Origin of the sequence: Cypionkella sp. TWP1-2-1b2, assembly GCF_049896245.1 — a bacterium.
In the GTDB taxonomy this organism is placed as follows: domain Bacteria; phylum Pseudomonadota; class Alphaproteobacteria; order Rhodobacterales; family Rhodobacteraceae; genus Cypionkella.
Genome location: NZ_JAFCTX010000013.1, coordinates 54150 through 110302, shown reverse-complemented (window position 1 = coordinate 110302; position 56153 = coordinate 54150). Strand labels below are relative to the sequence as shown.

Annotated in this window: 56 protein-coding genes and 5 pseudogenes (2 of these 61 cut by a window edge); 40 read left to right on the top strand and 21 right to left on the bottom strand. The window is 60.4% G+C overall.

The genetic code is table 11. The features are described 5' to 3' along the window. Window positions 1-951 carry the start of an ATP-binding protein gene (locus ACP7AP_RS10950; RefSeq protein ID WP_426034235.1) on the bottom strand. 1947 nt of this gene lie to the left of the window's left edge, so the window shows 951 of its 2898 coding nt (coding positions 1-951); the start codon lies at window positions 949-951; its stop codon lies off the left edge, out of view. 306 nt (window positions 952-1257) lie between these two features. Beyond that, entirely contained in the window at window positions 1258-2016 is a 759-nt protein-coding gene (locus ACP7AP_RS10945) for a DeoR/GlpR family DNA-binding transcription regulator (RefSeq protein WP_426034234.1), read from the bottom strand. A 287-nt stretch (window positions 2017-2303) separates the two neighbouring features. Between ACP7AP_RS10945 and glpD the strand changes: the two genes are divergently transcribed. The 9 genes from glpD to ACP7AP_RS10900 all read left to right on the top strand — a co-directional run bounded on the left by glpD (window position 2304) and on the right by ACP7AP_RS10900 (window position 12154). Next, window positions 2304-3893, top strand: a complete 1590-nt coding sequence (gene glpD / locus ACP7AP_RS10940; protein WP_426034245.1) for a glycerol-3-phosphate dehydrogenase — start codon at window positions 2304-2306, stop codon at window positions 3891-3893. A gap of 9 nt (window positions 3894-3902) precedes the next feature. Then, a complete protein-coding gene (locus ACP7AP_RS10935; RefSeq protein ID WP_426034233.1) occupies window positions 3903-4979 on the top strand; it encodes an ABC transporter ATP-binding protein in 1077 nt (358 codons plus the stop codon). Continuing rightward, window positions 4979-6055 (top strand): ABC transporter ATP-binding protein, encoded by a 1077-nt coding sequence (locus tag ACP7AP_RS10930; RefSeq protein ID WP_426034232.1) that lies wholly within the window; start codon window positions 4979-4981, stop codon window positions 6053-6055. The genes ACP7AP_RS10935 and ACP7AP_RS10930 overlap by 1 nt, the downstream gene beginning before the upstream one ends. Beyond that, entirely contained in the window at window positions 6055-6927 is an 873-nt protein-coding gene (locus tag ACP7AP_RS10925; protein ID WP_426034231.1) for a carbohydrate ABC transporter permease, read from the top strand. Before ACP7AP_RS10930 ends, ACP7AP_RS10925 begins: the two co-directional genes overlap by 1 nt. Continuing rightward, window positions 6927-7730 carry a carbohydrate ABC transporter permease gene (locus ACP7AP_RS10920; protein WP_426034230.1) on the top strand — a complete coding sequence of 268 codons (804 nt, stop codon included), beginning with the start codon at window positions 6927-6929 and terminating at the stop codon, window positions 7728-7730. Before ACP7AP_RS10925 ends, ACP7AP_RS10920 begins: the two co-directional genes overlap by 1 nt. A gap of 1 nt (window position 7731) precedes the next feature. Further along, entirely contained in the window at window positions 7732-8133 is a 402-nt protein-coding gene (locus ACP7AP_RS10915) for a DUF2160 domain-containing protein (protein ID WP_426034229.1), read from the top strand. 68 nt (window positions 8134-8201) lie between these two features. Next, window positions 8202-9923 (top strand): ABC transporter substrate-binding protein, encoded by a 1722-nt coding sequence (locus ACP7AP_RS10910; protein ID WP_426034228.1) that lies wholly within the window; start codon window positions 8202-8204, stop codon window positions 9921-9923. 466 nt (window positions 9924-10389) lie between these two features. Further along, on the top strand, window positions 10390-11874 hold the full coding sequence (gene glpK / locus ACP7AP_RS10905) for a glycerol kinase GlpK (protein ID WP_426034227.1): 1485 nt from the start codon (window positions 10390-10392) through the stop codon (window positions 11872-11874). Between the two features lie 115 nt (window positions 11875-11989). Continuing rightward, a complete protein-coding gene (locus ACP7AP_RS10900) occupies window positions 11990-12154 on the top strand; it encodes a hypothetical protein (RefSeq protein ID WP_426034226.1) in 165 nt (54 codons plus the stop codon). Window positions 12155-12195: 41 nt separating this feature from the next. Here ACP7AP_RS10900 and ACP7AP_RS10895 read toward each other — a convergent pair whose 3' ends face one another. Together ACP7AP_RS10895 and ACP7AP_RS10890 are read right to left on the bottom strand one after the other, a co-directional pair. Then, a complete protein-coding gene (locus tag ACP7AP_RS10895) occupies window positions 12196-16056 on the bottom strand; it encodes an amino acid adenylation domain-containing protein (protein WP_426034225.1) in 3861 nt (1286 codons plus the stop codon). Further along, the gene (locus ACP7AP_RS10890; protein WP_426034224.1) at window positions 16053-16292 is read right to left on the bottom strand and encodes an MbtH family protein; all 240 of its coding nucleotides are present in this window, start codon (window positions 16290-16292) and stop codon (window positions 16053-16055) included. Before ACP7AP_RS10890 ends, ACP7AP_RS10895 begins: the two co-directional genes overlap by 4 nt. Window positions 16293-16523: 231 nt before the next feature. On the opposite strand from ACP7AP_RS10890, the gene ACP7AP_RS10885 reads away from it, so the two are divergent. Both ACP7AP_RS10885 and ACP7AP_RS10880 read left to right on the top strand, forming a co-directional pair. After that, window positions 16524-17270 carry a DNA methyltransferase gene (locus ACP7AP_RS10885; RefSeq protein ID WP_426034223.1) on the top strand — a complete coding sequence of 249 codons (747 nt, stop codon included), beginning with the start codon at window positions 16524-16526 and terminating at the stop codon, window positions 17268-17270. Beyond that, window positions 17267-17968, top strand: coding sequence for a hypothetical protein (locus ACP7AP_RS10880; RefSeq protein ID WP_426034222.1), 702 nt, complete (start codon window positions 17267-17269; stop codon window positions 17966-17968). The genes ACP7AP_RS10885 and ACP7AP_RS10880 overlap by 4 nt, the downstream gene beginning before the upstream one ends. Window positions 17969-18202: 234 nt before the next feature. Here the strand turns inward: ACP7AP_RS10880 and tnpC are convergent. The 3 genes and pseudogenes from tnpC to ACP7AP_RS10865 all read right to left on the bottom strand — a co-directional run bounded on the left by tnpC (window position 18203) and on the right by ACP7AP_RS10865 (window position 20083). Beyond that, window positions 18203-19680: pseudogene (tnpC, locus tag ACP7AP_RS10875) on the bottom strand (IS66 family transposase). Window positions 19681-19739: 59 nt separating this feature from the next. Then, window positions 19740-19907, bottom strand: a complete 168-nt coding sequence (gene tnpB / locus ACP7AP_RS10870) for an IS66 family insertion sequence element accessory protein TnpB (protein WP_426034244.1) — start codon at window positions 19905-19907, stop codon at window positions 19740-19742. Window positions 19908-19957: 50 nt separating this feature from the next. Then, on the bottom strand, window positions 19958-20083 hold the full coding sequence (locus tag ACP7AP_RS10865) for a hypothetical protein (RefSeq protein ID WP_426034221.1): 126 nt from the start codon (window positions 20081-20083) through the stop codon (window positions 19958-19960). A gap of 480 nt (window positions 20084-20563) precedes the next feature. On the opposite strand from ACP7AP_RS10865, the gene ACP7AP_RS10860 reads away from it, so the two are divergent. Beyond that, on the top strand, window positions 20564-22156 hold the full coding sequence (locus ACP7AP_RS10860) for a hypothetical protein (RefSeq protein WP_426034220.1): 1593 nt from the start codon (window positions 20564-20566) through the stop codon (window positions 22154-22156). Window positions 22157-22438: 282 nt separating this feature from the next. Beyond that, the gene (locus tag ACP7AP_RS10855) at window positions 22439-22873 is read left to right on the top strand and encodes an HdeA/HdeB family chaperone (protein WP_426034219.1); all 435 of its coding nucleotides are present in this window, start codon (window positions 22439-22441) and stop codon (window positions 22871-22873) included. Between the two features lie 324 nt (window positions 22874-23197). Here ACP7AP_RS10855 and ACP7AP_RS10850 read toward each other — a convergent pair whose 3' ends face one another. Beyond that, window positions 23198-23494, bottom strand: coding sequence for a methyltransferase family protein (locus tag ACP7AP_RS10850; RefSeq protein WP_426034218.1), 297 nt, complete (start codon window positions 23492-23494; stop codon window positions 23198-23200). 759 nt (window positions 23495-24253) lie between these two features. On the opposite strand from ACP7AP_RS10850, the gene ACP7AP_RS10845 reads away from it, so the two are divergent. Further along, the gene (locus tag ACP7AP_RS10845; RefSeq protein ID WP_426034217.1) at window positions 24254-25513 is read left to right on the top strand and encodes a site-specific DNA-methyltransferase; all 1260 of its coding nucleotides are present in this window, start codon (window positions 24254-24256) and stop codon (window positions 25511-25513) included. Between the two features lie 62 nt (window positions 25514-25575). Here the strand turns inward: ACP7AP_RS10845 and ACP7AP_RS10840 are convergent, their stop codons facing one another. Genes ACP7AP_RS10840 through ACP7AP_RS10820 form a run of 5 tightly spaced genes read right to left on the bottom strand, consistent with a single transcriptional unit; the run spans window position 25576 to window position 27034 of the window. After that, window positions 25576-25824: a hypothetical protein gene (locus tag ACP7AP_RS10840; protein ID WP_426034216.1), complete on the bottom strand. Its 249-nt coding sequence runs from the start codon at window positions 25822-25824 to the stop codon at window positions 25576-25578. Between the two features lie 10 nt (window positions 25825-25834). Next, window positions 25835-26371, bottom strand: coding sequence for a DUF3489 domain-containing protein (locus ACP7AP_RS10835; RefSeq protein WP_426034215.1), 537 nt, complete (start codon window positions 26369-26371; stop codon window positions 25835-25837). A 12-nt stretch (window positions 26372-26383) separates the two neighbouring features. Continuing rightward, window positions 26384-26608 carry a hypothetical protein gene (locus ACP7AP_RS10830; protein WP_426034214.1) on the bottom strand — a complete coding sequence of 75 codons (225 nt, stop codon included), beginning with the start codon at window positions 26606-26608 and terminating at the stop codon, window positions 26384-26386. Beyond that, window positions 26598-26825 (bottom strand): hypothetical protein, encoded by a 228-nt coding sequence (locus tag ACP7AP_RS10825; protein ID WP_426034213.1) that lies wholly within the window; start codon window positions 26823-26825, stop codon window positions 26598-26600. The genes ACP7AP_RS10830 and ACP7AP_RS10825 overlap by 11 nt, the downstream gene beginning before the upstream one ends. Window positions 26826-26839: 14 nt before the next feature. Further along, window positions 26840-27034, bottom strand: coding sequence for a DUF6900 domain-containing protein (locus tag ACP7AP_RS10820; RefSeq protein ID WP_426034212.1), 195 nt, complete (start codon window positions 27032-27034; stop codon window positions 26840-26842). Between the two features lie 117 nt (window positions 27035-27151). Here ACP7AP_RS10820 and ACP7AP_RS10815 point away from each other — a divergent pair, with 117 nt between their 5' ends. The 9 genes from ACP7AP_RS10815 to ACP7AP_RS10775 all read left to right on the top strand — a co-directional run bounded on the left by ACP7AP_RS10815 (window position 27152) and on the right by ACP7AP_RS10775 (window position 35265). Next, on the top strand, window positions 27152-27706 hold the full coding sequence (locus ACP7AP_RS10815) for a hypothetical protein (RefSeq protein ID WP_426034211.1): 555 nt from the start codon (window positions 27152-27154) through the stop codon (window positions 27704-27706). Then, window positions 27654-29681 (top strand): phage terminase large subunit family protein, encoded by a 2028-nt coding sequence (locus tag ACP7AP_RS10810; protein ID WP_426034210.1) that lies wholly within the window; start codon window positions 27654-27656, stop codon window positions 29679-29681. Before ACP7AP_RS10815 ends, ACP7AP_RS10810 begins: the two co-directional genes overlap by 53 nt. Before the next feature lie 5 nt (window positions 29682-29686). After that, complete coding sequence (locus ACP7AP_RS10805; protein WP_426034209.1) at window positions 29687-29902, top strand: phage head-tail joining protein; 216 nt, start codon at window positions 29687-29689, stop codon at window positions 29900-29902. Window positions 29903-29904: 2 nt separating this feature from the next. Next, a complete protein-coding gene (locus tag ACP7AP_RS10800; RefSeq protein WP_426034208.1) occupies window positions 29905-31413 on the top strand; it encodes a phage portal protein in 1509 nt (502 codons plus the stop codon). 5 nt (window positions 31414-31418) lie between these two features. Then, window positions 31419-32792, top strand: coding sequence for a S49 family peptidase (locus ACP7AP_RS10795; protein WP_426034207.1), 1374 nt, complete (start codon window positions 31419-31421; stop codon window positions 32790-32792). 29 nt (window positions 32793-32821) lie between these two features. Next, entirely contained in the window at window positions 32822-33202 is a 381-nt protein-coding gene (locus tag ACP7AP_RS10790; RefSeq protein ID WP_426034206.1) for a head decoration protein, read from the top strand. Window positions 33203-33282: 80 nt separating this feature from the next. Beyond that, window positions 33283-34305: a major capsid protein gene (locus tag ACP7AP_RS10785; protein WP_426034205.1), complete on the top strand. Its 1023-nt coding sequence runs from the start codon at window positions 33283-33285 to the stop codon at window positions 34303-34305. A 13-nt stretch (window positions 34306-34318) separates the two neighbouring features. Continuing rightward, a complete protein-coding gene (locus ACP7AP_RS10780) occupies window positions 34319-34633 on the top strand; it encodes a head-tail joining protein (protein WP_426034204.1) in 315 nt (104 codons plus the stop codon). Continuing rightward, on the top strand, window positions 34630-35265 hold the full coding sequence (locus ACP7AP_RS10775; protein ID WP_426034203.1) for a DUF6441 family protein: 636 nt from the start codon (window positions 34630-34632) through the stop codon (window positions 35263-35265). Before ACP7AP_RS10780 ends, ACP7AP_RS10775 begins: the two co-directional genes overlap by 4 nt. A gap of 7 nt (window positions 35266-35272) precedes the next feature. Here ACP7AP_RS10775 and ACP7AP_RS10770 read toward each other — a convergent pair whose 3' ends face one another. Further along, complete coding sequence (locus ACP7AP_RS10770; RefSeq protein ID WP_426034202.1) at window positions 35273-36079, bottom strand: sulfite exporter TauE/SafE family protein; 807 nt, start codon at window positions 36077-36079, stop codon at window positions 35273-35275. Between the two features lie 79 nt (window positions 36080-36158). Here ACP7AP_RS10770 and ACP7AP_RS10765 point away from each other — a divergent pair, with 79 nt between their 5' ends. The 9 genes and pseudogenes from ACP7AP_RS10765 to ACP7AP_RS10725 all read left to right on the top strand — a co-directional run bounded on the left by ACP7AP_RS10765 (window position 36159) and on the right by ACP7AP_RS10725 (window position 40822). Further along, a complete protein-coding gene (locus ACP7AP_RS10765; protein ID WP_426034201.1) occupies window positions 36159-36581 on the top strand; it encodes an acyl-CoA transferase in 423 nt (140 codons plus the stop codon). Between the two features lie 24 nt (window positions 36582-36605). Continuing rightward, window positions 36606-37142, top strand: a pseudogene (locus ACP7AP_RS10760) (phage tail tube protein); the annotation flags it as partial. Window positions 37143-37160: 18 nt separating this feature from the next. Beyond that, window positions 37161-37877: pseudogene (locus tag ACP7AP_RS10755) on the top strand (phage tail tube protein); the annotation flags it as partial. Beyond that, on the top strand, window positions 37874-38311 hold the full coding sequence (locus ACP7AP_RS10750; RefSeq protein WP_426034200.1) for a hypothetical protein: 438 nt from the start codon (window positions 37874-37876) through the stop codon (window positions 38309-38311). The pseudogene ACP7AP_RS10755 and the gene ACP7AP_RS10750, both read left to right, overlap by 4 nt. Then, window positions 38308-38538 carry a DUF7697 family protein gene (locus tag ACP7AP_RS10745; protein WP_426034199.1) on the top strand — a complete coding sequence of 77 codons (231 nt, stop codon included), beginning with the start codon at window positions 38308-38310 and terminating at the stop codon, window positions 38536-38538. The genes ACP7AP_RS10750 and ACP7AP_RS10745 overlap by 4 nt, the downstream gene beginning before the upstream one ends. Then, the gene (locus tag ACP7AP_RS10740) at window positions 38531-39511 is read left to right on the top strand and encodes a hypothetical protein (protein ID WP_426034198.1); all 981 of its coding nucleotides are present in this window, start codon (window positions 38531-38533) and stop codon (window positions 39509-39511) included. The genes ACP7AP_RS10745 and ACP7AP_RS10740 overlap by 8 nt, the downstream gene beginning before the upstream one ends. Before the next feature lie 49 nt (window positions 39512-39560). After that, on the top strand, window positions 39561-39896 hold the full coding sequence (locus tag ACP7AP_RS10735) for a hypothetical protein (protein WP_426034197.1): 336 nt from the start codon (window positions 39561-39563) through the stop codon (window positions 39894-39896). A gap of 91 nt (window positions 39897-39987) precedes the next feature. Beyond that, window positions 39988-40641, top strand: coding sequence for a TIGR02594 family protein (locus tag ACP7AP_RS10730; RefSeq protein WP_426034196.1), 654 nt, complete (start codon window positions 39988-39990; stop codon window positions 40639-40641). A 13-nt stretch (window positions 40642-40654) separates the two neighbouring features. Further along, window positions 40655-40822: a hypothetical protein gene (locus ACP7AP_RS10725; RefSeq protein ID WP_426034195.1), complete on the top strand. Its 168-nt coding sequence runs from the start codon at window positions 40655-40657 to the stop codon at window positions 40820-40822. A gap of 423 nt (window positions 40823-41245) precedes the next feature. Here the strand turns inward: ACP7AP_RS10725 and ACP7AP_RS10720 are convergent, their stop codons facing one another. Further along, a complete protein-coding gene (locus ACP7AP_RS10720) occupies window positions 41246-42022 on the bottom strand; it encodes an alpha/beta fold hydrolase (RefSeq protein ID WP_426034243.1) in 777 nt (258 codons plus the stop codon). 189 nt (window positions 42023-42211) lie between these two features. Here ACP7AP_RS10720 and ACP7AP_RS10715 point away from each other — a divergent pair, with 189 nt between their 5' ends. Then, the gene (locus tag ACP7AP_RS10715) at window positions 42212-43453 is read left to right on the top strand and encodes a flavodoxin family protein (RefSeq protein ID WP_426034194.1); all 1242 of its coding nucleotides are present in this window, start codon (window positions 42212-42214) and stop codon (window positions 43451-43453) included. Between the two features lie 4 nt (window positions 43454-43457). Continuing rightward, the gene (locus ACP7AP_RS10710; RefSeq protein ID WP_426034193.1) at window positions 43458-43649 is read left to right on the top strand and encodes a hypothetical protein; all 192 of its coding nucleotides are present in this window, start codon (window positions 43458-43460) and stop codon (window positions 43647-43649) included. Window positions 43650-43665: 16 nt separating this feature from the next. Here the strand turns inward: ACP7AP_RS10710 and ACP7AP_RS10705 are convergent, their stop codons facing one another. The 3 genes and pseudogenes from ACP7AP_RS10705 to ACP7AP_RS10695 all read right to left on the bottom strand — a co-directional run. Further along, window positions 43666-44613, bottom strand: coding sequence for an HWE histidine kinase domain-containing protein (locus ACP7AP_RS10705; RefSeq protein WP_426034242.1), 948 nt, complete (start codon window positions 44611-44613; stop codon window positions 43666-43668). Beyond that, on the bottom strand, window positions 44595-48122 hold the full coding sequence (locus tag ACP7AP_RS10700) for a PAS domain S-box protein (RefSeq protein WP_426034192.1): 3528 nt from the start codon (window positions 48120-48122) through the stop codon (window positions 44595-44597). The genes ACP7AP_RS10705 and ACP7AP_RS10700 overlap by 19 nt, the downstream gene beginning before the upstream one ends. A 254-nt stretch (window positions 48123-48376) precedes the next feature. Continuing rightward, window positions 48377-48691, bottom strand: a pseudogene (locus tag ACP7AP_RS10695) (transposase); the annotation flags it as partial. A gap of 283 nt (window positions 48692-48974) precedes the next feature. Here ACP7AP_RS10695 and ACP7AP_RS10690 point away from each other — a divergent pair. The 5 genes and pseudogenes from ACP7AP_RS10690 (at window position 48975) to ACP7AP_RS10670 (ending at window position 51770) form a co-directional block, all read left to right on the top strand. Next, a complete protein-coding gene (locus tag ACP7AP_RS10690; protein WP_426034191.1) occupies window positions 48975-49529 on the top strand; it encodes a ferritin-like domain-containing protein in 555 nt (184 codons plus the stop codon). 11 nt (window positions 49530-49540) lie between these two features. After that, window positions 49541-50212 (top strand): ferritin-like domain-containing protein, encoded by a 672-nt coding sequence (locus ACP7AP_RS10685; RefSeq protein ID WP_426034190.1) that lies wholly within the window; start codon window positions 49541-49543, stop codon window positions 50210-50212. 684 nt (window positions 50213-50896) lie between these two features. Next, window positions 50897-51001, top strand: a pseudogene (locus ACP7AP_RS10680) (IS1595 family transposase); the annotation flags it as partial. A gap of 55 nt (window positions 51002-51056) precedes the next feature. After that, a complete protein-coding gene (locus tag ACP7AP_RS10675; protein ID WP_426034189.1) occupies window positions 51057-51443 on the top strand; it encodes an addiction module toxin RelE in 387 nt (128 codons plus the stop codon). Window positions 51444-51479: 36 nt separating this feature from the next. Next, window positions 51480-51770 carry a helix-turn-helix domain-containing protein gene (locus ACP7AP_RS10670; protein WP_426034188.1) on the top strand — a complete coding sequence of 97 codons (291 nt, stop codon included), beginning with the start codon at window positions 51480-51482 and terminating at the stop codon, window positions 51768-51770. A gap of 540 nt (window positions 51771-52310) precedes the next feature. Here the strand turns inward: ACP7AP_RS10670 and ACP7AP_RS10665 are convergent. From ACP7AP_RS10665 to ubiA, 3 genes are all read right to left on the bottom strand, one after another. Beyond that, the gene (locus ACP7AP_RS10665) at window positions 52311-52640 is read right to left on the bottom strand and encodes a hypothetical protein (RefSeq protein WP_304924868.1); all 330 of its coding nucleotides are present in this window, start codon (window positions 52638-52640) and stop codon (window positions 52311-52313) included. A gap of 16 nt (window positions 52641-52656) precedes the next feature. Beyond that, a complete protein-coding gene (locus ACP7AP_RS10660; protein WP_426034187.1) occupies window positions 52657-54669 on the bottom strand; it encodes an OmpA family protein in 2013 nt (670 codons plus the stop codon). A 95-nt stretch (window positions 54670-54764) separates the two neighbouring features. Then, window positions 54765-55724 (bottom strand): 4-hydroxybenzoate octaprenyltransferase, encoded by a 960-nt coding sequence (ubiA, locus tag ACP7AP_RS10655; protein ID WP_426034186.1) that lies wholly within the window; start codon window positions 55722-55724, stop codon window positions 54765-54767. A 12-nt stretch (window positions 55725-55736) separates the two neighbouring features. Here ubiA and ACP7AP_RS10650 point away from each other — a divergent pair, with 12 nt between their 5' ends. Then, window positions 55737-56153 carry the 5' portion of a 16S rRNA (uracil(1498)-N(3))-methyltransferase gene (locus tag ACP7AP_RS10650; protein WP_426034185.1) on the top strand. 309 nt of this gene lie beyond the right edge of the window, so only the first 417 of its 726 coding nucleotides appear in the window; it begins with the start codon at window positions 55737-55739; the stop codon falls past the right edge of the window.

Genomic DNA, 56153 nt, shown 5'->3' with positions numbered 1-56153 from the left:
CCGATCCCTGTCGGCAAGCACTTGTGTCAGATCCCTGTTGGCAGCATCCAAGGCGGCGATCTGATTACGCTTGGCGGTGATGTCAAAGCCCATCGCAATGACGCCACCATCCGCAGTGCGGGTGCTGACACGGTGTATCCAACGACCGTCCGGCAGTTGCACCTCATCATCCCAGCGCGGTTTTTGGTATTGCAGCAGCCGCGCTTGCAACCATGCCTCCCTTTGCGCCTCGGTCGTTTCGCCCAGAAAAGCCAGCTTCTCCAAACCAATCCGCAACAACTCGCGCAAGGTCACGCCAACCACGGCATAATCGACAAGCTCGGGAAAGCTTTGATGATAGGCCGCATTGACCGCAACAAGCCGATCCTGTGCATCAAAGATCACCACGCCATCAGGCAGCGCATGAATGGCGTTGATCAGCCGCATATGGGCGGCCTCAGCCGCAGATGCGAGCGCTGCCATCTTCGATTCCTGATCCTTCAGCCTGCTGACCACCGCACCGATCAAGCCATAGCCCTGCAAGGCATCCAGTTGATCCTGCGTGCCCGCCAGATCAGCGGCACCCGGCTTGGCAACAGCAACATCCTGCACCAGCATGGCCTGCAAGATATCCGTCAGCGCCCGCAACATCTGCGTCGAGGCCGCAGTGTCAGAATAGTCCGCACCCAAAGCAGCATAGCCTATAGCCCCAACGCATTGCCCGCGCTCCATCATCGGCAAAAACATGAAATCTTCCGGGCCGCGGTCTGTACCGGCGCTGCGCTCCACAAACCCCGCACTGGAATTCTGCATCGCCCGAGCATCCACGCCACCGCCCAGCCAGTGCGCAACCAGCACGTTGGGCAGATCCTGCGGCAATCGGTGCATTTGGCTCGGCATCGCGCGATAGGTCAGATGGCACATCTCATCACCGCCGCGCAGATACACAGCCGCACCAGCGACATGGATCAAAGGACAAAGCTGCTCCAGTGCGGAATCGACAGCCGAGGTATCACCACACCTGCTAAATTGTAGAAGATTGCCAAGTACTGCAACCAAAGGGACAATGTTCTGCAACTAAACTTCCCCAATAGGTTGTCCTTTGCTAGCGGTTTCCGCGTTGCAGTTATAGGTGTGAACGCCCTTCCCCAGCAATTTGCTCAGCAGATTGAGACTGTGTTGCAAAAATCCGCCTATGGCGTCACCAAAGCGTGGCCTGCCTGCCGCTTCTGACTGCCAATCAACTGATTCAGGCTCTGGTATCAACCGCCCGACCAGCTAGTTGCAGTTGATCTTGGTGCCCCAGTCGCTGCACCGCTGTGCCAAATCCTCGGGAAAAGGCTGATCGGTGAAGACTTCGCTGATCTCGCTCAACGAGGCCAACCGCGCCGGGGCAGAGCGGCCCAGCTTGGAATGATCGCAAACCAGAAACACCCGCCGCGCTTGCCGGATGATGGTTTTTGACACCCGGACTTCCGCCAGATCAAAATCCAACAGATCGCCATCGCCGTCCAAGGCCGAACTGCCGATGATCGCGTAATCCACCTTGAATTGCTCGAAAAACTGCGTGGTCAGCTCGCCCACCAGCCCGCCGTCCGAACGCCGGAACGCGCCGCCCGCCACCATGATATCGCAGCTTGGATTGGCCACCAGAATATTGGCGACGTTCATGTTGTTGGTGATCACGGTGATGTTGCTGTGCTGTAGCAGCTCGCGCGCCACCGCTTCGGTGGTGGTGCCAAGGTTGATGATGATCGAGCAATTATTCGGGATTGCCGCAGCACAAGCTTTGGCGATCGTGGCCTTGGCGGCCTCATTCATATACCGCCGCTCATCATAGCCCAGATTGGTGACCCCCGTGCGCGGCACAGCCCCGCCATGCACCCGGTCCAACAGCCCCGAGTCGGCCAGTTCCGTCAAATCACGTCGAATGGTCTGCAAGGTCACATCAAAACGCTGTGCCAAATCTTCGACCACCACCCGGCCATCGGCGCGGGCGATTTCGACAATCTCGCTCTGTCGAAAGCTCAGGGCCAAGCGGTTTTCCTTTCGCGCATTTACGCAGGGTAAGTGGCATCCTTCGGACAAGTGGCGCTGCCGATCAAGGCCGAAAACACGCCGCACCGCAGTGATGTTTTACGCCGCAGTGCAGCGCGAATTTGTGCGAATTTCAGAAAAATGCTGAATAATCAACGGAGGTAGCGCAATCATCACGGGTCAAATGTTCGCTTTTTGCCAATTCGCACAAAAACGAAAATAATAGTTGACCGCCCAGCGCGATTGCTTCAGCTTTAGTCTTGCTAGGGAGGAGACTTAGCTTGACCATGCAGCAACGGCCGGAAACGGTCGATCTTTTCATCATCGGCGGCGGCATTAATGGCTGCGGCATTGCCCGCGATGCGGTCGGTCGCGGCTTGTCGGTGACATTGGCCGAGCAGGGCGATCTGGCGCAGGCAACCTCGTCGGCCAGCACCAAATTGTTCCACGGCGGGCTGCGCTATCTGGAATATTTTGAGTTCCGTTTGGTCCGCGAAGCGCTTGAGGAACGTGAAACCCTGCTGGTCGCGATGCCGCACATCTCTTGGCCGATGCGCTTCGTTTTGCCCTACCACCCCGACATGCGGTTCGAAGGCGAGACCCCCACCGGCAAGCTGATGGCCCGGCTGATGCCGTGGATGAAGGGCCGTCGCCCCGCATGGCTGATCCGGCTTGGCCTGTTCATGTATGACACGCTGGGCGGCCGCAAAATCCTGCCCGCCACCCGCACGCTGAACCTGACCACCGATCCCGCAGGCGCTCCGCTACAAAAGCGCTTCGCCCACGCCTATGAATACTCCGACTGCTGGATTGAAGATGCGAAACTGGTATCGCTGAACGCCCGCGATGCCGCCCAGCGCGGCGCGCAAATCCACACCCGCACCCGCGTTGTCAGCGCGACGCGGGCTGGCGATTTGTGGCAAATCACCACCGAAAACGCCGAAGGCCAAACCACCCATATCGCCCGCGCCCTCGTCAACGCTGGCGGCCCATGGGTCGAGGATATCATCCGCAACATCGCCCGCATCAATTCGACCGAAGGCGTGCGTCTGGTGCGCGGCAGCCATATCGTCACCCGCAAACTCTACGACCACGACCGCTGCTATTTCTTCCAAGGCAGCGATGGCCGCATCATCTTCGCGATTCCGTATGAGCAGGATTTCACCCTGATCGGCACCACCGACAAAGATCACCAATCCGCCCCCGGCAATGCCATCTGCACCGACGAAGAACGCGATTATCTGCTGAATTTCGCCAGCCAATACTTCGCCAAACCCGTCACTGTTGATGATGTGGTCTGGACCTATTCCGGCGTGCGTCCCTTGTATAATGACGGCGCCACTTCCGCCACCGCCGCCACCCGCGACTATGTGCTGTCGCTGGACCAGAACGGCGCGCCTCTGCTGAATGTGTTCGGCGGCAAGATCACCACCCACCGCCGCCTCGCCGAAAGCGCCCTTGCCAAGCTGATCCCGTTCTTCCCGCAAGCCAAACCCGCATGGACCGCCCGCGCCCCTCTGCCCGGTGGCGATTTCCCGCATACCGATGTGGCGAAACTCACCCAAAGCCTTGCGCAATCCTACCCGTTCCTGACCCCCGCTTGGGCCGCCCGCCTGATCCGCGCCTATGGCTCCGAGGCCAAAACCTTGCTCGGCCAGGCCACCCAAGCCGCCGATCTTGGCCAAGACTTTGGTGCAACCCTGACCGAAGCCGAAGTGCGCTGGCTGATCACCCATGAATTCGCGCGTGAGGCTGCCGATATCATCTGGCGTCGCACCAAACTCGGCCTTCGGCTGAACGCTGAACAAATCACTCAACTTTCGGCCTTCATGGCTGCTATCAATACCCAACGGGCGATCAGCCCGGCGGCGGAATGAGGACCAGACATGTCGATTGAACTGCAATCCGTCTCGCGCGTGGTGAAGGGGCAAAGCTATATCCAACCCACCACCCTGACGCTGGAAAACGGCACGATGAATGTGCTGCTGGGGCCAACCTTGTCGGGCAAAACCAGCCTGATGCGGCTGATGGCGGGGCTTGATCAACCGACCACAGGCAAGATTTTCTGGCAGGGCCGCGACGTCACCGGCATGCGCGTGCAGGATCGCAAGGTGGCGATGGTTTACCAGCAGTTCATCAACTACCCCGGCATGTCAGTTTACGACAACATCGCCTCGCCGCTGCGCCTGATCGGCAAATCCAGCGCCGAGATTGACCGCGCCGTGCGGGATGTCGCCGAGATGCTGAAGATCACTGCGATGCTGCAACGCAAACCGTTGGAACTGTCCGGCGGCCAACAGCAACGCTGCGCACTTGCCCGCGCTTTGGTGAAAGAGGCGGGTCTTGTGCTCCTGGATGAACCCCTCGCCAACCTCGACTATAAACTGCGTGAGGAACTGCGCGCCGAAATCCCGCGCATCTTCGAGAAATCCGGCGCGATTTTCGTCTATGCCACCACCGAACCGGAAGAAGCACTGCTGCTGGGCGGCAACACCGCAACGCTGTGGCAAGGCCGCGTCACTCAGTTTGGCCCCACACCGCAGGTCTACCGCAACCCGGTCGACGCCACCACGGCGCGGGTGTTCAGCGATCCGCCGATGAATTTCCTGAATTTCACCAAGCAGGGCAATGCTTTGCACTTTGGCGACACCCAAGCGCAGGCCTTCAACACCCTGCCGGATGGCAGCTACACCGCAGGCTTCCGCGCCAACCACCTGCATCTGCACAAGCCCTCTGCCAACGCCATCGAACTGCCCTGCACCACCACGGCATCCGAGATCACCGGATCAGAAACCTTCCTGCATCTGCAGCACGGCCAAGACCGTTGGGTAGCACTAGTGCATGGCGTCCAATCCCTGAACGCGGGCGATAAGGTCAGCCTCTGGCTTGACTCCGCCCATATCTATGTCTTTGACGGCGACGGGCTTTTGGCCTCAACCGCCGCTTACGCGGTGGCTGCATAATGGCGCAAATTACCCTGAAAAACCTCGCGCACAGCTACAGCGCCACTCCCTCCAGCGACGCCGACTATGCGTTGAAGCAGATGGATCACGTCTGGCAAGACGGCGGCGCATATGCCCTGCTCGGCTCGTCCGGCTGCGGCAAAACCACGCTTCTGAACATCATCTCTGGCCTGTTGCGCCCCAGCCAAGGCCGCGTGCTGTTCGGCGACCGCGATGTGACCGATGCGGAAACCGCCGAGCGCAACATCGCGCAAGTGTTCCAGTTTCCGGTGGTCTACGACACCATGACCGTGCGCGAAAACCTTGCCTTTCCGTTGCGCAATCGTGGTATGGACCCCGCCTACATCAAGGCCCGCGTCGCGGCGATTGCCCAGACCATCGGTATGGAGGCAACGCTGGACCGCAAGGCCCGCGGCCTCACCGCCGATGCCAAGCAAAAGATCAGCCTTGGTCGCGGCATGGTGCGCGAAGATGTCAACGCCATCCTGTTTGACGAGCCGCTGACGGTGATCGACCCGCATATGAAGTGGGAATTGCGCACCCAGTTGAAGCAACTCCACCGCGAATTCGGCCACACCATGATCTATGTCACCCATGATCAGACCGAGGCTTTGACCTTCGCTGACAAAGTTGTGGTGATGTATGATGGCCGCGTCGTGCAAATGGGCACACCCGAGGATCTGTTTGAAGCCCCCGCGCACACATTCGTCGGTTATTTCATCGGATCACCCGGCATGAACCTGCTCGATGCTTCCGTCTCGGGCAACACCGCGCATCTGCAAGGCGTTGATCTGACTTTGGGCGCGCGTTACGCCCCGCAAACCGGTCGCACCCAAATCGGTATCCGCCCGGAATATTGTGAGTTGTCCGCGACCGACGGCCTGCCGATCACCATCCGCCGCGTCGAAGACGTAGGCCGCCACCGCATCATTCGTGGCGAAGTCGCAGGCCAAGTGGTGAACGTGATCGCCGCCGAGGGTGCTGAGATTGCCGCCGACCAAACCCGCGTCCGCTTCGCGCCTTCGCGCATCAACGTCTACGCCGACGACTGGCGCGTGCAAGGAGGGGCTGTCTGATGGAAAAGACCCAGAATAACAAAGCTTGGTTCCTTGTGCTGCCGGTGCTGATCGTAGTGGCCTTCTCCGCTGTGATCCCGCTGATGACCGTGGTGAACTATTCGGTGAACGACACCTTCGGGCAGAATGACTTCTTCTGGAACGGCCTCGGCTGGTTTGAAGAAATGATCTCCTCCGACCGGATGCACGCCGCTTTAGGACGCCAAGTCCTGTTCTCGGCGATCATCCTCGCCATCGAAGTGCCGCTCGGCATCTTCGTCGCCCTCAACATGCCGAAGAAGGGCTTCTGGGCCAGCTTCTGCCTTGTGTTGATGGCGCTGCCGCTGCTGATCCCGTTCAACGTCGTCGGCACCATCTGGCAAATCTTCTGCCGCGTCGACATTGGCCTTCTCGGCCACAGCCTTGCCGCGATTGGCATCGACTATAACTATACCAACGACGCTTTGGACGCGTGGATCACCATCATCGTGATGGATGTCTGGCACTGGACTTCCCTCGTGGCATTGCTGTGCTACGCGGGCCTGCAGAGCATCCCGCAAGCTTATTACCAAGCCGCCAAGATCGACCAAGCCAGCCGCTGGAGCGTCTTCCGCTATATCGAGCTGCCGAAAATGTCCGGCGTGCTGCTGATCGCCGTCCTCCTGCGCTTCATGGACAGCTTCATGATCTACACCGAGCCTTTCGTGCTGACTGGCGGCGGCCCCGGAAATTCGACCACCTTCCTGTCGATTGACCTTGTGAAAATGGCCGTCGGACAATTCGATCTCGGCCCAGCCGCCGCCTTCTCGATCATGTATTTCCTCGTGATCCTTCTTGTCAGCTGGGTGTTCTACACCGTGATGACCACCCTCGATGCGCAGGAGACCAAGTGATGAAAAACCGCGCCTCGCTGATCACCATGACCCTCTACCTGCTGTTCCTGCTGATCCCGATCTACTGGCTGATCAACATGAGTCTGAAGACCAATACCGAGATCACCTCAACCTTCTCGATCTTCCCGCAAACATTCACCTTCGCCAATTATATCACGATCCTGACCGACCCGTCGTGGTATATGGGCTACGTCAATTCGATGATCTATGTGGTGATGAACACGATGATCTCGATCACCGTCGCATTGCCCGCCGCCTACGCGTTCAGCCGCTATAGCTTCATGGGCGACAAACATCTGTTCTTCTGGCTGCTCACCAACCGGATGTCACCGCCCGCCGTGTTCGCGCTGCCGTTCTTCCAACTCTATAGCTCCATCGGCCTGTTCGACACCCATATCGCCGTTGCCCTTGCACACTGCCTGTTCAACGTCCCCCTTGCGGTGTGGATCTTGGAGGGCTTCATGCGTGGCGTCCCGAAAGAAATCGACGAAACCGCGTATATCGACGGCTATTCCTTCCCACGCTTCTTCATCCGCATCTTCATGCCGCTGGTCGCATCGGGCATTGGCGTGGCCGCGTTCTTCTGCTTCATGTTCTCATGGGTCGAACTGCTTTTGTCGCGCACCCTAACGGCGGTCAACGCCAAATCCATCGCCGCCACCATGACCCGCACCGTTTCGGCCAGTGGCATGGATTGGGGTGTGCTTGCCGCCGCAGGGGTCCTCACCATCATCCCCGGAGCCCTCGTGATCTACTTCGTGCGCAATTACATCGCCAAGGGCTTTGCCCTCGGGAGGGTTTGATATGACCGCCTCACGCTGGAACTCCATCTTCATCACAATCGCAGCCGCGATGGCTGTCCTGCTGGCCTTCCTGATCTGGGCCACACCGCGCACAGATGAAGGTTTCCAATGGTTTGACCCGATGATCAAAGGCGGCTGGATGGCCTGGACTTTCCCGGTTGCGTTGTTCTTCTACATCATCGCCGCTTTGCTGATCACCTTCACCCTGCTGGCGATCCGCTACCCCGAAACACCCCGGCACGGCGTCCTCACCATTGAGACGACGCGCGGCGACCGGCTGTTCATCACCTTACTCGGCTCGGCCTTTATCAACTTGGCTTGGCTGTTCTTCTTCGGCGCACCGCTGACTTGGGCGCTGATCCTCTGCCTGCTGTATGCCTATGCGGTCTTCCGCTGGGTGTAAGGGCAGCACACCACCTCGGCGGCCACCGCCGGGTAACAACGAAAACTCAACATTCTGGGAGGAATCGAATGAGACTGCGCACCACATCAACCGCCATTGCGCTTGCGCTGATGGCCTACGGTATGCCGGCTTTTGCCGACATGGAGGCGGCAAAGGCTTTCCTTGATAAAGAAATCGGTGATCTGTCGGTGCTGTCGCGCGCCGATCAGGAAGCCGAAATGCAGTGGTTTGAAACCGCCGCCAAGCCCTATGCCGGCATGGAAATCAAGGTCGCTTCCGAAACCCTGACGACGCATGAATATGAGGCCAAAGTGCTGGCCCCGGCGTTTGAGGCCATCACCGGCATCAAAGTCACCCATGATCTGATCGGCGAAGGTGACGTTGTCGAGAAACTGCAAACCCAAATGCAGTCGGGCGAAAACATCTATGACGCCTATATCAACGACTCGGATCTGATCGGCACCCACTGGCGCTATCAGCAAGCCCGCAACCTGACCGACTGGATGGCAGGCGAAGGCAAAGACGTGACCAACCCCGGCCTTGATCTGGCCGACTTTATCGGCACCAAGTTCACCACCGCACCGGATGGCAAGCTGTATCAACTGCCCGACCAGCAGTTCGCCAACCTCTACTGGTTCCGCTACGACTGGTTCAACGATCAGAAAACCAAAGACGATTTCAAAGCCAAATATGGCTATGATCTGGGCGTTCCGATCAACTGGTCGGCCTATGAAGATATCGCGGAATTCTTCACCGGGCGCGATATGTCCTATATGGGCGGACCAACCAAAGTCTATGGCAACATGGATTACGGCAAGAAAGACCCAAGCTTGGGCTGGCGCTACACCGACGCGTGGATGTCGATGGCTGGCATGGGCGACAAGGGCGAGCCGAACGGCCTTCCCGTCGATGAATGGGGGGTCCGGGTTGATGAAAAGTCGCGTCCAGTCGGCTCTTGCGTGGCGCGTGGCGGTGCCACCAACGACGCAGCGGCGGTCTATGCGATCACCAAATCCATCGAATGGCTGAACAAATACGCGCCTCCTTCGGCGGCTGGTATGGTGTTCGGCGAAGCTGGCCCGGTGCCTGCACAGGGTGAGATTGCCCAGCAAGCGTTCTGGTATACTGCGTTCACCGCCGATATGGTGAAACCCGGTCTGCCAGTGGTCAACGAAGATGGCACGCCGAAATGGCGCATGGCCCCAAGCCCACATGGTGCTTACTGGTCGGAAGGCACCAAGGTTGGCTACCAGGACGTGGGCTCGTGGACATTGATGAAGTCCACCCCGGTCGATCACGCGCAGGCGGCTTGGCTTTATGCCCAGTTCGTCACCTCGAAAACTGTCGATATGAAGAAGTCTGATGTGGGTCTTACCTTCATCCGTCAATCCACCATCGACAGCCAGCACTTCACCGATCGCGCCCCCATGCTGGGTGGTCTGATCGAATTCTACCGCTCGCCAGCCCGCGTCGCATGGTCGCCAACTGGCACCAACATCCCGGATTATCCGAAGATGGCGCAGCTGTGGTGGCAGAACATCGGCGACGCAATGTCGGGTGAGAAAACCCCGCAAGAAGCGCTGGATGCTTTGTGCGCCGAGCAAGAAAAAGTGCTGGGCCGGATCGAGAAAAGCGGCGTTCAGGGCGACATCGGCCCGAAGCTGAACGACGAGCAAGACCCGCAAGTCTGGCTTGATGCACCGGGCTCGCCCGTTGCCAAACTGGAGAATGAAAAGCCGCAGGGCGAGACCATCGCCTATGACGAGCTGATCAAATCTTGGCAGAAGTAAGCTGACACGATGACAAAGGGGGGCGAGGTGCAAGCCTCGCCCTTTTCTTATGGGTTGGTTTCACGCGGTCGCGTCGGGCTTCTTGCTCGATTTGGCCGCAGACAAATCGGGGCGCGCCTGCCTGCCCTCGGCAGGCGCGTTTCCGCGCCAGCCCAGTCAGGCGCGCCCCGATTACCCAAGTGACGGTTTGTGGCATACTGCCCCTTGCTTGACGGCTTTCAGCCTTACAAGCAATGAACCGGAAAACTCTGCCCCGCAGTGTTTCTTTTCGGTTCAAGCCTCGGGCCCAATACCGCGCATTGGATTTACCGTCAGAAACAGCGTTTCCTCAAGTGCCCGCCTGCACTACCCTGCACGTAGGAAAATCATCCAAACGTTAAAACTTCCTTAAATCCACCACCCCAAACCACTGATATTCAACAACAATAAAAGGTCCCGAGTTGGGACCACACCACCCGGAGGCCACATGACCCATATTCTCGCCATCGACCAAGGCACCACATCGTCCCGCGCGATCCTGTTTGATGCGGGCCTGAAAGTCATCGCCGCCGCCCAACAAGAATTCCCGCAACACTACCCGCAACCCGGCTGGGTCGAACATGACCCCGCCGACCTCTGGGCCTCCGTTGCCTCCACCACCCGCGCCGCCATCGAGCGCGCGGGAATAGATGCCCGTGATATCGCCGCCATCGGCATCACCAACCAACGCGAAACCACCCTGCTGTGGGACCGCGCCACCGGCCAACCCCTGCACAACGCCATCGTCTGGCAAGACCGCCGCACCGCCGACACCTGCATCGCCCTGAAGGATGCGGGGCATGAGCCGATGATCACCGCCCGCACCGGCCTACTGCTCGACCCCTACTTCTCCGGCACCAAACTGAAATGGCTGCTGGATACGATCCCCAACGCCCGCACCCGCGCCGCTAGGGGAGAGCTCGCCTTTGGGACCGTCGACACCTACCTGATCTGGCAACTGACAGGCGGCCGCATCCACGCCACCGACGCCACCAACGCCGCCCGCACCCTTCTCTATAATATCGCAGACGGCCACTGGGACGCCGATATCTGCGCCCTGCTCGACATCCCGATGCAACTCCTCCCCGAAGTCCGCGATAGTTCCGCCGATTTCGGCCTCACCCGCGCCGACCTGTTCGGCCATGAAATCCCGATCCTCGGCGTCGCAGGCGATCAGCAAGCCGCCACCGTCGGCCAAGCCTGCTTCCAGCCTGGCATGATGAAATCGACCTATGGCACGGGATGCTTCGCTTTGCTGAACACCGGCGACAAAATGGTGCCGTCAAAAAACCGCCTGCTGACCACCATCGCCTACCAACTTGACGGCAAACCGACCTACGCGCTGGAAGGCTCGATCTTCATCGCAGGCGCCGTCGTCCAGTGGCTGCGCGACGGCCTGAAAATCATCCGCGAGGCGAAAGAAACCCAGCCCCTTGCCGAAGCTGCCGACCCTGCCCAAGACGTGATCCTTGTGCCTGCTTTCACCGGCCTCGGCGCGCCGTATTGGCGGCCCGATTGCCGCGGCGCGATCTATGGGTTGAACCGCAACTCTGGCCCGGCTGAGTTGGCGAAGGCAGCCCTCGAAAGCGTCGGCTTTCAAACCCGCGACTTGCTGGAAGCCATGCGTGCCGATTGGGGTGTGGCTGCCGAGGGTGTCTTGCGGGTGGATGGCGGCATGACTGCCTCCGATTGGGCGATGCAATTTCTGTCGGATATTCTGGGCGCGCCCGTTGATCGCCCGGTGATCACCGAGACCACCGCTTTGGGCGCGGCTTATCTGGCGGGCCTGAAAGCCGGGATTTGCCCCGCTCCTGCGGAATTCCAGAAATCTTGGGCGCTGCAGCGACAATTTCTACCGCTGATGAATGCGACCAAACGCGCCAGCAAATACGCCCGCTGGACTCGCGCTGTCGCCGCGACAATGAGTGTCTAGGCTAGGGTACTCATGGGATCAGATCCAAGATCATGCAGATGGTTCTGTAAACCCATAGCTCACCTCGGGTTTGACCTACAGTATTGGCTGATCAACGATTTCTCATAGGCGACCGATGTGCGGCAAGTTCATCCAGATGCCGTCGTGGCGCGAGGCCCGCGCGTTGTCGAACCTGCTCTCAGCGCGCGTGGATGATGACATGCGCCGCCATACCCCGATGCGCACGGTGCCGGTGCTACATCTGGAAGGAATGGCAGGCAAGGCCGGAACTCTTCTGTGAAGAGCCGTGCTACTTGACATCGGGACTATACACCTACAAGTCTAAATATATTTCGAGATCCGGTTCATGTGGATCTTCAGCCGGGCATGGAAAAGCCGATCACCGATGACGTGCAGATGGTTGGTGCCGGGTATGATTTCCGCCACATTCGCGCGCGGCGACAGCCGACGCCAATCCACCAGGTTGAGGCCTCGGCTTAGGCTGTCACCCGCGCTGAACGAGGCGACCGGCACATCAAGCGGCGCAAGGCTGTGGCGGCGAAATACCAGCGCATTGTCGATCAGCACCCAGAACGTGTGCTCGCGACTTGACACTTCGGGCCCGTCAGTTGGCAGCGGATCAGCCTCATTGCCGATAAAGCGCAGGAATTGCGCGTAGCATTCGCCGTCCATCGCGCCGATCAGCCGATCCCATTCGCTGCGCATCTGGCTGCGCGACAGCCAAGCGTCCAGCTCTGCCTGAAGGCGTGCGCGTTCGCCGGGGGCAAAGCGCGGCACTGCACCGGGGGCGAAATCGCGGCCCAGATCGCAGACATCCACCTGCGCGATCAGGCGGATATCGACATCATTTGCCAACTGCCGTGCGGCTTCCCAAGCCAGCAGCCCGCCCCAAGACCATCCCAGCAAGGCGCAGGGGGCACCGCGCGATTCCTCTCGGATATGGCCCACATATTCCGCCACCACATCCTGCACCGATACATTCATCGCTTTAGTTTCATTCAGGGAATGGCACAGAAAGCCCGTGACTGGCTGATCTTCTCCCAAGTAATCCGTCAGGCGCAGATATTCGCGGGTCGAGACCAACAGGCCGGGGAAGCAATACAGCCGGGGGTTAGAGCCGCTGGCGCGCAAGGTGATCGCACTGCGTCCGGTGGCATTGCCCGCGCTGATCCGCGCTGCAAGGTCGCGCACCGTCGGGGCATCGAACAAATCCGCCACGGTTAGCGCAACTTGCGGCCACAGCTTGCGCAGCCGCACCAGAACCTTCAGCGCAGTCAAAGATTGCCCACCCATGGCGAAGAAATCATCGGTGACGCCGATCTGGTCATGGCCAATCTCAGAGCGCCACACCGCCAGAATCTCAGCCTCGGCCTTACCCACGGCGGCCTCACCTTTCGCCCGGCGCTGCACCCGACCTGGCAAAGGCAAAGCGGCCCGGTCCAGCTTGGCGTTGGGGTTGGTTGGCATCCGGTCCAGCACCACCACCGCAGCGGGCAGCATATGCTTGGGCAGCTTTGCGGACAGCGCCGCCAGAAGATCCTCGCCCGCAACGCTGGGCGGGGCCACGACATAGCCCACCAACCGCTTGTCGCCATCCTCGTCGCGCAGCAGCACCAAAGCCTCACTGACGCCGGGTTCAGCGAGCAGTGCCGCCTCAATCTCGCCCGGTTCAATGCGGTATCCGCTCAGCTTGACCTGAAGATCGACGCGGCCGAGAAATGCGATGGTGCCATCTTCGCGCCAACGCCCCAGATCACCCGAGCGATACAGCCGCGCGCCCGCAGGGCCGCCCAGACACGGGCCAAACGGGTCGGGGATAAAACGATCCGCCGTAGTGCCGGGGCGGCCGACATAGCCGCGCGCCACGCCCGAGCCGCCAAGGTGGATTTCCCCCACCACCCCCATCGGGCAGGGCATCAGATCGGCATCGAGCACATAGGCGCGGCGGTCGCCCACAGCGCGGCCAAGTGGCGCATAGGCACCATCAAACTTGGTGCCCGCATTCACCTTCCACACCATCGGCGTCATGATGGTTTCGGTCGGGCCATAGCCGTTGATCAGGATTTTCGCCTTCAGCGCCCGCGACAACAGATCAAAGGTGGTCTGCGCCAAGCCTTCTCCGCCAAAAGAGTAAAGCCGCATCGGCGGCGCTTCCCCGGTAGCCTCGGCCCATTCGGCAAGCTGTTGCAGATAGGTCGTCGGAATCGAGGCATTGTTGCAGCCGTGCTGACGCATCGCGGCCAAGGTCTGCTCGGGCGTCCACAGCGGACCATCCGGGATCACCACACCGCCGCCCATCATCATCGGCACCATCCAACGCTCGTGCCCGCCATCCGAAGAAAACGGCAGGAAGGGGAGTTCGCGACTTTCCGCACTCATCTCATAGACCCGCGCCGTGGTCTGGTTGTGCGAGGTCAACGGGCCATGTTCGACCGCGACGCCCTTAGGTTTGCCGGTCGAGCCAGAGGTATACATGATATAGGCGATCTGATCGGAATGGATTGTCACAAGCGGATCAGTTTCGGGGTAATCGCCGGGTGGCAGATCGTCGATGCACAGCACATGCGCGGCAAGGCCCTGCGGCAGACGACCCATGAAGCGCTGGCGGGTCAGCACGACGCGCACCCCGGCATCGGTCAGGATATGATGGTTGCGGCTGGTCGGGTGATCCGGCTCGACCGGAACATAGGCCCCGCCCGCCTTCATCGCCGCTAGAATAGCGATCACGGCATCCGCGCCGCGCTCGATCAGAATGGCCACCGGCACCTCGGCCCCAACGCCCAAGCCGATCAGCCGATGTGCCAACTGGTTGGCGGCACAATTCAGTGCGGCATGGGTCAAGCGATGCTCACCGCAGATCAGCGCCAGCGTTTCGGGATGCAGTTGCGCTTGGGCGGCGATGATCTCATGCGTGGCGCGGGGGTCTATCGGGGTATCATCAGGATAAGGCGCGGACAGATCGGCCAGCTCGATATCACTGAGCAGCGGTAAGGTGGCGATGGGTTGATCTGGTTTCGCCAAAGCCGCCGCAAGCAGGCGGTCGAGATGGCTGAGAAAGCGTGCGATCAGCGCGGGTTCATGCAACCCCTCGGCGTGATCCGCCGTCAAGGTCACAGTGCCATCCGGGGCGATTTCTGCCAGCACCACACATTCGCCCTGCGCTGCGGGCCGGGGGGCGAGCAGGCAACTGACGCCTACGGTCAAGTCTGCCACAGGACGCACATGCAGCGTCAAAGCCCCCAGTGGATGCCGATCCGCCCCAGCCTGCCGTAGCATGTCCTGCACCAACAATTCGGACGGCAACCGATCCGCGCGGGCATCACGGATCGCTTGAACTATGCGGCTGCGGAAAGCGGCAAAGCCTTCGGCTGGGTGATAATCGACACAAAGCGGCAATAGATCATCGCCGCGCCGCGCCGGATCAAGCGAGGGTTGACCGAAGCCAAAGCGCAACTGATCCAGGCCAGTGTAGCGCGCGAGCAGGGCGGCGAAACCAGCGGTCAGGGTGGCCTCAGCATCCGCGAGTGGCATCGAAAGCCGGTGCGTGGCGGTTAACCGAGCCGCGCCTTCACTGCCACCATGGCGTTGCGGCAGGCGGGCGATAGTATGGCCCGCCTCTAGCCGCGCGCGCCAGAGGTGCAACACTTCACGCGATGGGCGTGCTTCGGGGGCGACCAGCGGCAGAGGCTGCATCTTCCCTCCCGCAAGCCCGCTCAGCACCGCCGCCTGCATCGCGGCTACAACGCTAGCGTCGCCCAGCAGCGGATGCAGCGCGATGCTCAGCACATGGGTGCCGCCATAGCCGGGAAACAGATCCACCGAAGTCAGCGGGCCCTGCGTCAGATCAAACTGCAACTTTGCCAGATATTGCGCCGCGACCTGCGCCGGATCAATCGCCGGGCCATGGCGATGCAACAACGTCCGTGCCGCGTCGTCCTGCACCCGCCGCATCTCGCCGCCTGGCAGCCGGATCAGCCGCGTGGCAAAGGCCGGATTCGCTGCTATCATCGCCTCAGCTGCCGTCGTCAGGGCTGCCCCGCTGTGGCCGGGTGTAAAGTGCAGCATGAGGTCGGGACGCGCGAAGGGGCCAAGCTCGCCCACCTGATCATGCGCCCAGATTTGTCGTTCAACATCGCTCAAAGCAAAGCCATCAGCGGGGTTCAGATGCAGGATTTCGTTCATTGTGCGGGCTCCATTTTAGCGGCCTTGGGCGGCAAAGCCATCGCCTCTCGCAAAGCCATTGGGCGCGGATCATGCCAGAGCGCCTCGATCTCGGTCAGGCAAGCGTCACGACTGGCAGGGTTGCCGATGCGATCCCACCCGGCGGGCAGATCGTAAAGCGCGGGCCAGACCGAATAGCGGCCTTCGGCGTTGCACAAGATGCACCAATCGGCATCGGCGGTGAAAGAACGGGTCATAAGGTTTACCTTGCACATGGCTGTTTGATTTCCAGACGCGCGGCGGCGCAAAAAATTCACCCCGAAACCCCGCTCCCATGAAAATTCATCGACGGGGGTGAATTTCCTGCGTCATCACCCGTCTTCGGACTGTGACCTCACAAGGATATACGCCTGCGGCGGGCCTGTTCAGCGCGGCAGAAGTTGGCGCGCCGCACCAGCGGCTCCGCATCTTCATCCTGGCCCACACCGATGAGCCTGCATCCCGGCACAGAGCGATACAACCCGGCCGGGAACAGCGATTTCACCCGCAAAGCGGAAGCGCTGGCGCTGGGCATCATCAACTGGTCGACGCCCAAGGCGACGGATGGCGCGAAGGGTGGGCTGGGTCAGAGCTATGGCGCGGGCGGGATGCCACCCCTGCCAGCACAGGCAGCGCAGTGGCAAACGCCGGTGGCCGACGATCAGGTGGATCGGCTGCGCGGCAAGATCAACAGCCGGGGCGAGCCGAAACTGAGTGCACAGGCGATCCAGTGGCCGACACCGGCGGCGCAGAACTGGAAGGGCAGCAGCCCGGCCAGCGTGACGCGGGCAGATGGCAAAAGCCGGATGGATATCCTGCATTACCGGGCGGAACAGGGCTTCACCCACCCGGCCCCAGTGATCACGCCGTCTGGGCTGAAGCCCTCGCATCACGCCCCGACCTCGCGCCCGCTGTGGGCCTATCTGATTGCATCGCATGGGCGTGTCGTGTCGCGCAGGATCTTGAAAGCCCGGGCGCGGCGGCGGCTGAACCCGCTATTCGTCGGCTGGTTGATGGGCTGGCCCATCGGTCACGCGCTCTGCGCCTGCTCGGCAATGGAGTTCACCCTTTGGCAGCAGCACATGCGTGGCGCACTCTCGCTGCTGCCCATGGCCTCGGGCCCTTGGATCTGGCGCCCAGTCGATGGGCCGGAAGGCCCGGCCCAGATAAATCTTTTTGAAGGAATACAGCCATGAGCATGCAGGGGCGGATCGGACGCGCTGGTGGTGCCCGGGTGAAACGCGCGTTGGGCGTACAGGCGATCCTGGAATGGGCCTTCCGGGTGGAAAAGGCGCAGCTGGAACTGCCGCAAAGGCGCGATGTCGATGAGGAAGGCTTCGGCTTTGGCATGGAATATGTGCTGATCCAGCGTGCGCGGCTGGGGTGCAAGGTGGACGGCGGCGGTCATAAATCGCAGTCCTACACCCATGAGGACGCCGAGATCGTGGCGGCCACCTTGGCCGGGATGCCCGACAGCCTCGGTGGCAAGCGCATGGCAATCTACGTCGCCGAACTGGCGCGCGGTGGGATGACGCCGGACTGGATGCCGGGCGTTGTCCCGCGCTGCATGCCTGTCGAGACCAAGAGCAACCAGCATGGCGAACGGTCCACCACGGTCGTGGTTAACATCGAACGCGTGCTGTCACGTGGCAAATGGCGCAGTGTCGAGATTCTGGCCTGCCCGGTAATGTGGCGTCCACACCCGGAACAGATTGCCTCAGCCCGGCGAGGCTATGACGACTGGTGGCGGGCGCTGGACTGGGTGCGGGATGGGATTGTGGTAGGTGGCATGTTGCGGGATATGGAAGTGACGGCGGCGATGCCGAAGGTGCGGCCTTGGATCCTGGCGGATGGGTCGCTATGGGCTGAGACTGTGTGGAAACTGATCGATTAGATTCGCCTCTGTAACAATGCTCGCCTCAAGACCAGACTGTGAGAAAGTGTTCCGAAGGGTCCAGCCAGGAAATCGCATTGGGAAACTGTTCGCCCAAGATTAGCGAAATTTAAGTTTTCAAGCATCCTTGGCGGGAAGCGGCCATTCGCTGCGCGGTCACCGAATGGCCGTATTGGTCCAAACTTTGACCGGCATGTGTCTGCCGTCAAAAGTAAGCGTCCGGTTTGACTCAAATTACTTCGCGTTCCACGGCATCAGTTCATTGATCCGGTTAATCTTGTGGTCTGCGATGCGTGCCAGTGTGTCGGCAAACCATGCCTGAGGATCGACCCCATTGATTTTAGCGGTCTCGATCAGAGTGTAGGCAATAGCAGCGGATTTGCCACCAGTTTTTGAGCCGACGAAGAGGTAATTTTTGCGGCCCAAGGCGACGGCCCGCATCGCCTTCTCGGCGGCGTTGTTGTCAGTTTTCAGAATACCTTGATCGAGGTAGGAGCTCATCCGCCCCATTCGTCTAGGGTCATAGAGGATGGCGCTGGCCAGAGGGCTTTTCCCAGATATGTCAGCCAGTTAGGCGTTCAGCCAAGCCTCCAGACCATCTGGTCTGGCATCGGCCCGCTTGATCTCGGCGCGCTTGTCGGGCGGCAAGCCCCGCGCCGCCTTCTCGGCGGCATAAAGTTCGGCAATCCGCCGGATAGCTTCGTCGGCGATAGCCAAACCTTGCGCCTTGTGCACTTCGACGAATTTGCGCCGGACATGGTCATACAGGCGACTTCGCGAATATCGCTGGAGCGATACAGGTCTTCGAACACGACATAGGCGTCGGCATGCATCAGCCGCTGTATCCCACCAGATAATCTTTCGGGTGTTCGCCTTTGCGGTCCGATGAGAAGCGGTGCTAGCTGCCGGGTGGGATGGCGCTCCCCCAGGGGCGCTCGTCGCGCCCGTAAATCCAAAGGTGGGCGGTTTGGGTCTTGCCGGTGCCCGGGCCAGCATCGCGACTGGGGTGTCGTCAACGAAGATCACCTGACCAGCCAACATATGCCGCCCGATGGCGTCGGCCAGTGGCGCCAGCAAGGCAGTGGACTTGCCCACCCAGTCCGCAAGTGTCGAGCGATCCAGATCGAGCCCGTCGCGGTCAAAGATCTGGCCTTGGCGGCAAAGCGGAAGGTGATCGGCGTATTTGTTGACCAGAACATGGGCGAAAAAGCCGGGACTCGGACGCCCGCGTTTGATCGGGCGCGACGGCGGAGGGGCCCGGGTGAAGCAATCGCAACCCGAGCAGGCCATCCTTGGCCGCACGATGCGGTTCACGATGAACCTTCCGGGCACATATTCCAGTTCCTCAGTCACATCCACGCCTAGCCAGTGCAGTTCGCCGCCGCACTGGGCGCTGGCCGTATCGCCGGTGGTCAGTTCGACCACTACACGTGGAATATGGTCCGGGATCGGCTTGCGCTTCGGCTTGTCGGCGGGGGATCCTCCGGCAGGCGCAGCCTGGCCGTCAGGGCGGCGATGGCGATCCCGCTCGTCTCCAAGGCCAGTTGCAGCTGCTCGGCGGTCTCCGATGATGCCCAGAACCGATGGGCGCGATGGCCGGCCAACTGGTGCCGCAGCAGAACCGCCTGTGACTTCACCTCGGCCAGCAAAAGTGCGGTGAACGCCCGCGGTTACGCAGGGTCTTCCGGCAGCGATTTGGTGACATCCAGCATGGCGAAAGTGTATCAAAACAAGCCTTTTACGGGAATCCCAAAACGCAAAATCTGTCAATTTATCCTGCCGATAAAGGCCGCCACGTGCGCTGTGGCAGTCGCCAGTCAATTCCTTCCAGAAGCATCGCCAACTGAGCCGGGGTCAGCGCGATCTTGCCTTCCTTCGCGGATGGCCACACGCACCGCCCCTTCTCCAACCACCTCCAGCGTAGCAGAGCCCTTCGCATGTCCGTCACCCAGGCCGCCAGCCAGACCTGCGCGTTCATCGGGACCAGGATCATTCCGACAGGCCGCGGATCAACCGGGTCAGCGCTTCGAGATCATAAGACCCGCTGACCCGCAGCCGGTGTCCACCCGCAAGTTCAACCTCAATCTGGCCGTCGCTCTTGGCGCAGCGCCCCATAATGTCCGCTATCCGCAGCGGACATTATCCCACACTCTTCAAACCATGCAGGGCAGCCAGAGCGGACGCTTACGTTTCAGGCTGCGATCGTGACGATGCATCGTCGCCGCTCGACATGACTGAGATCATGGGCCACACAGCTTGTCCGCCGTTGTGGCAGCAATCCCGCTATGGTTGCCCGGACCCGGCGCTTCGGTGTGATCCTTCACACCGATTTCCGATCCGAGGCCGCTGTGCCTCATGCGGTCTAAGAACTTGGGCTCCAACCTGTTTTCTGCTATGCTCCAGACTTTCGAGGTTCCCCATGGACCCGGTTCCAACAATGCCTTCGTCAGGAACCAAATCTGGTCTCAACTGGCTCAGTCCCAAATGCCTTAGATGGCGACCAACACGCGTTTATTCTCCGCCTTTCGGAACCTTTCGAGCTTTCATTGCTTACTCTTCTAGTGTCTGTCCCAGAACAGTTCAAAGGAAGATCCCATGAACGCCCGCATTTCGACTAGTCTTCGATTCCTGACGGTATCAGTCGTCGCCGTGGCAGTGCTGGAGGCATCCCTACTTTCGGCGATCGCCGATGTGCAACGCGACGGTCCGGAAAGTCAGGGCAAACCCCTGCCGCAAGACCTCTCGGGCGATGCTAGTCAGGGGCGCGACGTGTTCCGCTTTGAGACATTTGGCAACGAGGGCTTCTGGACCGATGCTGTGAAGCTGCCGGCCGGCATCATGGCGGCGAAGGTGACGCCTATGCAGGCGCTGCGATTGGGATTGCAAATTGATTCAGAGAAAATGGAACCAGCGATGGCGGACCGGCTCACCGAAGACCTTCGCGTCGATCCTAGCGGGAGTTCGTCGAAGCTGCTGAACGATCCGGCGATGACAGAGGCGCTGGTCAAGGCGGGCGCAGTGATCGGCATGTCGCCCAAGAATGGCAAGGTCGGCACAAGCTGCGCGCTTTGCCATACGATGACGGACGCCTCGGTGCTGAAAGTCGCGGAAGGCGGTTCGATCGGCAAGCGCCTCGACGGGCTCGCCAACCACAGCCTCAATCTGGGGAAGATATTTGCAACTGCCGCCAATACGCGGGCGCTTTACACGATAGCGCAGACCCAGCTTGACGCGAATAAGGGCAAGACTCTTGGCCGGGCACCTTCCGGCCTCACGGAAAAGTCGACCGAAGCGGAATTCGACGCCTATTTCAGCAATCCGGAGTTTTATCCCATTGGCATGTTCGACGACACGTTCGACGGCAATGGCAACACGATGCATAACACGCCGCTATTCCGACAAGATCTGGCGGCTCCCTATGGCAGCGAAGGCACGATCACCAAGGTAGAGGATTTCAGCAATCTCGTCTTCACCACGCTCTTCGACCAGACCATGCTGACGACCGAGGGCGGCCGTGCGTTCGTTCACACCCTCGCGGGCGGCGCTGGCGATGAAATGATCGACGACTACGTGAAAATTCTCCAGGAAACCGGCGTCACGGGTTACCCCTATGTCAGCGCAAACGCCCAAATGACCGGCAAGCCCGGCGAGCTGGCGACACCCATCGGCTTTCGCGTGGACGACAAATCGCTTCTCGCATTGACGGCCTATCTCGCGTCTCTTCCGGCCCCCAAAGGAGTAGTCGAGGATCAGGAAGCTGTATCCCGGGGAGGAAATGTGTTTGCGACGGGCGGCTGTACCAGTTGTCACAATTCGGATCAGGGGCGCGCCGTGCCGACAACGCTCCACGACATGGCGAAGATCTTCCCGGGCGACCGACCAGACATTTTGGCTGACCGCAAGCCGCCGCTCAATCCAGTCCTCAACACCGCAGATTCTTTTTTCGACGACAAATGGGCGGTGGTGAATGCTAGTCTGCGCGGCGAAAAGCGTGGCGTTGCGATGCCCCTGCTTCTGGACTTGGCGCGCAAGCCGGTGTTCCTGCATGACGACACGGTGAAAAGTCTACAAGATCTGTTCGACCCCAGCAGGGGAGAGACAACGCCGCACCCCTTCTATGTCAAGGACAGCGGAGATGGAAATGACCTGTCCGCCTATCTGCGCAGCCTGGAGATTGCGGGCAAATAATTGCGATTGTGATATAAAAAACTGTGCCGACGCGATTTCGAGACGTAAAAATAGGACGCCGTCTGTTCCTACAAGCTGCTGCGTTACGACAGACGCCAGATTGTCGAATTCCAGATCCCGGTGAATTTCTGGGGTTGCGTTCGGTATTGGTCCGTACCGCCGATAACAACATGACTCGGACCCGAAGTTGATCGCGGGCACTGGACGGGTGGAACCATTGCCTCCGGTCCCGGTTGCAACGGTGGGTCCGCAAGGTGCGGCCTTGAAACAGGGAATATACTGATGAAAAATCTTTCCGCCTTTCTGTTCGCAACTGCCGCCGCCGGCTTAATGTCCACCCCTTCGTTTGCCGAAGACAAGATGATGGACATGACGACAATGACCTGCGGCGATCTGATGAAGATGGACAAGGATGGCATGATGACGGCGGCTTCGAATGCCGGCATGATGATGCAGTTGGATGCCATGAGCGATGCTGACAAGAAGGCCATGGATGACAAGATGGCGGCCGAAACAGCCGGCATGTCCGACGCCGACAAGAAGTCTCACATGATGATGGCGATGCAAGGCGACATGAAAACCAAAATGGACGCCATGACAGACGACGAGAAGGCGGCTCAGATGAAGATGGACACCGACATGATGACCAAAATGGAAACCGCCTGCAAAGGCAAAGACGACATGATGGTCACCGATGTTATGAAGTCGACGATGTAGCCCGGCACAGTCCGACAAAGCACATCAAATTGCCGAGCCGGAGCAAGGACTGGCTCGGCGTCACTACCAACATGGACGGTGACCTGTGTATAGCTGCCAAAATCGCTGGGGAGGCAGGGTCAATCCGGTGACGCTTGCACCGCGGCGGGCCATAGCTTCGGCCATGAACCCACCGGCGCAGCCAAGGTCCACAACTTTTGCACCTTGCCAAGTAGTGAACTGATCGAAGTAGCGGAGCCTCGCTGGCACCATGTTTTCAAGGTTCGGACCCAACGCAAATCGTCGGTCCACCAACGCTTCGCTGCGGTGTTGTAGATTGTCTGATTATTTCGGTGTCTGGTCATTATTTCCACCTGCAAGGGGGATCATGTACGGCACCCGCGACTTATAGGCGCGAAACCGGTCACCGCGGATTGCTACAAACCGCGCCTCTTTTCGGCGCGGCGCAAACAGACAATAGACTGTAAAAGTGACGGCCAGTATCAGTTCATCAGGTGTCCAAACTGGAACAGTCCACAGCGTAAAAGCAAAAGCCATATAAATCGGTTGGCGGATAGTTCGGAACAAGCCATCCTGTAGCATGTCGGGAAACCGCACTGGGATGTTTTGTAAAAACGACATTCAGCCCAAGGCCCCGGTCTGCAGCTCCATTCCGGCGTCAATGATGGCTTTCAGCAACAAAAGGCAAGCGGCAGCACAGGCCATACAGATCATCACGAAAACAACGCCCTACCCCTGCCACCAGATATTGCCTGAGGGAGTCCACAACACGAACAGAGCTATCAACTGGACCGACGCGATGGCGGCGTAGGTCGTTGTGGACAGCGTTTGGCCATGCGGGCCCCGAATCATGCGGGAAAGCCGACGCCCATTAGGACTCATGTCTTGACCATCAAAAATTTGCGCCCGGAGTAAACCCCTCTGGGCGCTTTCGTATTTGCCCATCCCCCTTGGCATGGTTCCTCCCCGCCCGGTTTGTATGCGGGGGGGCGCAACGCGGCATTTCGCTAGCGACTGGCTTTTTCACCGGGGAATCCAGGCGGAAGCCACTTGCCGGGTGATGTTGGAAAAAGCGACTCATTATCAAAGGCTTGCAGAATCACGACCTTGGCGTGCTGGATTCTTTTGCGGAATCCAAGGAATCCAGTTTGCGGAAGCCACCTCGCCGGAAGCCACCTGCCGGGAAGCCATTGAATCCGCGTGCATTTTACGTTTGACAAAGCTGCCCCTCTTGACCTACCCCTTGAACATCGAAGAATTGCGCCCGGAGGATAACCCTCTCGGGCGCTTTCGTTTTCCTCACATCGCGGATCCCGTTTCTGTCGTTGGCATTGCCCAGCGCGCATCGGCATGTCCGCCTGCCCTAAATGAGAATCGCCGATGGACCTGGTCTTTGCGCCGAGCCAGATTGAAACCTGGCCGATCGACAGGCTGCGCCCGTATGCGCGCAATGCCAAGATCCACGGCACGGACCAGGTCGCCAAGATCGCCGCCAGCATGGCGAAGTTCGGCTGGACCGTGCCCTGCATGGTGGCCGACGATGGCGAGTTGATTGCCGGGCATGGCCGGGTGTTGGCCGCTGCCATGCTGGGGCTGAAGGACGTACCGGTGATCCGGCTCAGCCACCTCGACGAAGCCGAGCGCAGAGCTTACCGGATCGCCGACAACAAGCTAACCGAACTGGGCGAGTGGGACGAAGCGATGCTGCGCGACGAGATCGCGGGGCTGCTGGCCGAGGATTTCGACCTATCGCTGCTGGGGATCACCGACGAGGATCTGGATGCCCTGCTGCGCGACCCGGATCAGGGCGAAGGCGGTGCCGTCGAGGGTGAGGATGACATTTTCGAACCGCCGGTCACGCCGGTGTCCATTGCGGGCGACCTCTGGCAACTCGGGTCGCACCGGCTGATCTGCGGCGACAGCACTTCCGCCGATGTGGTCGGGCGGCTGTTGGGCGATGTGAAACCGCTCTTGATGGTCACCGATCCGCCCTATGGTGTGCAATACGATCCCTCTTGGCGCAACCAAGCAGGTGCGGCCAAGACCAAACGCACCGGCAAGGTGCTGAACGACGACCGGGCGGATTGGCGGGAAGCGTGGGCGTTGTTCCCCGGCGACGCGGCCTATGTCTGGCATGGCGCGCTGCATGCCACGACCGTGGCCGAGAGCCTGTTGACGGCAGGTTTCGCCGTCCGGTCGCAGATCATCTGGGCCAAGGACCGGCTGGTTCTTAGCCGCGGCGACTACCATTGGCAGCATGAGCCCTGCTGGTACGCCGTCAAGAAGACCGGCAAGGGCCATTGGGCGGGCGACCGCAAGCAGACCACACTTTGGCATATCTCCGGAAAAGATCAGGACGCCGCCACGGTCCACGGCACTCAAAAGCCAGTCGAGTGCATGCGCCGTCCGATGCTCAACAATTCCAGCGCGGGTCAGGCGGTGTATGAACCCTTCATGGGATCGGGCACCACGCTGATCGCAGCGGAAACGACCGGGCGGGTGTGCTTTGGGATCGAGTTGAACCCGGCCTATGTCGACGTTGCCATCGAGCGCTGGCAGCAGTTCAGCGGCGCAAATGCCGTGCTGGCCGACACCGGCGAGACATTTGCTGACCTGAAGGCAAAGAGACTCGCGGCATAAACGCGCCGATCCTGCCGGGCCGGATTGAACTTTGGCCGTGGGCCCGACTGAAACCATCGCTGTTAGAATTGATGATCGGCGCGCATCAGTTCGAGCGTGGTCGCGCGAACCTTTTCGGGTTTGGCTTTCGAGCTTGGGGCAACGCCCTCGTGTTCCTTGGCCTCAATGATCAGCATCGCCAAGTAGCTGTCGCTTTCGGGCCATGCACGATGCCATTGTGCTTTGTAAGCATCGCGCGCTTTTCTGAGCGTGGTAGGGCCAATGATCTGGATGGGGAGTTTCGTCGGACGCTGGAATCGTTCAGAAGTCATGTCGTCCCCCTCATCCGACCAGATGGTAGACGCGACCGCGATCCCCCACCTTTTTCGAGGTGATGATCAAGCCGAGCTTCTTCTTCAGCGCCCCGGACATTGACCCTCGCACCGTGTGGGCCAACCAGCCGGTCGCACTGGCGATCTCTTCGATGGTGGCACCTTCGGGGGCCTGCAGCATGGCGACGAGCGTCGCCTGCTTCGTGCCCTTGCGCTGGGTCGGAGGCTTTGCTTCCGCTGTTTCTGCCGCATTTTGGCAGATGGCGGCCGTCGTCTGCGCCGCCACCGGTTCGATCCCAATGACAAGCAAGCCCGCGTCAGTCACCACCAGCGTCGTGCCGTGGCCATCGCCGGTCTCGCGCCAGAGCGGTTCGCCGCGCCGCAAGTTGGCATCGACTTCCTGCAGCCAGCCGTGTTCGATCATCTTAGTGACGGCCATCTTCGCCGCCGCCCCGGCCAGCCCCTTGGGCAGCGGCAAGGCGATGTTGTCGGGGCGCTGGGCTCCGGCGCTGAGGACGATGGTCTGGGTTTCGGTTAGTTTCGTCATGGTCGGTTCCACTTACTGGTCGTGCGTGGCAAAGAAGGCGGTGATGCGCGACATCAGGTCGTTGTGGCCGTCGGCATCCGTGCCGATGATCACGTCGCCATCGTCGTCGCGTTCCAGATCGGCGATCTCGCGCAGCAGGGCGATGGCGTCATCGCAGGCGGCGAGGCGCTCGGCCTCCCATGCGGCGGTGAGGGCATCCTGTTCCATCTGGTAGCGCTGGGCGGGATCAAGCGGCATGTTCGCCCTCGCTGAAGGCGCTGTCGGTGATCTGGCGCAGCAGGCTGGAATAGTGGTTCAGGGTGCCGACATCGCCCCAGTTGATGTCGTCGGGCTGGGTGTCGAAGTGGTCGTCACTGAGGGCCTTCAGCCGCTCCAGCATCGCGTCGATCTCGATCTTCGCGGCGAGGAAAGCGTTCAGGGCTTTGGAATTATCGGTGGTGCGGCGGGTGTTCATGGCGGCGCTCCTGTTCAGCGGGTTGCGGCTTGGCCAGCGGCGAAGGCCGCTTCCAGTGCGGCGCGGATCGACCAGACCGCGACATCGCGAAAGTCGAGGCCGTCGCTGTTGCGGGTTTCCAGAGTCTCCAGGCGGAAATGTTTGGCGGCAATCTCCAGCAACAGGGCTTCGCTGGGGGCTTTGGCGGTGGCGGCAGTCTTGGCAGTCATGGCGTGGTCTCCGGGGGTGAGTTGCATCGCTTTCCTGCAACCAGAATCGCTCTTGTCCGGAGTGTAATCAACTGAATAACAAGGAATAACATTGCTTTAGGTGGGATTTCGGACCGAATGAACGGGATGAGCGAGCGAGAATATTCCGGCCATTCCGGCCTCTCGCGTGGGGCGATACAGAAGGCCCGCAAGGCCGGGCGGCTGGTGGTTTACGGCGATGGGTCGATCAATGCGGCCGCGTCAGATGCGCGGCGATCAGAGATGACCGATCCCGATCAACAGCGCCGCAGCACCGGCGGCGACAGCGGCTTTTCCGGACCCGCCGACAGTTCTTCGTACCTCAAGGCTCGGACCGCCCTGACCGTTTACCAAGCGCAGGAACGCCAGTTGGCGATCCAGAAGAAGAAGGGCACGCTGGTCGACCGGGCACGGGCCGAGGCGCTGGTATTCCGCCTGGCGCGGCAGGAACGGGACGTCTGGGTGACATGGCCCGCCCGGGTGGCGGCGCTGATGGCGGCCGAAGTGGCAGCGGAGGTGGAAAAACAAACCGACAAACCGGTACGACCGGAGCGACCGGTGATGATCGAGGCCGCGATCCTGCAGAGGGTGCTGGAAACCCATGTCAGAGAACAGCTCGCAGCCCTCGCCGACCTCCGAGTCTTCTTGGGGTGATGACGATGATCTGACTGCCGACCTCGACCTTGGCTTTGACGGCGGGGAAGACATCCTGCGCACCTGGCGCCGGGGCATGCGGCCCGACCCGGACCTGACGGTGTCCGAATGGGCGGACCAGCACCGCTGGCTGTCGTCCTGTGCCAGCGCGGAGCCCGGACGCTACCGCACAGCCCGGACGCCCTATCTACGCGAGATCATGGATGCGCTGTCGCCGCGCCATCCGGCCCAGCGCATCTCGTTCATGAAAGCTGCGCAGGTTGGGGCAACCGAGGCGGGCAACAACTGGATCGGTTTTGTCATCCACCATGCGCCGGGGCCGATGCTTGCCGTCCTGCCAACGGTGGAGATGGCCAAGCGCACCTCGCGCGGGCGGCTTGATCCGCTGATTGCAGACAGCCCAGCGCTGCGCGAACGGGTCAATCCGGCCCGCTCGCGGGATGCTGGCAACTCGATGCTATCGAAGGAATTCCCGGGCGGCATCCTGGTGCTGACCGGGGCGAATTCTGCCACCGGCCTGCGCTCGATGCCCGCGCGCTACATCTTTCTGGACGAGGTTGACGCCTATCCGGCTTCCGCCGACGAGGAAGGCGACCCGGTCACATTGGCCGAAGCACGAACGACGACCTTCTCGCACCGTCGCAAAGTGTTCATGGTCTCAACCCCCACAATCCGGGGCCTGAGCCGGATCGAGCGGGAATTCGAGGCCAGTGACCAGCGGCGGTATTTTGTGCCCTGCCCGCATTGCGGAGCGATGCAGTGGCTGCAGTTTGAGCGCCTGCGCTGGGCGAAGGGCCAACCGGAAACGGCAGCTTACGCTTGCGAAAGCTGCGAGAAACCCATCGCCGAGCATCACAAGACAGCGATGCTCGGGCAGGGCGAATGGCGACCGACGGCAGTTTCCGTCGATCCGCATTCCATCGGCTTTCACATTTCAGCGCTCTATTCGCCAATGGGCTGGAAGAGCTGGGCGCAGATCGCACGGGACTGGCTGGCCGCCCAAGGCTCCGACGAGATGCTGCGCGCCGCACGCAATACCCTGCTCGGCGAGACATGGGTCGAATCTGGCGATGCGCCGGAATGGCAACGACTGGCGGATCGCCGCGAGGTCTTTGCCGCGACCGTGCCGCATCTCGGCTTGTTTCTGACCGCCGGGGCGGACGTGCAGAAGGATCGCATCGAAGTTGACGTCTGGGCCTGGGGGCGCGGTCTGGAAAGTTGGCTTGTCGAGCACATCGTCATTCCGGGCGGACCGGAGGATCCCGCAGCATGGGACAAGTTGACGGCTTTGCTGGGGCGGACATGGGCGCATGAAAGCGGCGCGGTGATGCAACTGTCCAAACTTGCCATCGACACCGGTTACGAGGCCCCGGCAGTTTACGCCTGGTCGCGCGCTGCCGGTTACGCACAGGTCACGCCGATCAAGGGCGTGGAGAGCTTCAACCGCTCGACGCCGGTGTCGGGGCCGACCTTTGTCGACGCCACCATCGGCGGCAAGCGGTTGCGCCGGGGCGCGCGGCTCTGGACCATCGCGGTTTCGACTTTCAAGGCAGAAACCTACCGCTTCCTGCGCCTTGAACGCTCAAGTGATGAAGATAGGGCGCTGGGCGTTTGCGATCCGGCTGGCACGATGCACCTGCCCAACTGGGCCGATACCGAATGGCTGAAGCAGCTGGTTGCCGAGCAAATGGTCACGGTGCGCAACAAGCGCGGCTTTGGCCATCAGGAATGGCAGAAAATGCGGGAACGGAACGAGGCCTTGGACTGCCGGGTCTATGCAAGGGCGGCAGCTTGGATCCTCGGCGCCGACCGCTGGGACGAGGCCACTTGGCGGTCGCTGGAAGGCCAAGCTGGCGTGGAAACCAAAGAACAGGTTGTCGCCGTGGTGGTGGAACCAACTGCGCCCACCGCCGGAACCGTGCTGACACCGCGCCGCCGCCGCTCGGGCGCGGTGACCCCGAAATACATGAGGTAGCGACAATGACTCTGGCAGAAATGCAGGCGCTGCTCAGCGCCCTCCTTGGCATGCGCTTTGGGGGCGTGCGGTCGATCACCTATGATGGGCGGCAGATCAGCTACGGCTCGGACGCCGAACTTGCGACCGCGATCTTCGACCTGGAACGGCGCATCGCGGCCGCCGACACCACCGTCACACGCTCGCGGGTGTCGCGGCCCTTCGCTTCGAAGGATCTGTGATCATGGCGCAAGCGAACTGGCGAAACCGCCTCGGCGCTTGGGTCGGCGGCTTCGGGGTGCCGGGCGGGTTTGACGCCACCTCGGGGCAGCGCAGGTTGAAGGGCTTTGTCACGTCGCGTGCCCATGTGAACGCGCTGATCGCTGCTTCCGGGCCAGAGATGAATGCCCGGGCGCGCTGGCTGGTCCGGAACAATGGCTATGCCGCCAACGCGATTGAGTCGTGGGCGGCGAATACGGTTGGCGATGGGATCAGCCCGAATTCCAGCATTTCCCAAGCCTCGCGAAAAGACGCGGTGCAACGGTTGTGGCTGGCCTGGACCGACGATGCCGATGCCGAGGGGCTGACGGATTTCTATGGGTTACAGCGCCGCGCAGCCCGCGAGGTGTTCATGACGGGTGAGGTGTTCCTGCGCTTCAGGCCGCGCCGCCCTGAGGATGGATTGGTGGTGCCGCTCCAGGTGCAAATGCTGCCGTCCGAGATGTTGCCGCTGGCGCACAATTCCATCGACGGCAACGGCAATGTCATCCGCCAGGGCATCGAGTTTGACCGGGTTGGACGGCGGGTGGCGTTTCACTTCCTGCGCCGCCATCCCGGAGACAGCACCGATCCCGGCCTATCCGGCGAGACGGTCCGCGTTCCGGCTTCCGAAGTGCTGCATATGATCGACCCGGTGGAGGCCGGGCAGTTGCGCGGTGTGTCGCGTTTCGCGCCCGCCATCGTGAAGCTGTTTCTGCTCGATCAGTACGACGACGCCGAACTCGACCGTAAGAAGGTCGCGGCGATGTATGCGATGTTCGTGACCTCGCCTGCCCCGGATAACCCGCTGGCCCCGCCCGACGAGGAATATGAGGTGGCGCCCGGCCAAGTGGTCCGTCTAGACCCGGGTGAGGATGTGACCGTGAGCGCCCCCGCCGATTCCGGCGCGACCTATGAGCCATTCCAATACCGCACCCTGCTGCAAATCTCAGCCGCGCTGGGCATTCCTTACGGGTACCTCAGCAACGACGGTGCCAAGGGCAACTTCTCCAACTCGCGGCTGTCGCTGATCGAGTTCCGCCGCAGGGTTTCGGCCTGGCAGCATTCGGTGATGGTGTTCCAGATGTGCCGCCCGGTCTGGGCAAGGTTCATGGACACTGCTGTTTTAGCCGGTGCGCTGCGCCTGCCCGGTTATGACCGCCGCCGCGCCGAATATCTCGCCTGCAACTGGCTGCCGACCAAGTGGGATTGGGTCGACCCACTGAAGGACGCGAATGCCGAGATTGCCCAGATCGAAGCCGGGCTGAAATCCCGCACTCAAGCCATCGCCGAGCGCGGCTATGACGCCGAGCAGGTCGACGCGGAAATCGCCCGCGAACGCGATCGGGAGCGCAGGCTGGGCCTCGACTTCCGCCGTCCGGGATCCCCGGCGCAGGCACCGGGCGGGGGTGATCAAAATGCTGACGACGAGAACGTGACCAAACAGGATGCGTCGGATCCCGACCAGAACCAAGATGTCGCCCCGCAGGAGTGATCCGGATGTTTCACGCGCAGATTGCCCAGCGGGCGTTCAACACTCCGCTGCTGGTCGAACCGTCCAAGGCCATGGCGTTTCTGTCCGGTCTTGGACCACGCATCACCGGGCGGCAATTGCGGCTGGCTGGGCTGGAGGTCGCGCCCGAGGACGTGGTGCTTGCCACCGCGCACGCCCGCGCCGGGATCCTGACCAACGGTGTGGCGGAAGATTACCGACGCGAGGGCCAGCCGCCGTTCGCAATCGTCGATGGCATTGCGGTGATCGAAGTGTCCGGTGTGCTGGTGCATCGCGGGGCGTGGATCGGGCAATCCTCCGGGCAGACCTCCTATGAGGGCATCGCCGCGCAACTCGGCGTTGCGGCCTCGGACCCTGCGGTGCGCGGTGTCGCCCTGGAGATCGACAGCTTCGGCGGCGAAGTCGCGGGCGTGTTCGATCTGGCGGACGCCATTCGGGCGGCACGGTCTACAAAGCCCATCTGGGCCTTTGTCGCCGAACATGCCTTCTCTGCGGGCTATGCGCTGGCATCGCAGGCCGACCGGATCATCCTGCCGCGCACCGGTGCTGTCGGCAGCATCGGCGTGGTGGTGATGCACGCCGATCTGAGTGGCCGACTGTCGGATGCGGGCGTCACTGTCACGTTGATCCATTCTGGCGCACACAAGGTCGACGGCAATCCCTATGCGCCGCTGCCGGACCCGGTGCGTGCCCGCATCCAAAGCGAAATCGACGGCATCCGGTCGCTCTTCGCCCAGACCGTCGCAGCCGGGCGCGGCCGCAGTTTGACCGCTGAAGCCGCGCTGGCCACCGAAGCGGAATGCTATCGCGGCGCGGGTGCCGTGGCGGCCGGGCTGGCCGACGAAGTTTCCGACCCGGCATCTGCCTTTGCCGCCTTCGCCGCTGCCGTGAATGGGCGCGGCACCATCCGAAACGCTAATCCTGCCCGCCCCTCACAAACCCAACTTTCCAAGGAGTTGACCATGAATCCCAACGCAACCACCACGACCGAAGTCCCCGCCGCAGATCAAACCGAAGACCAAGCAGAACCCGCACCCGTCGAGCCGTCGCCAGCCACAGCAGCTCCGCCCACACCTGTTCCGACCGAGGCCGCGACTGCCGTAGCCCTTGTGCGCGCCGAGGCAGCCGAACTGGCCACCGTTGGCGCGCAGGCGGCGCGGTTGGGCGTCGACATCGATGTGGCAGAGGCGGTGCAAAAGGGCATCAGGCCCGACGCCCTGCGTGCCTCCGTCCTGAACCAGCTGGCCGCGCGCAGCGATGCGGCCGCCATTGCCGTGGTGCCGCCGCCCAAATCCGCCGCGCCAGAAAGCCCGCTCTTGGCCGCCGTCAAACGTGCCGCCAGCTCTGGAAAATCCGCCTGACGCCCCTCCAACCCGAAAGGATCTGAACCATGCCCACCCTCACACAGGCACCATCGCAAGGCGATGTCGTCAAATTCCAGATCGACCCGAACTACACCAACGAGGCGATCACTCTGCTCCTCGGCACGAACTACAAATCCGGGTCCGTGCTCGGAAAGATCACTGCCAGCGGCAAATACAAGCTGGCGACCGCTGCCGGGGCCGATGGCGCGCAAATCGCCGCCGCCGTTCTGTTGAACCCGGTCGATGCAACCCTCGCCGATGCCACCGGCCTCATTCTGGCGCGGGGCCCGGCCATCGTGTCCAAAGCCGCGCTGGTGTTTGACGTCTCGGTCAACACCGTCCCGCTGACCGCCACCAAATATGCCGAGCTGACCACCGTCGGCATCGTGCCGCGCACCAGCGCCTGATCAGCAAAGCCTGTCCAACGTCGACGCCGGACTTGCCCGTCGCAGCGCCCGATCTCACCCCAAAACCCCCGGAGAAAACCATGAACGCCATCATTCGCAACCCGTTCGATGCGGGCGGCTATTCGCTTGCCGAAATGACCCAAGCCATCAATATCCTGCCCAACCTTTACACCCGTCTGGGCGAGATCGGCCTCTTCAGCTTCGAAGGCATCACCCAGCGGTCGGTGATCATCGAGCAGTTCGATGGGGCCCTGAACGTCCTGCCATCGGTCCCCTTGGGCGCACCGGCCACTGTCGCCACGCGGCAAGGTCGCTCGATGCGGTCATTTGGTCTGCCGTGGATCCCGCATGACGATGTGATCCTCGCCTCAGATATCCAAGGCGTGCCCGCCTTTGGTGGCAGCGAGAATGAGCAGCTGGCCACGGTGATGATGCGCAAGCTGACCCTGATGCGGAGGAAACATGCGCAGACCCGCGAATATATGGAGATGAACGCGTTGCGCGGTATCGTGAAAGACGGCGCAGGGACCACGCTTTACAACTACTTCACCGAATTTGGCCTCGCGCAAATCTCAGTCGATTTCCTGCTCGGCACCGCCACCACCATCGTGCAGGCCAAGGTCCGCGATGCGATCCGGGCGGTGGAAGACAACCTCTTGGGCGAGTCGATGATCAGTGTCTACGCGCTGGTAAGCCCAGAGTTTTTCGACAAGCTGATCGACCATTCGCTGACGCAGGAGGCCTACAAGTTCTACTCCGCCACGGGCGCGCAGCCCTTGCGCCAGGACGTTCGGCGGTCTTTCCCCTTCGCGGGGATCCTGTTCGAAGAATATCGTGGGACAGTCACCCTCTCGACCGGCGTGGCAGAACGGCTGATCCCGGCAGGCGAGGGCATCGCGTTCCCGATTGGCACCATCGACACCTTCACCACCTACGGCGGCCCGGCCAACCAGATCAGCCTGGCCAACACCATCGGCCTTCCGCTTTATGCCCGACAGCTGATGGACGACAAGGATCGATGGATTAACATTCTGACCGAAGCCTCGATCCTGCCGGTCAACAAGCGGCCGCGCACCGCGATCCGCCTCTTCAGTTCCAACTGATCGGGGCAGTGACATGAACGCCTTCGCCACCGCCATGAATGTGATCTTCGCCGATGCCAACATGGCGGTGGACGCCCTTTGGTTTGTGGGCGCGACAGGCCCGGGGGTTGCCGTCCGGGTCATCCGGAAATCGCCCGACGAGATTACGCCCTTCAGCGCTGGGCGGATATTGTCGGAAACCACGCAGTTGGATGTGCGCGTCGCCGACATGCCCACCCCAGCGCCGGGTGATCTGATCCGGATCGGCGCAGAGGATTTTCTGGTTCAGGGCGAACCCAAAGCCGATCGCGAACGCCTGATCTGGACGCTGAACACGAGGAAGCCATGAAACTGAACATCAGCTTCAGCCCCGACCTCGTGGTCCTGATGCGGGCCGAGGTGGCGGCGGGGCAAAAGGCGGTCTCAACCACCATGACCCAAGCGGGCGCCAGCCTCAAATCGGCCTGGCGGGCGCAGATCACAGGCGCGGGCCTCGGCCAGCGGCTGGCCAACACGATCCGGTCGCAAACCTATCCCAAGGGCCGCAACAGCCTCGACGCTGCAGCCCTCGTCTGGTCAAACGCACCGGTGATCATCGGGGCACATGACACTGGGCCGCTGATCCGCTCGGGCAACGGCTTCTGGCTGGCAATCCCGCTGCCCGCCGCTGGCAAGGCGATGGGTGGCAAACGCATCACTCCGGGCATGTGGGAGCAAAAGACCGGCCTGCGCCTACGCTTTGTCTACCGCAGCCGGGGTCCGAGCCTGCTGGTTGCCGATGCAGTGCGGCTGAACACGCGCGGTCAGGCGGCAGTCTCCAAGTCGAAAACCGGACGCGGTCAGGTGACAGCACCGATCTTCCTGCTGGTGCGGCAGGTCAAACTGCCGAAACGGCTGGAGCTGGCAAGGGATGCCGAACGGGCACTGGCCGCGATTCCGGGCAGCATCGTGCGCAATTGGGTCGACGACAAACTGCGATAACTTTGGCCTATTTGTGTCGCCAGACCTTCACGGAGGAAATCAGCAGTATTGCGGCCAGCGCAGGCAACAAAATCGTGCTGGGGACAATTCCAAGCAGTCTTCCCCCGATAAAGGTACCGAGAACGGACCCAGCCGCCATCGTAAACAGAAAGGTCCGATTTTTGCCCAACACGGCGAAGCTCTGGTCCCGGCTGTAGCGCGCAAAGGCAACCAGCATTGTTGGAAGGCTGACCGCCAGCGAGAGCGACCCGGCCAACTTGATATCGGCACCGAACAACAGGACCAGCGTCGGGATCAGCAACTCGCCTCCGGCGACGCCCGTTAGCGACGCAACAACTCCAATCCCGAAGCCCGCAAAAACCCCGGCGATCATCTGCGACGTTCCCGAAAGCAGACTGCCCGTCGAGGTCGCGTCGTGGCCGAACAACAAGACGAAAGCGATCATGACCAACAAGACGGAGAGCACCTTGTAAAGTGTTTCAGATTTCAGCCGAGTGGCCCACCCGGCACCAAACCAGGCACCAACCAAACTTCCTGCTAAAAGGTTCAAGATGATGGGCCAATGGGCAGCGACTTCACTGAAAGGGACGGTCCCGGCTCGGAATGGCAACGCGGTGGCCACCACGACAAGGCTCATTGCCTTGTTCAGGATCACTGCTTCAAGGGCCGCGAACCTGAACATGCCGATCAGGAGCGGCAGTCTGAACTCCGCGCCACCAAGACCGATCATGCCCCCAAGGCAGCCAATGATTGCTCCACCGCCAAAGGCGGCTGGAAGGCTTCGTTGAATCGGGGCGGGGTCGATCTTGGTCATCGCAGATATGTACGACTGAACACTTCGCAAATGCCAGCCAGAACGCGTTTTTGACGCCCCCCAAAAGGTCCAGCCAATCATGCCTAGCAAACGCGAACTAGTCGTTGCCGCCCTGCATGCGCGGTTGCAGTCCCTTGCCGCCCCAGTGCTGCGCGGTGATGTGCTGCCCGAGCGCATTCCATCAACTGGCCTGATCATCCTGCGCGACGGCAAGCCGGGCGAGCCGGAGGTGACACTTTCGCCACTGACATACTTCTACGAGCACCGGGCCGAGCTGGAAGTGGTGATCCAAGCGGGCGTCGAGCGCGATGCCCTGTTTGATGCGCTGACATCGGATATTGGCGCGGCACTCGCGACTGATCGGACGCTGGGCGGGCTATGCGATTGGGTCGAGGCGGAAGCGCCTGAGCCGGTCGATCTGCCCATTGAAGGGGCTGCTGCGCTGAAAGCTGCCGCGATCACCGTCGTGCTGTGTTACGCCACCACCGACCCACTGATCTGATTTCCCTCATAAAAGGACACTGACATGGCACGCGCACAAGGAGCGCGGGCGCAGATGGCGCTTGCGTTCGAGACGGTCTACGGCACCCCGCCGGGGTCCGGTTTTACCCAGATGCCCTTCATCACCAGCTCATTGGCGGCCGAGCAGCCACTGCTGCCGTCGGAACTGCTGGGCTATGGCCGCGATCCCCGCGCGCCCTTGCTGGATGCGATCACCACCGACGGCGACGTAGAGGTGCCGATTGATGCAGTCGGGTTCGGCTTCTGGCTGAAGGCAGCATTTGGCGCACCCACCACGGCAGGCACGGTGGCCGCAACTGGTTCGATCACCTTCTCGGTCCAACCCACCGTCAACAGCACGCTGACGATCAACGGCACGGTGTTTTCCTTCGTGGCCTCTGGCGCTGTCGGCAACCAGGTCAATATCGGCGCCAACCTGGCGGCGACCTTGACCGCACTGGCCGTGGTGCTGAACGCCAGCGTCGTCTCCGGGGTGGCACTTGCGACCTATATCGGCACGGCGACCGCACTGAACATCGCGTTCGATGTCCTCGGCAGCACCGGGAACACCTTCACGCTGGCGGCGTCGATTGCGCCCGCCACCAACGGCACGGTGTCAGCGGCAACCCTCACTGGCGGCTTGAATTCGCACACGTTCCTGTCGGGCAGTTGGACCCTGCCCAGCATGTCCATCGAGGTGGGCATGCCCGAAGTGCCGCGCTTTGCGATGTATTCCGGCTGCGTGCTGGATTCCCTGTCGTGGCAAATGGAGCGGTCTGGCCTTCTCGGTGCTAAAGCCATGCTGGTGGCGCAAGGCGAGACCATCGCGGCGGCCACAGTTGCAGGCACACCCGCCGCGATTGCCCTGAAGCGGTTCGGCCATTTCAACGGGGCGATCAAGCGCGATGGGGTGGCGCTGGGCAATATCGTCTCAGCCGATCTCACCTATGCCAACAATCTCGACCGGATCGAGACCATCCGCTCAGATGCCAAGATCGACGGTGCGGACCCGACCATCGCGGCCTTGACGGGCAAGATCGATGTGCGCTTTGCCGACACGACGCTATTGACCCAAGCCATCAACGGCACGGCGGCGGCGTTGGAGTTCAGCTATGCGCTGGGCAGCGGCGAGAGCCTGACTCTCACCGCCCATGCGGTCTATCTGCCGCGCCCGCGCATCGAGATCAAAGGCCCGAAAGGCGTCCAGGCGTCGTTTGATTGGCAAGCCGCACTGGCCACCAGCCCAGCGCGGATGTGCACCGTGGTGCTGGTCAACACGATGGCAGGGTACCCATGATCCGGATCAATCTTTCGCCCGAGCCGCAATGGCTCGATCTCGGCCACGGCGTGCGGCTGCATCTTCTGCCACTGACCACTGCGCTGATGGTGGCTACCCGGTCCGACAACGCCGTGCAGGATCTGGCCGCCGATGCCAGCAACGACACTCGGGCGGCAGTGTTTGCCGCAGCCCTTGCCCGGCGTGCAATCGTCAATTGGGTTGACGTGGGTGATGCGGACGGCAACTTGCTGGCTGTGACCCCTGAAGGCATCGACGCCCTTCTGTCGCTCTGGCCGATCTTCGAGGCTTTCAATCTTCTCTACGTCAGCCGCGGCGTGCTGCTGGACGCGGAAAAAAACGGCTCTGCGCCCTCGCTGACTGGCACTTCAGCGGGGGCGACAGCTACTGTGAGGCCTGCGAAGGCGCGTGCCCGGACTGCCCCGCGCACTTGAATAAACCGCTCACCCTCGACGGCTGGCAGGTCTGGGATTTGGTCGGCCGTCTTGGCGCTCAGATGCGGGTGGCGGGTAAAGCGGTGCTCGGCTGGGACATGGGGTCGGCTTTTGCTCTCGCACATGCGCTGGGCCTGAATCCCATGGTGGTGGCAGAACTGCTTCCGGAACTGGAGGCGGTCATGGTCCGCCGCATTAATGAGAAGATCGGAGAGACTGATGGCTGAAAAGCGCGTTTCCGTCCGCCTCGCGGCGGTCGGCGGCAAACAGGTGCGTGCCGAGCTGGAAGGTGTCGGTGACGCCGGGGTCAAGGGCTTTGGCCGAATGTCCAAGGAAGCCGAGATTGCCAATGCCAGGCTGAACAAGAACACCGCCGCCAACGATGCCTCCTTCAGCTTCAAGACCGGTTTCTCGGTGCGGGCACTGTTTGGCACCCTTGCCAGCGATGATTTCACCCTGAAGGTCAGCCCGAATGGCAGCAGCTTTTTCGATGCACTGGTCGCGGATCGCAACACCGGACGGGTGCGGTTTCCGGTCGGGGTGGCGCTGACCGGTCTCGCCGCCGACCCGGGCTCCCCTGCCGATGGCTGGCTCTGGCACAATTCCACCACCGGACAGCTGCGCGCGCGGCTTGGGGGTGTCACCCGCATTCTGGCCGATCAGGACGTGCCCTGGATTGTTCCTACGGCAGGCGATTATGCCCTGACCACCAGCGGCGCAGGTGGTGCCGCAACCGGAGTTCTGGCCGGGGCAGCAGGTCGGATCGATCTTTTCCCCTTCATCCCGCGCGACGACATCACCGTCGACCGGCTGTCGGTGAACGTCACCACTTTGATCGCGGCCGCGCTGGGCAAGATTGTCCTCTACACCTCCGACGCAACTGGGCGCCCGGCATCCCTCATGTTGGAAACGGGTGATCTCGACTTCTCGACGGTGGGCCTGAAGGAGGCCACGGTCGCCCAGACCCTGCGCTGCGGGATCACCTATTGGATTGGCATCCGGCATTCATCCACGGCGATCTTGTCGGCATGGGCCTCGACCGCCACGCCTGATCTCAACGGCGGCGCGCCGGTCACCACGGCCCGCAAGGTGCTGCGTCGGACATTGGCTTACGCCACCGCCGCACCCGGGACCTGGGGATATCTATCGTCTGAGACCAACGTTGGCCCGGGCAGCGCCATCTGGCTGCGCGCGGCGTGACGGTTTGAGCGCGAAAATCACGGCAGTATTAACAGAAGTGGCAGGAACCATGATCGAACAAAACGAACGCGGCATTACCATCAACAAGGCGCTGGCCTGGACCATGCTGGTCTCGGTCGCCGGTCTGATCTGGTGGGGCGGCGGGACTTTGGCCTCGCTGCAAGGAGCTGCCGACCGCCTCACCTCCGCCCTGACCGAAACCCGCGAAATGATCGTGGCCGAGCGGGCGAATTCCGCGCAGCTTGAGGCCCGCGTCCGGGCACTGGAAAACAGCGCCACAAGGCAGGACACGCGCTTTGATGCGCTGTCTCTGTCGATCAACGAGCTGAAGCAACAGGCCCGCGAAACCAACGCTTTGCTGCGGGAACTGGCGCAGCGCCCTTGAACTGGCCACCTCCGACCATCACCCAAACCACCCCGACCCGCCCGCACGGCGGGTTTTTTGTTGCCCGCAGGCGGGCAGAAAGAGCAATCCCATGAACGCTGACTCCGATGACGCCATCCGCCTGATCCAGAGCGTGCTGGACAAACTTGGCCATTCCCCAGGCACCATCGACGGCCGCTGGGGTGTCCGAACCGCCTGTGCATTGCGCCAACTGATCGCGGCCACCGGTCGCCCGGCCTCTCTTGCACCGCAGGGTCCCTTGCCGTGGATCACTGAGGCGAAAACCGCGCTGGGCCGCAATGAAGCGCGCGACCGGACTTGGCTGATGGATTGGCTGAAACGCGACGGGCGCAGTCTCGGCGACCCCTCCAAGAACCCGTGGTGTGGCGATTTCGTGGAAACCTGTATTCGGATAGCCCTGCCCGATGAACCGCTGCTCGGCGCGCTGGGCACCAATCCCTACTGGGCACGCAACTGGCTGCTGTTCGGGCTGGACACCAAACCCGTCACTGGCGCGGTCCTAATTTTTGAGCGCGGCTCTGGCGGCCATGTCGGCTTTGCAATCGGCCAGGACGACACGCATTTCTTGGTGTTGGGTGGCAACCAATCCGACGCCGTCACCATCGCGGGCATCGCCAAATCTCGCCTGCTCGGCGCGCGCTGGCCCGCAACCTACCCGCCCCGCCTACAGCGATTGCCGACCATGAAGTCGGGCGAATTCCTCACCACCACAAATGAAATTTGATCAGGAGAACACCATGCTGAAACCTGCAATCTTGGCGCTGATCCGCCAAATCCTGACCATCGCGGGCACCGCGCTGGTTGCCAAAGGCTACGTCCAGGCATCCGACATTGAACCGTTGATCGGGGCGCTTCTCACCATCGGATCAATAATTTGGTCCGTTGCTGACAAACGCGGGCGGTAATCATCTCGATTTCATGTCTCAAAGGAAGAAGGGAAAACCGACTAACAAACGACGGAGTCTGGCGCATCCTGGCGCTGTTTCAGTGCGCGTTTGTTGAGTAAATGACGGGCCGGGCGTCAAATTTTAGAAGCCTCACGCCTCGACCGTGCGAGTAAGCCCGGCCCGTTTTACATAGTTTTAGGAGCATTGGCGATTTACTTCTTACAAATGATGGCACGGGGTTTGACTGCCTGTTACGCATGGAAAAGTGGGCAATTGTACCCGGAAAACTAGCGCTGAGTTTGTGAGCAAGCGTAGCGTTGTGCCCTCGTTGGAGGGCGAAAGGTTAGGCTCACGTTTCGCTCTGTTGTCGCGTCTAACAACGTCTCACGAAGGCGATTTCATTTTACCGCATGTGAAGTATCTGATCCACAGCGACGAAGCCTAATCACGCATCTTGCCCGTTGCGTCGAGGATAAGTTGAGCGGTTTCTTCCGGCTGATCCCACATTGGAAAATGGCCGCATTTTTCGAACCAGTGCAGTCTGGCAGACGGAAATGCCGCCATTGCCCGCGCGGCTTGGCGCGGTAGACACAGCCGGTCTTGGCGGCCCCATCCTATGACGACGGGTTTGGACGTTTCTGCGGCGGGTCCCTGCTGCTCTGGCGCAGTGGCAAGGTCGCGCACAAGTGCATCGAAGGTCTTTGTCGTGGCAAAACTGCCCAACTCGGTCGCCACAATTTGTCCGTCAAGCTTCCATGGACGTGCGGAAAGCTGTGCAAGGAGCATGCTGCGCGTCACGGCATACTTGGAAAGGGTAGGCAGTGCAGGCGCCAGGCCGCGAACAAGCTGGATTGATGCAGAAAGCGTGGTGCGGAAGTATGTTCTCTCCCACCCTCGCCAGAAGCCGCCGGGATCAAGAGCGATTGTCGCACCCACTTTCCCGCGGCGCGCCAGTTCGAGCACAATTCTAGCCCCGAGAGAACTTCCTACAATGTCGATGCCTTCAAGGCCTTGGTCGCCAATGAAGGCCTCGACGCTGTCGGCAAGCCCCCGGAAAGTCCCGCTGCTGGCGACCGCTGCTGTTTCACCATGCCCCGGCAGGTCCAGGGCCAAGACTTCCCGCGCCTCAGAAAGTGCTGGCAGGATTGTCATCCAGGATCGCCATGTCCCGCCAAGACCGTGCACAAGCAGAAGTGGCGGGCCTGATCCTTGTCGCATGAAATTCAGCATTGCATGGCTTCTCCGTTTCAATTGAAGTGCAGCAATCTATGGTTCAGGCTGCCCTCTACGTTTTGGCTGCAAAGCGCAGGTTAGCCTGTGAACGTGCGGGGCGACCTGTGGTTCCTTGTGCACATCCCCCGGCTTCCTAAATGCCTTGCAGTTGCCAAGCCACATTTGGTGGCTGAAATGCATCCGCTCAGCAGGTCCTCATCGACGCGCAGCGCTGAAGGAAAGCAAACATGCGCGAATGCTTGGAACCAGCTGCGATACGGATCGTTTCATATCGACAAAGCTTTTCCGCCTTGCCAGCAAAGTTGGAACAAACCCTTGAAAATTGCCGCAAATGTGCCCAGTGCGCCAGAACCTCGCAAGGGGATGCCGGCTACCAAACTTTCAAATGAAGAATTTACCCAACGCTACATGGAGCAATTTTTCGATCCGGCATTTGACAGCCTGCGATCAGAACTCGACAAGATAAGCAACGTGGCTTGGGAAAATTACAATCAATCCCGGAAAAGTCCGATTACGGAAAAGGCAGGGATCGGGTTTGCGAACGCCGACTATGATCTTTCAGTTGAATGGCACGCCACGAGCGGCGCGATTGCTCAGGCACAAAAACAGTATGAAGACGGATCGTTGCCACCACGCATTCTGCTTGTGAACGGATCTTCGCGCAGCGATCACAGTTGCCCCGGCGAAATGTCCAAAAGCTTCCGCATGGTGGAAATAGCCCGCGATGTGCTTGAGACAGAATTTTCGATCTCGGTTGACGTGCTTGATCTGTCAAAACTCAGTTCCGAATATGGGCGGCAAATCCATCCGTGCAAGGCCTGCTTTTCCACGGCGGCCCCGCTTTGCCATTGGCCCTGTTCGTGCTATCCCAACCACGCGATGGGCCAGGCGCAGGACTGGATGGCCGAGATTTATCCGCTTTGGGTCGCGGCGCATGGCGTGATGATCGTGAGCCCGGTGAACTGGTATCAGGTTTCGTCGCCCGTCAAGTTGATGATGGACAGGCTGGTTTGCGCTGATGGCGGGAATCCGGACCCGACCCTGACAGACGGCAAGGATGCAGCCCTTGCTAAAAAACTGGAACTTGGCGGTTGGGATTATCCCCGCCATCTGGCTGGCAGGGCGTTTTCGGTCATCGTACACGGCGATGTGGCAGGGGTGGAAAATGTCCGCCGCTCGCTTTCTGATTGGCTGAAATTCATGAAGTTGGTTCCGGCTGGCGGCAATTCTGAGGTTGACCGTTACATCGGCTATTGGGAACCTTACGCCACCAACCATCTGGCACTCGATCAAGATCAGGCCATGCAGGACGAAGTTCGCAACGCCGCCCGCAGTATCGGCGCTGCCGTTGTGCAGAGACGTGGCGGCGGTTGCCCGGAACCAGGCGCAAATCTGTCGGAACCTCGCCAAAAATGAGTATTTGAGCCTCATCGACAAGCAGACGGTGCTTATCATGCGCCAACTTGTGCTTACGCAGCAGGGCTGGATACAGGCCTACGCTTTAGTTTTTGTGGTGTTTAGCGCAGCGAATGGCCATTTAATTGCGCGCGCCAGCGCATTTAATCGTCGCAGATCAAAATCTTGGTCAGAACCTCCTAAAACCTTTACCTAAAATAAGTGTTCCCTCACTATAGCTTGCCTAGGCAGCGCTCAACTTCAGCGATCAGCATTTCTGAACTTACCGGCTTTCCCAGCAGCGGCGCTGTCTGCATGATGCCGGGCATTTGCTCGCGCGAATATCCGGATGTGGCCACGAAAGGCTTACCGAGCCTGATCAGTTCGCGCGCGATTGCTTCGGAAGTTTCCGCGCCAAGATTGACATCCAGCATGGCGGCGTCGCAACCGAATTGCGCAAGCAATGCAAGTGCCCGGGCGACCGAGTTCGCGGGTCCGATCACGACATAGCCAGCCTCCGACAGAGTCTGGCTAAAATCCATGGCAATCAGGGGCTCGTCCTCCACGACAAGTATGCGGCGGCCAGATACCGGCGCGGGTTCTTGACCAGCCGCAGTGCCGTTCATCCGCGGAGCTGGTGGAATGTCACTTTCGATCAGGCCCGCCGCCGCCGGACAGCCGATACGCCAGACGAGACCGGTCGATGCGAAATCGACCAGGGCGTCGCAGCCGAGACTCATCTTGAGCATGCCGTCGATCACGGTTGAGCCAAAGCCGCGGCGCGCTGGTTTGGCGACTGGCGGCCCCCCGCTTTCGATCCAGGACATTGCGAACAGTTCCTGACCGGTGACGTCAGATTGCAAGCTCCATTTGATCACCACGCGACCGGACGCGTTCGACAGCGCTCCGAATTTTGCGGCGTTAGTGGCAAGCTCGTGCAATGCCATGCCGAGTGATTGGGATGCCGAGGCGGTGATCTTTACCATCGGGCCGTCGATCGTGATACGGCTGTCATGCTCATCACCGAAATGGGCGAGTTGGGATCGGATAAGCTCGCCGAGCGGCACAGCCTTCCATTCGCCCATGACGAGCAAATCCTGACTGGCGGAGAGCGCCCGCACCCGCTGGCCAAAGATCTCGAGGAAATCCTCTGGCTGCGTTTTTACTGTCTGCTTTGCAATCGCTTGGATGAGACCGAGCAGTTCTTCGAGCGGTGATTGACCTCGCCCATCAGCAGCTTGATGCGATCCTGCTGTTGCTGTTTTTCAGAGTAATCGTAGAAATGACATACGACGCCGGGGCGGCCATCCAGCAGGATGATACGCTCGATTTTCCAGTCGTAAGCCTCGGTGACTTCGGTGTCGGCACGGCGCTCGTTGGTTTCCCCTTTATAGGACTCTCCCGTCGCCAGCGTATGGCGAAAGCGCGCGATGACCTCGCTGGAAAACGGATCCGGCCAGACGGCGCGCACCACCTCGGCGAAGTCGCGCCCAATCAGGGGTCGCACGTTGGCAAATGCCTTCTTGCCGCCATCGCTAATCTGGATCAAATGGAAATCGGCATCGACGATGTATGTGCCAAACGGGGACCGGTTTATCAGATTGCGGAACGTGTCATGTGCAATTTGCAGCCGATCTTTGGCGCGTGCACGTTTCACCGCCGCCCAAGTTCGCTCGGCGACTTCTTCGACAAGCGAGACTTCGCCCAGTGTCCAGATCCGAGGGGAGGCCGAGACGGAGACGATCGCCCAAAGCGGGTTGTTCTCGCCTTTGCGCAGGGTCGCCGTGATCAACGCACCTATGCCGAGGCCAGCGAAACTGGCCTGCTCGCTGTCCGAAAGGCCCTCCATCTTCCCGACGTTGTCGATCACTAGCGTCCGATCCGACGCAACCTGAAGTGCCTTAGGAAAATCAGACAGACGCACTCGGGCGGGCAATGGGGGCAGACGGTCGTCTTGCACCTGATGGGGGAACTCGGCAAAGTCCTCCGCAAGCCGGTAAATCCCGACGTAGCAGCGATCCAGCCGCATCTCATCGAAGAGCATCTGCAGCGCCCGGTCGGTCAGGGCCTCGGCGCTCGGCTCTGCCCGAAGTGCATCGCTGAACCTTAAAAGGAATGCCTGCCGCGCCTCGCTTTCGCGCAGCGCGATTTCGGCGCGCTTGCGCTCGCTGATATCCCTGTAGAATGCTGCAACCTTTTCAGGGCCATGCCGGTAAGCGCTGACCTCGAACCAGCGGTCGGCGATTTCGGCATATTCTTCGATGGTTCCGGGCTCTCCCGGATCGACGGCTCGAGCAAGAAGGGGAATGAAGCGCGCTGCATCCGAGGGCGTAAGAATTTCCTTAAGTGTTCGTCCGATGGTTGTCGCGCGATCAAAGCCCGTCTGGTGTTCCAAGGCCTTATTCGCTTCGCGATAAAGCAAGTCGGTGATCTGCCCGGCGGGCCCGCGCACGATGTCGAAAAGCGCGAAACCTTCCGCCATGTTATCGAACAGGGTGCGCAGCCGCTGCTCGCTTTCGCGCAGGGCCGCCTCGGCCTGCGCGCGCACGACAGCCGCCCAAGTGCGTTCGGCCACGTCTTCGGCAAGCCTGATTTCCGACTTAGTCCAAGCTCGGGGCTCGGCATGGCTGATGCCCATGACGGCGATGAGGCGGTCTGCCTTAACCAGCGGAACGCCGAGCCAGGCGCGCGCTTGGGTCGCATCAAACGCCGCCACTTGCTCCGGCGAATATCGCCGATCCAATGGCAAGTCCTGCGCGTGCACGTCCTGCGAATGAACCGTGCGTCCGCTGCGCCAGTTTTCAGCAAGGTGGGAGTCAAACTGCGAGATCGAGAACCGTCCCGCGACGCTGGGGACCCCATTCACATAGTCGCGTCGCACTTCGAAGCTTTCTCCGTCGGGCTCGACGATGAAATAGAAGACGCGGGTGACGCGCAATAGCTCGCCCAGCAGTCGCGTCGCAGTGAACTGAATTTCGTCCGGATCGGCGAGCAGCCGCAAGGCGTCGCTGAGCTGCAGCAGGAACGCCTGCCGCTCCTCGTTCTCGCGCAGAACCAACTCGGCACGCTTGCGCTCGCTTATATCCCTGAACAGCACTGCGACCTGGCCGGGTCGCCCAGCGGACGAGGCCTCGACCTCAAACCAGAGGTCGATCTCCGGAACATGGGTCACGACGATCTGGGAAAGACCGGTTTCCTCGACGTTGCGGTAAGATTCGAGGGCCGACTCTTCGACGGAAGGCACAATCTCGCGTATAGTCTTGCCGACCGGATTGCTCAACCCGGTATGACGTTCATACGCTGGGTTGGCGGCTAGAAAACGGTAATCTACAGGATCACCATCAACCCGCTCGAGGACGCTGAAGCCCTCCTGCATTTTCTCGAACAAAGTGCGATACTTGGCTTCGCTCTCTTGCAGTGCGAAGTCCACACGCTTGCGGTCAGTAATTTCGAGCGCGATCCCGATAAATTGGCGCGCACCACCGCTTTCATCGCGCAACATGACAGTGTCGGTACTCACGTACCAGCGCCAATCGTTCGCTTTGTCTCTCATCCGGTATTCGAATGTGGCCGTTGCGCCGGGACTGAGAGACCGTATGCGGGAAGTGTGTTCCCCGAAACCTTTTTGATCGCCGGGATGCATCAGGTTTGGCATCAGGTCGGCGCCCATGCCCACAATTTCCTCGGTGCCGAAGGTCAGCGCCGGTGTGTTATTGACAAAAACGACACGGTTTTCATCCAGATCGAAAATGTACAGGACTCCGGGCAACACCTCTAATATGCGATTTAGAAAGTTCTGCCGCTCGCGCAACTCCGTTTCGGCCTGCTTCCGCTCCGTTATATCGCGGACGTTGAACTTGATGACATTGTGTCCATCCTCGTCGTAAAGATTTGCCACCACCTCGACGGACCGGGGTGCGCCGTCCTCGGTTTGCAACGGCAGGTTCTCATAGCGCACTTGTCCCGTGGCCTTCAGGGTCTGAAACATTTCCTTGGCGGCCCGCGCGTCACCGAGGAAACCGAGCTCAAAAATTTCCATGTCGACGAGCTCGGCAAGCGGGTACCCGAGCAGCTGAATCATGAACGGGTTGGCGTCGACGATCTTACGCGTCTCGGGATCAACGATGAGAACCCCATCATGGGCTGCCTCGAAAAGACGCCGATATCGGATCTCTGAAACCAGAACGCGCTTATCGTGCTGCTTGCGTTTGGACACGTCGCGGATTACGGCCATCCTGCCGTTTGGCAGCCTATTGTTGTCCTTAAGCGGCGTGATCCTACACTCGACGCTCAGCTCACGTCCGTCATGCCCCAAATGAACATTTTCGCTGCACCATTCACCATGCTCGCGCAGGGCGGTCGCGGCAGCTGCCTCGTCGTCGCTTTTGACCCATGGCGTGGAGAAAACGTCTGCCTGCGGACGCCCCAGCGCATCCGAAGCAGAAATGCCATAAAGTCGCTCGGCGGCAGCGTTCAGATAGGTGATGCGGTCGCTCTCATCGACGGAAATGACCGCGTCCGCAAACTGCGCCAGCATTTCATTGCACAGCCGGTAGGCTTCAAAGTCGGCAGGTTGATCCACCGAGGCACCGACATCACCACCTCGAAAGGCACGCACAACGTCTTCCGATTGCTGCAACCGGACACGAAGCCGCTCGTTTTCCTCAAAGATATCTGCTGGCTGTTGCATGCCGATAAAACTCCGTCGATTACTACCCGTGGCAGTCGTCGGTAGCGCTATGCTTACCACCGACATACTCTGGTAATGCACGATAAAGCGCACAACACCATTAGACTTAGAAATTTCTCAGATCGCTCAAGGCCTTTGTGATAGCACCTCGCCTTGCTCAGCATGGCACATCTTCGAGGGTTGGTCCCACGAACGCAGCAGACATAGACCACGATTTTGAAAAGTTGCCAAGTCCGTTCAGCTTGGTGCAATGGGCTGGTCGCCGTGCGATGCGTTTTCAAATAGGTTGCATCGATCATCATTGTCTTCGGGTTGGCAGCCTCGGAGGCCAGACTTTCCACCTTCCGAGCGAAGATGCCGTTGTCGCCCTGTCGCTTCCAACGGTTGTAAAAGGTCTTCTAGGAATTATGTTTCGTGGGCGTATCACACCATCGCAAGCCATTGTGATGGATTAAGATAATGCCACTCAGCACCCGCCGGTGATTCACGCGCAGTTTGCCATGGCTCTTGGAAAAGAACGGACCCGGAAGGGCCATCTGTGTGTCCGTTAGCCAGAAGAGGTTGCTTATGATTCAGTCTACTTGCGAAGCGCGAATCATGCCGCCAAGGCAAGATCAATGGTCCCTGACCCTCCAACGTCTGCGACTTCACAGTTGTCTCTGGAACCATTTGTGGGGTTTCACGTTTAAAAACAACAAGCAACTTTAGCAAAAGGAAACGCCAATGGACGCGCAGAATCACGCAGGTACCGTGCCGAAATCCCGTACACGTCGAACGATGTTGAAATGGTCGGCAACCGGGGCGCTTGTTGGCGTCGCAGCATTTGGCGGCCTGCGCTTGCCGGGTTTTGGCATGACGCCCGCCTTTGCGGCCGATCTTGGTGCAGGTGACATCGGTATTTTGAACTATGCCTATGCGCTAGAACAGCTTGAGGCGGCGTTCTACTTCAAGGTAATTGAAACACCGTATGCTGACATCACCGAGGCAGAAACGGTCCTTTTGACCGACATCCGCGACCACGAAATTGCGCATCGCGATTTCCTGAAAACCGCTTTGGCCGCCGACGCGATTCCCGATCTTGAGGTGGACTTTTCGGCAGTTGATTTCGGCGACCGAACATCCGTGCTGACAACAGCGCAAACCTTCGAGGACATCGGCGTATCCGCCTATAACGGGGCTGGGCAACTGCTAACCAACCCTGAATACCTGCTGGCGGCAGGACGGATCGTGTCAGTCGAGGCGCGCCATTCAGCAGCAATCCGCAATCTGGTTTCACCCGACAGCGTGGCGTTCGCCGGGCCTGACGTGGTGAACGAAAACGGCCTTGATGTGGTGCGCGCCCCTGCCGAAGTGCTGGCCTTGGCCGATCCCTTCATCGTGACGGAAGTCACGGCCACGAACCTTTAAGGAACGAAATCATGACACCTGAACCGCAAACGCAGATTCTTGCCACCGTCGATCCCGAAATCCTTGCACGTTTGGAACCGTCACGTCGAGCGTTCCTCAAATTTCCTGCATCCACGATTGGGGTGATGGCTAGTGCACCCCTGATCCTTGCCGTTGCTTCGCGCGAGGCGTTTGGCCAGGACCTGCCGATGGAAATCGTAGACGTGCTCAATTTTGCTCTAACTTTGGAGCATTTGGAAGACACGTTCTACCGTACTGCTTTTGACAATGCCGGGCTAATTCCCAAGGAACACGAAGCCACGTTCCAGCAAATTGGGCTTCATGAGGCTCAGCATGTGGCATTTCTGGAAACGGCGCTCGGATCGGCCGCTGTAAAACGTGGGGAGTATGATTTCACGGCAGCAGGCAAATACGCTGACGTGTTCTCAAACTTTGCGACTTTTGCCACTTTGTCCAAGACATTCGAGGATCTTGGTGTTGCGGCCTATAAGGGTCAGGCAGGAAATTTGATTGGAAATGATGCCATCCTGACAGCCGCCCTGCAAATCCATTCGGTCGAGGCGCGCCATGCTGCTCGCGTGCGCCAAATTCTGGACATGAAGCCTTGGGATGCAGCGTTTGATGAACCAATGACCAAAGAAATGGTCTTGGAAGCGGCAACACCATTCTTGGTTGCCGCCTAACTGATATCGTAAAATAGGCCTTGTCTGTTTTCAGACAGGGCCAGCTTTTTGCTGGTTCGGTTATATCGCTGTTTTGGAAAAGGTCTGGTTTTGTGCATCTTGCGCTCGGGGACGATTTTGCAGCGCAATCTTTGCAAAGATGCAAATTCTGGCCAAAATCCGACGCACTGAGGTGCGGCATTGAAAGCCCTGAAACCACAAATTCTGATCACGGTCGAACGAAATTTAGCAAGTCGCCACGTCAAATTGAAAACGCCCCCGCCTTTTGTGGGGGGACTCGTCAAACGTTGAGGTGGCGTTGAGGTGTTTTGCGCAAGCTAAAACCCGACTATTTAAGTCTGGTTTTAAGCGTTTGATATATAACGTAGATTTGGTTGCGGGGACAGGATTTGAACCTGTGACCTTCAGGTTATGAGCCTAAATCGCAGCGTTCACGATAACCTCGTCTATTCAATGACTTACACGATAAGCCTTTGATTTTGCGCAATTTCCACACTTGCATTGAGTGATTCTCAGCGACGTTGGGCAGCAAACTTGGCTCGAAACATGCATTCGCGGGTTGATGTGGCGTTGATGTAAGCGGAGCTTAGATCGCTCGAAACAATCGACTACCACGCGAAGCATTAAGGCCAAAGTCCGCCGTAACGTAGCGTCAACACCAGGCAACTTGATGTCGCATATGGCAACCGCCGCAAGGACAACGGCGCGCTGGCCTTCGGTCTTGTGCAGAATGCGATGGGTTGCCCTGTCAGCCGCGATTGGAAGGGTTACTGGCAGAAGGTAGCTTGACAGACGTGCGTCAATGACTTAGTAATGAGTTTCGGTTAAGAAAGCAGGAGCGACCATGTTCGACCCGGACAACTACCCAATAACCATCGCGGAGTTGACACATGTTCGCCGAGAATTGGATAGCGTTCTAACCGAAGACGAGAAGGACAGAATGATTGACTGGCTGGCACTTAACCCGACAGCTGGTGACATAATTGTGGCTACCAACGGCGTTAGGAAGTGTCGTTGGTCATACGGAAGACAAGGGAAGCGCGGCGGGTTGAGAATTCTGTATTACTTTCGGGATCTCAACATGCCGATCTATATTTTGGCAGTCTACAAGAAGAATGAAAAGCTCAGCATAACGGCTGGAGAGAAGCAAATGATGAGGAAACTGGTTGAAGAGTTGGTCGATGTCTACGCAGCAAAAAGGGTGCAAGTAATTGCCCGCCAAGTAGGATGAAAAACATAGGCGTTGAAGAGGTGTCGGGAGATAAACATGTCTGGTAGCAAGATCATATACGGCCTGAGCGAGGCGATTGACCACGCGAAGGGTTTTGCTGGCGGCGTAGTGGAACACAATGTTTCGGTTCACCGCGTTGATGTTCGCGCTATTCGTGAGAGTCTGCGGCTATCTCAAGAGGAGTTCGCAATTCGTTTTGGGTTTAGCTTAGGAACCCTTCGTGGTTGGGAGCAAGGGCGTCGTCAGCCAGACGGGCCTTCTCGTGTTTTACTTCGGGTTATTATGAATGACCCGATGGCGGTCCAGCGCGCTTTGGCTATCGCGTAGTTAAAAAGTAATAGCGACAATAATTTGGCTGGCCCTTCACTGGGCCAGCCTCCAAACGCCTGCATTGTCGACCAAGACACCCCCATCCCGCATCTTGTAGATAGCCCTATGAACGCGGATTTTCGCTCTGTCTGGTGCAATCTCTGGCTTGCGCTGCATAAGCGCTTGCGCAATCTCCCGCGCCGTCTTTGGCCCTGATCTGAGCGCATCTAGTACGATTATTTTCAACTCGCGCTGCTTGCAGCTATCTAGTGGGATCTTACGCCGTACATAGTGCGATGTGGGGTCTATGCCACGAAGCACAAGCATGGCCTCCACATGCTGCAGACCTTCCAACCCATCTCGGACGATCTGGGCGCGAAGTCTCAGCAGGGCATTGTTGATGGTCTTGTCTAACATGCGACCAAGTTAGCTGATCAGGCGGGCAAGGGATTCACTTTTGTTGGTGCGTTTGCTACATAAGGCCGCAAATATCCTCAGGGGTGAGGCCGCAGGCCGAGGGGCAGAATGCCCCTGATTTTTCTCAAAAATCGTCTTCGCCTAGCTGTTCGCGTGCATCCGCTCGATATAAGCGCGCATTTCTTCCGCCTCGTGCCGCGCATCACGCAACCCCTCCATCGCGGCGCGCAGTTCGGCTTCGGTCTGGGCGATCTGGTTCATCAACTCGCCCTCACGGCTTTCGAGATAAACAATCGCCTGATCCCGCATCTCCTCGGCCTCGTGCAAAGATTGCGCCATCCGGTCCATTTCCGCCATATCGCCGCCGGCCACGCGGGTAAAGCGGTGCAGCAGCCAATAGGTGAACCAGCCCGCCGCGAAGGCCAGCAGCAGGATGACGGCAGTGGCCGCGATAAATTCGGTGCGGTTCATAACTGCGTCCCCAACATCATTCTGACTTCTTCGGCCGTGGCTTCGGCGCGATGGTTTTTTCCTCAGGTGCCACCGAGGGGCTGGTATCGCCCGAGAAATCCGGCCCCTCCGACACGGCCTTGGCAGCAGCTTGTGCCGCATCCGAGCCCTGCGCCGCCGTCGCCGCCGCCTTGCCTGCATCAGGTGAAGCAGGCTTTGGAGCCCCAATCAACCGAAATTCAATGCGCCGATTGGCCTCACGCCCGGCATCCGAGCCATTGTCCGCCAAGGGATCAGCCTCGCCATAGCCGCGCGCCACCATACCAGAGACATCAATCTGCCGCCCCTGCAAGGCCAGCACCACGGTTTCCGCCCTCGCCTGCGACAACGCAAGGTTGCCCCCATCCGAGCCTTGGGCATCGGTATAACCCGCCACCTCCAGCTTCACGCCGGGACAGGATTTCAGCACATCCGCCAGCGCCTTCATCACACCGCTCGCCGCGGCGTCAATCTCGGCTGACCCCGGCGTGAAGGTGATCTTCTGCCGCGCCACCACATCGTCAACGTCCTGCGCACATTCCTCTGGCGTTGGAATCCCGGCCAACGGGTCCAGCGCCTTGTCATATTTCACATCAACCTTAAAGGTCTGACCCTGTCCCAGCTTCTCGGACAAAATCTGCGAGATCCGCACCTTGGCGGATTGCGATCCGGTGATGCCCTTCAGCTCCACCGTATCCGCCCGCACCAGCAGCGTGCCGTTGTCCAGCTCGCCCAACGCCTGCAACCCCGCCAGAACCCGCACAGGCCAGCCGGTGGGCAAATCGGGGTCCATCCGGGTCGCAAGATAAGTGTTTGCGCCAAACTCGGCCTTGGCAAAGCTGTCCACGGCCTTGCGCAGCACCTCATCAGTCAGGCGACCACGCATTTCCAACCGATGCGTCTCGGGCGCAAGCTTGGCAGTGAACTCCGCGGGGCCAACAACCCCGCCAGCCGCTTTCTTCTCCAGCGTGGCTTTCAGCGAGAACACATCCGGCAGTGCGGCACCCAGTTCGCCCACCACGCGGTCAAAATCCGCTTGCGGCACGTCTGCGCCCGCCAGCAGGGTGACATCTGCATCCGCGAAGGTCAGTGTGGCACTTTGCAACTGTGCCACCGCTTTGATCCCGGCGATGGTGGCATCGGCCCAGCGCGGCGTCGGCACGCCCAGCCCGATGGTGCAACTGTTACGCCCCACAGCACCCGCAACCCCCGCCGCCGCCAAAATCTTCGCCCGCGCGCCTTCGGTATCCGCCGAGCAGGCATCAAACCGCGCGCCCTCGGCATCCTTCACAAACCGCAGCGTAAACGGGGTCAGCACCGGACGCGGCGCAGAGATTTCAATCGTCACCGCCAGCCCCGCTGGCTTGGCACTGTTCAACTGCTGCTCAAAACTGCGCTTTTCAGCCTCTGATCCTGCAATCGCAGTGATTGCCACCTGATCGGCCGCCACTGATATTTTGGATCGCGGCAACATGCTCAGCGCGTTCAACCCATAGGTCAGCGCCGCGTCCCAGCCTTCTGGCGCAGGGTAAGCCGCCGTCTCTAGCATGTCTGACAGCGGAATATCCGGGGAAAGCGCCTGGGCTGTATCTTTAACCCCTTGCAACGTATCGCTTTCCGGCAGCAAACCAATCATCTGAATGCCATCATCATTGCGCAGCATTTCCACCGAAAACCGGGGCGCCTCAATCGCTTTGACTGGCGTCACCTCAAGCCGATCGCGGATTCGCGACGAATCGATCAGCCCGCCAACCAGATTGACCACCTTGTACCGCATGGCCTCATTCGGGGCCGTGCCGCTGAGGTGAATTTGCAAGCCATCCGGCGCGACGCTGGCAAAGGTGATGCCCTCGGTCAGCAGCATGGATTTCACCGCACGGGTTGAAATATTCTCAACCAGCACAGCCGCCCCCCAAGCCACCAGCACAGAAACCACCCCCGCCGCGACAAAAGCGCAGGGGGCAAGAAACCTCGTGGGAAGCTGGGCAAGACTGAAATTGGGCAATGTCACCACGGGTTATTCAACTCGGTCTGTCAGAAAGGCCACCAGAGCACAGCAAACCGCCCGGTCCCGGCCTGCATAAAGCGCGCGTCTTCCCGGATCAATCAAAGGAACACCGCAACGGCAAGAAACAGCGCAGGAACGAGGCCAGCATCGCGGTTGGATAGAAACAATCGCCGACATTGCGCCGGATCGTCGATATTCAGCCTGTGCAGTTGCCAAGCCATATGCCAGCCAAAGCCCCAGACCCCTGCCAAGGCGAGGATCAGCGCCAGCACTTTGCCGGGGGGAATCGGCACGCTGATCACCGCGCTCGCCATCAAAACCACAGCCACCGCCATAAACCCGCGCAGCCAGACCCGCGAGTTGTCACCAAACAGCCGCGCCGTCGATTTCACCCCGATCAGCGCATCATCCTCGCGGTCCTGATGGGCATAAATCGTGTCATAAAACAGCGTCCAAGCGATTCCCGCACCATACAGCAGCATCGCAGGCAACCGCACCTCACCCGCATGCGCCGCATACATCAGCACCGCGCCCCAGTTAAACGCCAACCCCAGAAACGCCTGCGGCCACCAAGTGAACCGCTTAGCAAACGGATAGATCAGCACCAGCGCCAGTGACGCCACGCCCAACCCAATCGCCAACCAGTTGTAGCTGAACAGAATAACCGCAGCCAATGCCGCCTGCACCGCCATCCACACCAGCGCGCCCGTCACCGTCACCGCCCCCGACGGCAAAGGTCTGCTGCGCGTCCGCGCCACGCTGGCGTCAATCTCCCGATCCGCAATGTCGTTCCAAGTACACCCCGCCCCGCGCATCAGAAACGCGCCCAGCGCACAAGACACCGCCAGCCACAAATCCCACAACCGGAACCCGTCTGACAGCCCCGCCAGCGCAATCGCCCACCAGCACGGGATCAGCAAAAGCCACGTTCCAATCGGGCGATCCGCACGGCTCAACCGCAGATAAGGCCGCGTCACCTGCGGCGCAAACCGATCCACCCAGTTGTCTTTCGGCGCATCCGCCACCGCCACCTCTGGCATTTCCGCAAACTCAGACATAGATTCCCCGGCATGACAGATGCAAAAATCCGCCTCTATGTAGATCAGGCTTTGGCGCATGGGCAAGCCGTGGCCGTCAACTCCGATCAGGCCCACTATTTGTTCAACGTGATGCGCCTTGCAAAAGGTGCGCCCGTGGCCCTGTTCAATGGCCGCGATGGCGAATGGCGCGCCGAAGTGGCCGAGGCTGGCAAACGCGGTGGCATCCTGATCTGCACCACGCAGACCGCCCCCCTCCGCCTGCCGCCCGACCTTTGGCTTGCCTTCGCGCCAATCAAAAAAGCCCGCACCGATTTCATTGTCGAAAAAGCCACCGAACTTGGGGCAGCCCGCATCATCCCGGTGCAAACCCGCCACACCAATGCCGAGCGTATCCGGCAAGACCGCCTGCAAGCCCATGCGCTTGAGGCCGCCGAGCAATGCGGGGCC

Coding starts and splice junctions, on each gene's coding strand:
- ACP7AP_RS10790 (WP_426034206.1), top strand. CDS start 32,822: ATGCCCACCCTCACACAGGCACCATCGCAAGGCGATGTCGTCAAATTC.
- ACP7AP_RS10750 (WP_426034200.1), top strand. CDS start 37,874: ATGATCCGGATCAATCTTTCGCCCGAGCCGCAATGGCTCGATCTCGGC.
- ACP7AP_RS10740 (WP_426034198.1), top strand. CDS start 38,531: ATGGCTGAAAAGCGCGTTTCCGTCCGCCTCGCGGCGGTCGGCGGCAAA.
- ACP7AP_RS10700 (WP_426034192.1), bottom strand. CDS start 48,122: ATGCAACAGCCAGCAGATATCTTTGAGGAAAACGAGCGGCTTCGTGTC.
- ACP7AP_RS10830 (WP_426034214.1), bottom strand. CDS start 26,608: ATGCCGCTTGATCCCGCCCAGCGCTACCAGATGGAACAGGATGCCCTC.
- ACP7AP_RS10815 (WP_426034211.1), top strand. CDS start 27,152: ATGAACGGGATGAGCGAGCGAGAATATTCCGGCCATTCCGGCCTCTCG.
- ACP7AP_RS10670 (WP_426034188.1), top strand. CDS start 51,480: ATGTCTGGTAGCAAGATCATATACGGCCTGAGCGAGGCGATTGACCAC.
- ACP7AP_RS10935 (WP_426034233.1), top strand. CDS start 3,903: ATGTCGATTGAACTGCAATCCGTCTCGCGCGTGGTGAAGGGGCAAAGC.
- ACP7AP_RS10930 (WP_426034232.1), top strand. CDS start 4,979: ATGGCGCAAATTACCCTGAAAAACCTCGCGCACAGCTACAGCGCCACT.
- ACP7AP_RS10795 (WP_426034207.1), top strand. CDS start 31,419: ATGTTTCACGCGCAGATTGCCCAGCGGGCGTTCAACACTCCGCTGCTG.
- ACP7AP_RS10715 (WP_426034194.1), top strand. CDS start 42,212: ATGCATCCGCTCAGCAGGTCCTCATCGACGCGCAGCGCTGAAGGAAAG.
- ACP7AP_RS10770 (WP_426034202.1), bottom strand. CDS start 36,079: ATGACCAAGATCGACCCCGCCCCGATTCAACGAAGCCTTCCAGCCGCC.
- ACP7AP_RS10810 (WP_426034210.1), top strand. CDS start 27,654: ATGTCAGAGAACAGCTCGCAGCCCTCGCCGACCTCCGAGTCTTCTTGG.
- ACP7AP_RS10820 (WP_426034212.1), bottom strand. CDS start 27,034: ATGACTGCCAAGACTGCCGCCACCGCCAAAGCCCCCAGCGAAGCCCTG.
- ACP7AP_RS10775 (WP_426034203.1), top strand. CDS start 34,630: ATGAAACTGAACATCAGCTTCAGCCCCGACCTCGTGGTCCTGATGCGG.
- ACP7AP_RS10855 (WP_426034219.1), top strand. CDS start 22,439: ATGAAAAATCTTTCCGCCTTTCTGTTCGCAACTGCCGCCGCCGGCTTA.
- ACP7AP_RS10665 (WP_304924868.1), bottom strand. CDS start 52,640: ATGAACCGCACCGAATTTATCGCGGCCACTGCCGTCATCCTGCTGCTG.
- ACP7AP_RS10825 (WP_426034213.1), bottom strand. CDS start 26,825: ATGAACACCCGCCGCACCACCGATAATTCCAAAGCCCTGAACGCTTTC.
- ACP7AP_RS10785 (WP_426034205.1), top strand. CDS start 33,283: ATGAACGCCATCATTCGCAACCCGTTCGATGCGGGCGGCTATTCGCTT.
- tnpB (WP_426034244.1), bottom strand. CDS start 19,907: ATGCGAAGGGCTCTGCTACGCTGGAGGTGGTTGGAGAAGGGGCGGTGC.
- ACP7AP_RS10735 (WP_426034197.1), top strand. CDS start 39,561: ATGATCGAACAAAACGAACGCGGCATTACCATCAACAAGGCGCTGGCC.
- ACP7AP_RS10840 (WP_426034216.1), bottom strand. CDS start 25,824: ATGACTTCTGAACGATTCCAGCGTCCGACGAAACTCCCCATCCAGATC.
- ACP7AP_RS10720 (WP_426034243.1), bottom strand. CDS start 42,022: ATGCGACAAGGATCAGGCCCGCCACTTCTGCTTGTGCACGGTCTTGGC.
- ubiA (WP_426034186.1), bottom strand. CDS start 55,724: ATGTCTGAGTTTGCGGAAATGCCAGAGGTGGCGGTGGCGGATGCGCCG.
- ACP7AP_RS10725 (WP_426034195.1), top strand. CDS start 40,655: ATGCTGAAACCTGCAATCTTGGCGCTGATCCGCCAAATCCTGACCATC.
- ACP7AP_RS10915 (WP_426034229.1), top strand. CDS start 7,732: ATGACCGCCTCACGCTGGAACTCCATCTTCATCACAATCGCAGCCGCG.
- ACP7AP_RS10780 (WP_426034204.1), top strand. CDS start 34,319: ATGAACGCCTTCGCCACCGCCATGAATGTGATCTTCGCCGATGCCAAC.
- ACP7AP_RS10690 (WP_426034191.1), top strand. CDS start 48,975: ATGACGCCCGCCTTTGCGGCCGATCTTGGTGCAGGTGACATCGGTATT.
- ACP7AP_RS10805 (WP_426034209.1), top strand. CDS start 29,687: ATGACTCTGGCAGAAATGCAGGCGCTGCTCAGCGCCCTCCTTGGCATG.
- ACP7AP_RS10865 (WP_426034221.1), bottom strand. CDS start 20,083: ATGGGGCGCTGCGCCAAGAGCGACGGCCAGATTGAGGTTGAACTTGCG.
- ACP7AP_RS10900 (WP_426034226.1), top strand. CDS start 11,990: ATGTGCGGCAAGTTCATCCAGATGCCGTCGTGGCGCGAGGCCCGCGCG.
- ACP7AP_RS10925 (WP_426034231.1), top strand. CDS start 6,055: ATGGAAAAGACCCAGAATAACAAAGCTTGGTTCCTTGTGCTGCCGGTG.
- ACP7AP_RS10800 (WP_426034208.1), top strand. CDS start 29,905: ATGGCGCAAGCGAACTGGCGAAACCGCCTCGGCGCTTGGGTCGGCGGC.
- ACP7AP_RS10920 (WP_426034230.1), top strand. CDS start 6,927: ATGAAAAACCGCGCCTCGCTGATCACCATGACCCTCTACCTGCTGTTC.
- ACP7AP_RS10685 (WP_426034190.1), top strand. CDS start 49,541: ATGACACCTGAACCGCAAACGCAGATTCTTGCCACCGTCGATCCCGAA.
- ACP7AP_RS10860 (WP_426034220.1), top strand. CDS start 20,564: ATGAACGCCCGCATTTCGACTAGTCTTCGATTCCTGACGGTATCAGTC.
- ACP7AP_RS10765 (WP_426034201.1), top strand. CDS start 36,159: ATGCCTAGCAAACGCGAACTAGTCGTTGCCGCCCTGCATGCGCGGTTG.
- ACP7AP_RS10895 (WP_426034225.1), bottom strand. CDS start 16,056: ATGAACGAAATCCTGCATCTGAACCCCGCTGATGGCTTTGCTTTGAGC.
- glpK (WP_426034227.1), top strand. CDS start 10,390: ATGACCCATATTCTCGCCATCGACCAAGGCACCACATCGTCCCGCGCG.
- ACP7AP_RS10850 (WP_426034218.1), bottom strand. CDS start 23,494: ATGTCGTTTTTACAAAACATCCCAGTGCGGTTTCCCGACATGCTACAG.
- ACP7AP_RS10835 (WP_426034215.1), bottom strand. CDS start 26,371: ATGACGAAACTAACCGAAACCCAGACCATCGTCCTCAGCGCCGGAGCC.
- ACP7AP_RS10675 (WP_426034189.1), top strand. CDS start 51,057: ATGTTCGACCCGGACAACTACCCAATAACCATCGCGGAGTTGACACAT.
- ACP7AP_RS10885 (WP_426034223.1), top strand. CDS start 16,524: ATGAGCCTGCATCCCGGCACAGAGCGATACAACCCGGCCGGGAACAGC.
- ACP7AP_RS10845 (WP_426034217.1), top strand. CDS start 24,254: ATGGACCTGGTCTTTGCGCCGAGCCAGATTGAAACCTGGCCGATCGAC.
- ACP7AP_RS10730 (WP_426034196.1), top strand. CDS start 39,988: ATGAACGCTGACTCCGATGACGCCATCCGCCTGATCCAGAGCGTGCTG.
- ACP7AP_RS10910 (WP_426034228.1), top strand. CDS start 8,202: ATGAGACTGCGCACCACATCAACCGCCATTGCGCTTGCGCTGATGGCC.
- ACP7AP_RS10880 (WP_426034222.1), top strand. CDS start 17,267: ATGAGCATGCAGGGGCGGATCGGACGCGCTGGTGGTGCCCGGGTGAAA.
- glpD (WP_426034245.1), top strand. CDS start 2,304: ATGCAGCAACGGCCGGAAACGGTCGATCTTTTCATCATCGGCGGCGGC.
- ACP7AP_RS10890 (WP_426034224.1), bottom strand. CDS start 16,292: ATGACCCGTTCTTTCACCGCCGATGCCGATTGGTGCATCTTGTGCAAC.